At 71.8% G+C, this 57,671-nt stretch carries 37 protein-coding genes and 1 pseudogene (1 of these 38 running past the window's edge); 34 read left to right on the top strand and 4 right to left on the bottom strand.

The features are described 5' to 3' along the window. The 11 genes from ABT095_RS11680 to ABT095_RS11630 all read left to right on the top strand — a co-directional run. Positions 1-1,226, top strand: the 3' portion of a protein-coding gene (locus tag ABT095_RS11680) for an ABC transporter substrate-binding protein (RefSeq protein WP_350529167.1). Its footprint begins 544 nt before the window's first position; 1,226 of the gene's 1,770 nt are visible here — the last part of the coding sequence; its start codon lies beyond the left edge, outside the window; it ends in the stop codon at positions 1,224-1,226. 121 nt (positions 1,227-1,347) lie between these two features. Further along, a complete protein-coding gene (locus tag ABT095_RS11675) occupies positions 1,348-2,346 on the top strand; it encodes an ABC transporter permease (protein ID WP_350529166.1) in 999 nt (332 codons plus the stop codon). Continuing rightward, positions 2,343-3,428 carry an ABC transporter ATP-binding protein gene (locus ABT095_RS11670; protein ID WP_350529165.1) on the top strand — a complete coding sequence of 362 codons (1,086 nt, stop codon included), beginning with the start codon at positions 2,343-2,345 and terminating at the stop codon, positions 3,426-3,428. Before ABT095_RS11675 ends, ABT095_RS11670 begins: the two co-directional genes overlap by 4 nt. A 43-nt stretch (positions 3,429-3,471) precedes the next feature. Next, entirely contained in the window at positions 3,472-4,503 is a 1,032-nt protein-coding gene (locus ABT095_RS11665; protein WP_350529164.1) for an ABC transporter ATP-binding protein, read from the top strand. A 126-nt stretch (positions 4,504-4,629) separates the two neighbouring features. Continuing rightward, positions 4,630-7,479, top strand: coding sequence for a PKD domain-containing protein (locus ABT095_RS11660; protein WP_350529163.1), 2,850 nt, complete (start codon positions 4,630-4,632; stop codon positions 7,477-7,479). 128 nt (positions 7,480-7,607) lie between these two features. Continuing rightward, positions 7,608-10,463 carry a PKD domain-containing protein gene (locus ABT095_RS11655; RefSeq protein ID WP_350529162.1) on the top strand — a complete coding sequence of 952 codons (2,856 nt, stop codon included), beginning with the start codon at positions 7,608-7,610 and terminating at the stop codon, positions 10,461-10,463. 43 nt (positions 10,464-10,506) lie between these two features. Then, a complete protein-coding gene (locus tag ABT095_RS11650) occupies positions 10,507-13,359 on the top strand; it encodes a PKD domain-containing protein (RefSeq protein ID WP_350529161.1) in 2,853 nt (950 codons plus the stop codon). Positions 13,360-13,483: 124 nt separating this feature from the next. Continuing rightward, the gene (locus tag ABT095_RS11645) at positions 13,484-16,336 is read left to right on the top strand and encodes a right-handed parallel beta-helix repeat-containing protein (RefSeq protein ID WP_350529160.1); all 2,853 of its coding nucleotides are present in this window, start codon (positions 13,484-13,486) and stop codon (positions 16,334-16,336) included. 163 nt (positions 16,337-16,499) lie between these two features. Next, the gene (locus ABT095_RS11640; RefSeq protein WP_350529159.1) at positions 16,500-19,355 is read left to right on the top strand and encodes a PKD domain-containing protein; all 2,856 of its coding nucleotides are present in this window, start codon (positions 16,500-16,502) and stop codon (positions 19,353-19,355) included. Between the two features lie 123 nt (positions 19,356-19,478). Continuing rightward, positions 19,479-22,331 (top strand): PKD domain-containing protein, encoded by a 2,853-nt coding sequence (locus ABT095_RS11635; protein ID WP_350529158.1) that lies wholly within the window; start codon positions 19,479-19,481, stop codon positions 22,329-22,331. 106 nt (positions 22,332-22,437) lie between these two features. Next, positions 22,438-23,259 carry a class I SAM-dependent methyltransferase gene (locus tag ABT095_RS11630; protein WP_350529157.1) on the top strand — a complete coding sequence of 274 codons (822 nt, stop codon included), beginning with the start codon at positions 22,438-22,440 and terminating at the stop codon, positions 23,257-23,259. A 24-nt stretch (positions 23,260-23,283) separates the two neighbouring features. Here ABT095_RS11630 and ABT095_RS11625 read toward each other — a convergent pair whose 3' ends face one another. Together ABT095_RS11625 and ABT095_RS11620 are read right to left on the bottom strand one after the other, a co-directional pair. Then, on the bottom strand, positions 23,284-24,909 hold the full coding sequence (locus ABT095_RS11625; RefSeq protein WP_350529156.1) for an alpha/beta hydrolase: 1,626 nt from the start codon (positions 24,907-24,909) through the stop codon (positions 23,284-23,286). A 115-nt stretch (positions 24,910-25,024) separates the two neighbouring features. Further along, entirely contained in the window at positions 25,025-25,621 is a 597-nt protein-coding gene (locus ABT095_RS11620) for a hypothetical protein (protein WP_350529155.1), read from the bottom strand. Between the two features lie 132 nt (positions 25,622-25,753). Between ABT095_RS11620 and ABT095_RS11615 the strand changes: the two genes are divergently transcribed. The 3 genes from ABT095_RS11615 to ABT095_RS11605 all read left to right on the top strand — a co-directional run bounded on the left by ABT095_RS11615 (position 25,754) and on the right by ABT095_RS11605 (position 28,938). Beyond that, complete coding sequence (locus ABT095_RS11615) at positions 25,754-26,890, top strand: serine hydrolase domain-containing protein (protein WP_350529154.1); 1,137 nt, start codon at positions 25,754-25,756, stop codon at positions 26,888-26,890. 120 nt (positions 26,891-27,010) lie between these two features. Beyond that, a complete protein-coding gene (locus ABT095_RS11610) occupies positions 27,011-27,934 on the top strand; it encodes an NADP-dependent oxidoreductase (RefSeq protein WP_350529153.1) in 924 nt (307 codons plus the stop codon). Positions 27,935-27,957: 23 nt separating this feature from the next. Continuing rightward, a complete protein-coding gene (locus ABT095_RS11605) occupies positions 27,958-28,938 on the top strand; it encodes an AraC family transcriptional regulator (protein WP_350529152.1) in 981 nt (326 codons plus the stop codon). A gap of 111 nt (positions 28,939-29,049) precedes the next feature. Here ABT095_RS11605 and ABT095_RS11600 read toward each other — a convergent pair whose 3' ends face one another. Further along, the gene (locus tag ABT095_RS11600) at positions 29,050-30,327 is read right to left on the bottom strand and encodes an MFS transporter (protein ID WP_350529151.1); all 1,278 of its coding nucleotides are present in this window, start codon (positions 30,325-30,327) and stop codon (positions 29,050-29,052) included. Positions 30,328-30,461: 134 nt separating this feature from the next. Between ABT095_RS11600 and ABT095_RS11595 the strand changes: the two genes are divergently transcribed. Further along, a complete protein-coding gene (locus ABT095_RS11595; RefSeq protein ID WP_350529150.1) occupies positions 30,462-31,121 on the top strand; it encodes a trimeric intracellular cation channel family protein in 660 nt (219 codons plus the stop codon). Here the strand turns inward: ABT095_RS11595 and ABT095_RS11590 are convergent. Next, positions 31,057-31,878, bottom strand: coding sequence for an IclR family transcriptional regulator (locus tag ABT095_RS11590; protein ID WP_350529149.1), 822 nt, complete (start codon positions 31,876-31,878; stop codon positions 31,057-31,059). The genes ABT095_RS11595 and ABT095_RS11590 overlap by 65 nt on opposite strands. Before the next feature lie 119 nt (positions 31,879-31,997). On the opposite strand from ABT095_RS11590, the gene ABT095_RS11585 reads away from it, so the two are divergent. The 19 genes and pseudogenes from ABT095_RS11585 to ABT095_RS11495 all read left to right on the top strand — a co-directional run bounded on the left by ABT095_RS11585 (position 31,998) and on the right by ABT095_RS11495 (position 57,582). Continuing rightward, entirely contained in the window at positions 31,998-33,182 is a 1,185-nt protein-coding gene (locus ABT095_RS11585; RefSeq protein ID WP_350529148.1) for a cysteine desulfurase family protein, read from the top strand. A gap of 151 nt (positions 33,183-33,333) precedes the next feature. After that, complete coding sequence (gene mnmA, locus ABT095_RS11580) at positions 33,334-34,470, top strand: tRNA 2-thiouridine(34) synthase MnmA (protein ID WP_350529147.1); 1,137 nt, start codon at positions 33,334-33,336, stop codon at positions 34,468-34,470. 47 nt (positions 34,471-34,517) lie between these two features. After that, entirely contained in the window at positions 34,518-35,045 is a 528-nt protein-coding gene (locus ABT095_RS11575) for an LOG family protein (RefSeq protein WP_350529146.1), read from the top strand. A gap of 1 nt (position 35,046) precedes the next feature. Continuing rightward, positions 35,047-35,736, top strand: coding sequence for an SDR family oxidoreductase (locus tag ABT095_RS11570; protein ID WP_350529145.1), 690 nt, complete (start codon positions 35,047-35,049; stop codon positions 35,734-35,736). Positions 35,737-35,784: 48 nt separating this feature from the next. Further along, a complete protein-coding gene (locus ABT095_RS11565; RefSeq protein WP_350529144.1) occupies positions 35,785-36,813 on the top strand; it encodes a methionine synthase in 1,029 nt (342 codons plus the stop codon). 11 nt (positions 36,814-36,824) lie between these two features. After that, on the top strand, positions 36,825-39,089 hold the full coding sequence (gene ligA, locus ABT095_RS11560; protein WP_350529143.1) for an NAD-dependent DNA ligase LigA: 2,265 nt from the start codon (positions 36,825-36,827) through the stop codon (positions 39,087-39,089). A gap of 340 nt (positions 39,090-39,429) precedes the next feature. Further along, positions 39,430-41,007: pseudogene (locus ABT095_RS11555) on the top strand (putative bifunctional diguanylate cyclase/phosphodiesterase); the annotation flags it as partial. A gap of 203 nt (positions 41,008-41,210) precedes the next feature. Further along, positions 41,211-41,507 (top strand): Asp-tRNA(Asn)/Glu-tRNA(Gln) amidotransferase subunit GatC, encoded by a 297-nt coding sequence (gene gatC / locus ABT095_RS11550; RefSeq protein WP_104818397.1) that lies wholly within the window; start codon positions 41,211-41,213, stop codon positions 41,505-41,507. A 7-nt stretch (positions 41,508-41,514) separates the two neighbouring features. Further along, positions 41,515-43,008, top strand: a complete 1,494-nt coding sequence (gene gatA / locus ABT095_RS11545; RefSeq protein ID WP_350529142.1) for an Asp-tRNA(Asn)/Glu-tRNA(Gln) amidotransferase subunit GatA — start codon at positions 41,515-41,517, stop codon at positions 43,006-43,008. Then, complete coding sequence (locus ABT095_RS11540) at positions 43,005-43,244, top strand: hypothetical protein (RefSeq protein WP_350529141.1); 240 nt, start codon at positions 43,005-43,007, stop codon at positions 43,242-43,244. The genes gatA and ABT095_RS11540 overlap by 4 nt, the downstream gene beginning before the upstream one ends. Before the next feature lie 79 nt (positions 43,245-43,323). Next, positions 43,324-44,832, top strand: a complete 1,509-nt coding sequence (gene gatB / locus ABT095_RS11535) for an Asp-tRNA(Asn)/Glu-tRNA(Gln) amidotransferase subunit GatB (protein ID WP_350529140.1) — start codon at positions 43,324-43,326, stop codon at positions 44,830-44,832. Between the two features lie 193 nt (positions 44,833-45,025). Beyond that, positions 45,026-45,181: a hypothetical protein gene (locus ABT095_RS11530; RefSeq protein ID WP_350529139.1), complete on the top strand. Its 156-nt coding sequence runs from the start codon at positions 45,026-45,028 to the stop codon at positions 45,179-45,181. A 74-nt stretch (positions 45,182-45,255) separates the two neighbouring features. Beyond that, entirely contained in the window at positions 45,256-48,342 is a 3,087-nt protein-coding gene (locus ABT095_RS11525; protein WP_350529138.1) for a helix-turn-helix transcriptional regulator, read from the top strand. A 357-nt stretch (positions 48,343-48,699) separates the two neighbouring features. Beyond that, entirely contained in the window at positions 48,700-51,651 is a 2,952-nt protein-coding gene (locus ABT095_RS11520) for a putative bifunctional diguanylate cyclase/phosphodiesterase (RefSeq protein ID WP_350529283.1), read from the top strand. A gap of 210 nt (positions 51,652-51,861) precedes the next feature. Beyond that, entirely contained in the window at positions 51,862-53,715 is a 1,854-nt protein-coding gene (locus ABT095_RS11515) for an acetolactate synthase large subunit (RefSeq protein WP_350529137.1), read from the top strand. A 36-nt stretch (positions 53,716-53,751) separates the two neighbouring features. Then, entirely contained in the window at positions 53,752-54,276 is a 525-nt protein-coding gene (gene ilvN / locus ABT095_RS11510; protein ID WP_104818406.1) for an acetolactate synthase small subunit, read from the top strand. A gap of 105 nt (positions 54,277-54,381) precedes the next feature. Then, positions 54,382-55,380: a ketol-acid reductoisomerase gene (gene ilvC / locus ABT095_RS11505; protein ID WP_350529136.1), complete on the top strand. Its 999-nt coding sequence runs from the start codon at positions 54,382-54,384 to the stop codon at positions 55,378-55,380. 213 nt (positions 55,381-55,593) lie between these two features. Continuing rightward, positions 55,594-57,174, top strand: coding sequence for a phosphoglycerate dehydrogenase (gene serA / locus ABT095_RS11500; RefSeq protein ID WP_350529135.1), 1,581 nt, complete (start codon positions 55,594-55,596; stop codon positions 57,172-57,174). 252 nt (positions 57,175-57,426) lie between these two features. After that, positions 57,427-57,582: a hypothetical protein gene (locus ABT095_RS11495; RefSeq protein ID WP_350529134.1), complete on the top strand. Its 156-nt coding sequence runs from the start codon at positions 57,427-57,429 to the stop codon at positions 57,580-57,582. The last annotated feature ends 89 nt before the right edge of the window (positions 57,583-57,671 follow it).

The following is a 57,671-nucleotide window of genomic DNA, read 5'->3' as shown; positions in this document are numbered from 1 at the left end:
ACACCGCTCCGGACAAGCTGGGCCTGAAGACGGTCCAGACCCCGGACGACACCACCATCGTCTTCAACCTGAAGACCCCGGACTCGTCCTTCCCGTACCTGCTCGCGATGGGCTCCGCCGCGCCGGTCCCGATGAAGTCGGACACCGGCTCCAAGTACGGTGACCACCCGGTCTCCTCGGGCCCGTACATGTTCAAGACCGCGCAGGCCGGCAAGTACTACGAGCTGGTCCGCAACCCCAACTGGGACCCGGCCACCGACCCGTTCCGCAAGGCCCTGCCGGACGTCGTCAAGCTGACCGTCACCACCAACGCGGACGACATGGACAACCGCGAGCTGGACGGCACCGCCGACCTCGACTGGTCGCAGACCGGTCTCTCGCAGGCCGCCCAGGTCAAGGTCCTGACCGACCCGAAGCTCAAGGCCAACACGGACGACCCGTACAACGGCTTCATCCGCTTCATCGCGATCTCCTCCAAGGTCGCGCCGTTCGACAACGTCCACTGCCGTAGCGCCGTCCTGTACGCGGCCGACACCAAGGCCCTGCAGACCGCCCGTGGCGGCCAGACGGCCGGTTCGCTCTACGGCTCGATGCTGCCCCCGAACATCGCGGGCTCGGACGACTACGACCCGTTCAACCTGACCAAGGGCACCCCGGACCTCGCCAAGGCGAAGTCCGAGCTGGCCGCCTGTGGCAAGCCGGACGGCTTCAAGACCACCATCGCCGTGCGTGGCAACAAGAAGAAGGAGGTCGACTCCGCCGTCGCCCTCCAGACCGCGCTCAAGGCGATCAACGTGGACGTCACCGTCGACCAGTACGACGGCAAGCTGCTCCCGTCGGTCATCGGTGCGCCGGACGTCGTGCACCAGAAGGGCTACGGCCTGATGGTCGCCGGCTGGGGCGCCGACTACCCGAACGGCTCCGGCTACATGCAGCCGCTCATGGACAGCCGCTTCATCGTCAAGAACGGCAACAGCAACTACCCGGAGATCAGCGACCCGGCCGTCGACGCCCTGTTCGACAAGGCCGCCGTCGAGACCGACCCGACCAAGGCTGCTGACCTCTACAAGCAGATCAACCACAAGGTCACCGACGGGGCCTACTGGCTGCCGATCGTGGCCGACAAGGCGCTCAACTACCGCAACCCGCGCCTGACCAACGTCTACGTCTCCGACGCCTTCGGCGAGGTGGACTTCCAGGCCCTCGGTGTCTCCGACGGCAAGTGACGTTCCCTCACCCGCTTCCGTAGTTTCGCTCAGCTAGTCCGAAGGGCAGGTGAGGGCGTCCGCCGGGGCCGGCCGGGACTCCTACAGGAGGACCGGCCGGCGCCCGGCGGCGCCGACCGCAATGCTCGTGTATTTCATCCGACGGCTTGTGAACGTCGTCGCCATGCTTCTGGTGGTCTCCATGGTCACCTTCGGCATCTTCTTCATGGTGCCGAAGCTCACCGGGACCGACCCGGCCATGCTCTACGTTGGCAAGATCGCCAGTCCCGAGGCGATCGAGGGCATCCGGCACAAGATGGGCCTCGACAAGTCGATCCTCGAGCAGTACCTGCTCTTCCTCAAGGGTCTGTTCGTCGGGCGTGACTACAGCACCGGTGTGGACATCACCCACTGCTCCGCGCCGTGCTTCGGTTACTCCTTCAAGACCGAGCAGGAAGTCTGGCCGGTCCTCCTGGACCGCCTCAGCGTCACCGCCTCGCTCGCCTCCGGCGCGTCGATCCTGTGGCTCGTCCTCGGTGTCGGCACCGGTGTGATCTCCGCCCTCAAGCGGCGCACCGCGCTGGACCGCATCACCATGACCACCGCGCTCGCCGGTGTGTCGCTCCCGATGTACTTCACCGGTCTGATCGCCCTGGCGATCTTCGTGCACCAGCTCGGCTGGTTCCCGAACAGTTACGTGAACCTGTCCGACGACCCGGTGATGTGGTTCGAGAACCTGGTGCTCCCCTGGATCACCCTGGCCTTCCTGTTCTCCGCCACGTACGCCCGGCTCACCCGGGCCACCCTGCTCGACGTCCTCGGCGAGGACTACATCCGCACCGCCCGGGCCAAGGGCCTCGGCGAGCGGACGGTCATCGGCAAGCACGCCATGCGCTCCACCCTCACCCCGATCCTCACCGTCTTCGGTATGGACCTCGGCGGTCTGATCGGCGGCGCGGTGCTCACCGAGACCACCTTCAACTTCCGTGGCCTCGGCTACGAGGCGGTCGCGGCGATCAGCGCCAGCGACCTCCCGGTGATCATGGGTGTCACGCTCTTCGCCGGCTTCTTCATCATCCTGGCGAACCTCGTGGTTGACGTGTTGTACGCCGTTGTCGATCCTCGGGTGAGGCTGGCATGAGCAAGACCGAAAACAGCGCCACCCCGGCCACCGTCAAGGCGGACGGCCCCGGCGCCTTCCTCTCCGTGCGCGACCTGAAGGTGCACTTCCCCACCGACGACGGCCTGGTCAAGTCCGTCAACGGCCTGAGCTTCGACCTGGAGAAGGGCAAGACCCTCGGCATCGTGGGCGAGTCCGGCTCCGGCAAGTCGGTCACCTCGCTCTCGATCATGGGTCTGCACCGCCGGGGCACCAAGCGCGGCGCCCCGCAGATCTCCGGCGAGGTCTGGCTGGACGGCGAGGAGCTCATCGCCGCCGACCCCGACCACGTGCGCAAGCTGCGCGGCCAGAAGATGGCGATGATCTTCCAGGACCCGCTGACCGCCATGCACCCGTACTACACGGTCGGCCAGCAGATCATGGAGGGCTACCGCGCCCACCACCCGGGCGTGAACAAGAAGCAGGCCCGCACCCGCGCGATCGAGATGCTCGACCGGGTCGGCATCCCGCAGCCGGACAAGCGGGTGGACGCCTACCCGCACGAGTTCTCCGGCGGTATGCGCCAGCGCGCGATGATCGCGATGGCCCTGGTCAACGACCCCTCGCTGCTCATCGCCGACGAGCCGACCACCGCCCTGGACGTCACCGTCCAGGCGCAGATCCTGGACCTCATGCGGGATCTGCAGAAGGAGTTCGGCTCGGCCGTCATCATCATCACCCACGACCTGGGCGTCGTCGCCGAGCTGGCCGACGACATCCTGGTGATGTACGGCGGCAAGTCGGTCGAGCGCGGCCCCGCGGCCCAGGTCTTCGAGGCCCCCGAGCACCCCTACACCTGGGGCCTGCTCGGCTCGATGCCGCGACTGGACCGGGAGCTGCAGGAGCGGCTCGTGCCGGTCAAGGGCACCCCGCCCAGCCTGATCAACGTGCCCTCGGGCTGCGCCTTCCACCCGCGCTGCCCGTACGCGGAGCTGACCGGCGGCCGTTCCACCAGCGAGGTCCCGGCGTTCGCCGAGGTCAAGCCCGGCCACCACGCCGCGTGCCACCTCCCGGCGGCCCAGCGGCACCAGATCTTCGCCGACGAGATCGCGCCCCGACTGTGAGCGCGTTCCAGGCCGCTGCGCACCACCTTTTTGGAGAAACCTCATGACGGACAGTCAGACGGCGACCATCCCCTCGCCCGCCCCGGCCGCCGATCGCGAGCCGCTGCTCCGGGTGGAGGGCCTCACCAGGCACTTCCCGATCACCAAGGGCCTGCTGCGCCGTCAGACCGGCGCGGTCCGGGCCGTCGACGGCATCGACTTCACCGTCAACGCCGGGGAGACCCTCGGCGTGGTCGGCGAGTCGGGCTGTGGCAAGTCCACCATGGGCCGCCTGATCACCCGGCTGGACGAGCCGACCGGCGGGAAGATCCAGTTCCAGGGCACCGACATCACGCACCTGGGTGTCTCGGCGATGCGTCCGCTGCGCCGCGACATCCAGATGATCTTCCAGGACCCGTACTCCTCGCTGAACCCGCGGCACACCGTCGGCACCATCGTCGGCGCGCCGTTCAAGCTCCAGGGCGTCGAGCCCGAGGGCGGGGTCAAGAAGGCGGTGCAGGACCTGCTCGAGCTCTGCGGTCTTAGCCCCGAGCACTACAACCGCTACCCGCACGAGTTCTCCGGCGGCCAGCGCCAGCGCATCGGCATCGCCCGCGCGCTGGCCCTCAAGCCGAAGATGATCGTCGCGGACGAGCCGGTCTCGGCCCTGGACGTCTCGATCCAGGCCCAGGTGGTCAACCTGCTGGACGACCTCCAGCAGGAGCTCGGCCTCACCTACGTGATCATCGCGCACGACCTCTCGGTCGTCCGGCACGTGTCTGACCGGGTCGCCGTGATGTACCTCGGCAAGGTGGTCGAGATCGCCGACCGCGACTCGCTCTACAAGTCGCCGATGCACCCGTACACCAACGCGCTGATGTCCGCCGTCCCGACGCCGGACCCCAAGCGCAAGGAGGCGCGCGAGCGCATCCTGCTCAAGGGCGACGTCCCGTCCCCGCTGAACCCGCCGAGCGGCTGCCGCTTCCGCACCCGCTGCTGGAAGGTCCAGGACATCTGCTCCGTCCAGGAGCCGCCGCTCCAGATCGCCAAGGCCGGCCACCAGGTGGCCTGCCACTTCCCGGAGAACGCCGCCTGACGGCTCCCCGGGAGAAGGGGCATCCGATCCGCACGGATCGGGTGCCCCTTTTTTCGTACAACCATCCGGGTGGAGCGGATGTCTGACGTGGTGCCCTGCCCTGAACCGATCACCCTGGGGATCCCCGTGTCACACTCGCGCCGCCGGCACCGACTCGCCGCCGCTCTCGTCGTCGCCGCCACCGGCGTGGTCAGCACGGGGGTGACCCTCCCGGCCGTGGCTGCCGAAACCGACGTGCTGTACGTCATCCAGGGGCCGACGTGCTCCGACGCCGGGCCCGGCACCGTGGAGCACCCGTTCTGCACGGTCCAGGAGGGGGCGGACGCCGCACAGCCCGGGCAGACGGTGCGGGTCTACGGCACCACGCTCGAGGAGCAGGTCACCCCGCACCACTCCGGTGCACCGGGCAAGCCGATCGTCATCCAGGGCGAGCCCGGCGTGATGCCGCGCCCCCAGATCGGTGTCCCCGCCGGGAAGGCCGGCCCGGACACCTCGCACGCCTTCCTGCTGGACCACGTGCACGACGTGACGGTGCGGGGCTTCTACCTGAGCAACACCGCGGCCGAGGCGGTCCTGGTCAAGGACTCCGCCGGGATCACCCTCGACTCGAACGAGATCATGTACGCCGGCCAGGGCAGCGACTCCTGGGTCCACACACCGACGGTGCCGCGCGGCGCCGCCTCGGTCCGGGTGACCGGCGCGAGCGACGGCGTCGTGGTGAGCCGCAACCTCGTCGAGGGCGGCGCGGGGGACGGACTGGTGGTGGACCCCGGGGTGGCCGGCGCCGTCCTCACCACCAACGCGGTCACCAACGGGCTGGGCGCGGGAGTCCGGGTGACGGACGCCCCGGGCACCGTGGTCACCGGCAACACCGTGCTGCGCGAGGCGCTGCCCGGCGTGGTGGTCGCCGGGGCCTCCGACCACGCGACGGTGGAGAACAACATCATCGCGGACACCGCGTCCACGGCCCCCGCCGGGGCCGACCCCGTCTCGCTCTCGGTGTCCGCCGGTTCGGTCGCCGGGACGAAGGCCGACTACAACACCCTGCTCCCGTACGCCGGGGGAACCGCCTACTCCTGGGGCGGGAACGCCTACCAGCAGCCCGACTTCTTCTCCGCGGCGACCGGCCAGGGAGGGCACGACCTGCGCGAGCTCCCGCCGTTCGCGCTCTCCCGGTCACTCAACGCCTCGGTGGTCCCCGACCGGGCGACCGGCTCCACCGACTCGGCCGACGCCTCGGCGCCCGGCGAGCTGTCCACCGACCTCTACGGCCGCCCGCGGGTGGACGACCCGCATGCAGCCAACGGCGCCAACGGCTTCCACGACCGCGGTGCGGCGGAGCTCGAGGCGTACAGCAGGTTGGACGTCGCCTCCGACATCTACCAGGGCCCGACCCCGCTCACGGTGACGGTCACGGCGACGGCCAAGCAGAACTGGCCGGACACCACCACCTACACCTACGACTTCGGCGACGGCAGCACTCCGCTGGTCACCAAGGACACGAAGGCGCAGCACACCTATCAGGCGGTCGGGACGTACACCCCCACGGTCACCGCCACCGGTACGGGCGACGGCGCCACCATCACCACCAAGTCCCCCTACCCGGTGACCGTCAAGGCGCCGGGGGACCTGGTACCGGACCTCCGGATCACCCCCGCGGAGCGCCGTGACGGCCAGGGCCCCCTCAGCTACGCCTTCGACCTGAGCCGCAGCACCAGTCCGTGGCCCGTCTCGGGCTACCAGGTGGACTTCGGCGACGGTGCGGAGCTGCCGGGCGGCTGGGACCTTCCCACCAGCCCCGTCCTGCACAACTACCGCGTGCCCGGGGACTACACGGTCACCCTGACCATGTGGGACCGGGGCGGCCGGAGGGCAACGGTCAAGCAGGTGGTGCACGCGGCCTACGGCAAGCTGGGCTTCACACCGATCACGCCGACCCGGGCGCTCGACACCCGGATCACGGGCATCGGCGGGTACCCGCGCCTCGGCCCCGGCGCCGCGGTCACCGTCTCGCTGCCCCGACTGCCCGGCAACCTCAACGGCGACGCCGTGGTGCTGAACGTGACGGCGGTGAACCCGTCCCAGGCCGGGTACCTGAAGGTGTATCCGACGGACGGCGACCGTCCGGCGACCTCGAACGTGAACTTCAAGGCCGGGCAGACGGTGCCGAACCTGGTGACCGTCCCCACCGGTCCGGGCAACACGGTCACCATCGAGAACTTCGCGGGGACCACGGACGTGGTCGTGGACGTGATGGGCTACTACCAGCTGGGGTCCGGTTCGCGGTTCGACGCGGTGGCGCCTGCACGACTGCTGGACACCCGTAAGTCGGCGGCGGTGGGGCCGGACGCTTCGACCTCGATCCAGGTGCGGGGTGCGGCCGGTGTGCCGGCGGACGCCACTGCGGTGGTGCTGAACCTGACCAGCACGGGCTCCGACGCGGGCGGCTTCCTGACGGCGTACCCGAGCGGGACCACCCGGCCGGGGACGTCGAACCTGAACTTCGCGGCCGGTCAGACGGTGGCGAACCAGGTCGTCGTGCCGATCGGCGAGGACGGCAAGGTGTCGGTCTACAACCGCTTCGGCCACACCCACGTGGTGGCGGACGTCTTCGGTTACTACGGGGCCTCTGGGACCTCGCTGTTCACTCCCGTGGTGCCGACGCGTCTGGTGGACACCCGGAAGCAGACCGCCCTGGGCCAGGGCGGCACCCTGAAGGTGAACACCGGAGTCCCGGCGGGTGCGACGGGCGCCGTGCTGAATGTGACGAGTACCGCTTCGACGGCCGGTGGCTACCTGACGGTGTGGGCGGACGGTGCCACGAAGCCGGGGACGTCGAACGTGAACTTCCCGGCGGGCGGCACGGTCCCGAACCACGTGACCACCCCGCTGGGGACGAACGGCGCCTTCGACGTCTACAACTTCGCGGGCAGCACCCAGGTGGTCGCCGACCTGTTCGGTTACTTCTCGAAGTAGAGGTGTGGTGAGGCGCACACGGTCCTGACGGACCGTGTGCGCCTCCCGTGCTGTACAACCATCCGGGCGGATCAGGTGTCAGACACCACGCCCGTCACCACCTGGACCACCTGCACCTGGGAATCACCGTGTCGCACAGCCGCCGTAGACGCCAGCTCGCCGCCGCCCTCGTCGTCGCCTCCACCGGCCTGGTCAGTGCGGGGGTGACCCTGCCGGCCGTGGCGGCCGATGCCGTCACGCTGTACGTGGACGACTCCGCGGCGAACTGCGCCGACGGTGGGACGGGCAGCCAGGAGCAGCCGTTCTGCACCATCCAGGCGGGCGTGGACGCGGCGAAGCCGGGGCAGACCGTGCAGGTCGAGTACGGCAAGGGCCACTACGCGGAGCAGGTCACCGTGCACCACTCCGGTGAGCCCGGAAAGCCGATCGTGGTGACGGGGCGGCAGGTCGGCCGTCACCAGCCCACTGTCGGGGTGTTCGGGTCGGAGGCCTCGCCGGAGAATGCGCGGGGCTTCCTGCTCGACCACGTGCACGACGTGACGGTGCACGGCTTCATGGTCCAGGGAGTGGCCGCGGAGGGGATCCTGGTGAAGGACTCCTCGGCGGTCACCGTCGACGGGACCTGGACCAACGACGTCGGCCTGGGCGCCTGGGCCCCGGGCACCTCGACCCGGTCCGTCGAGCCCGGGGCACCGGCCCTGCGGGTGACCGGGGCGAGCTCGGGGGTGACGTTCAGCCGGAACCGGGTGAGCAACGCCCAGGGGGACGGCATCGCCGTCGAGGCCGGTGTCACCGGCGCGGTCGTCACCACCAACGGGCTGCTGGCCGAGCAGCCGCGCGGGATCCGGGTGACGGACGCCCCCGGCACGGTGGTCACCAGCAACACCGTGGCCGGCTTCGGCGCCGAGATCACCCTGGCCGGGAAGTCCGACCACGCGACGGTGGAGAACAACGTCCTGACGCGCCGGAACCCGACCGTCCAGACGAAGCCGGAGCTCGCGGAGCTGTCCGTCTCGGCGGACTCGGCGGCGGGGACCAAGGCCGACTACAACTCGGTGGACCCCGGGGCCGGCAACGCGGCCTACTCCTGGGCCGGTACCGACTACCAGCAGCTCACGGACTACGCCAAGGCGACCGGACAGGGCGCCCACGATCTCCAGGAAGCCCCGGTTCTCGGCGTGGTCCCGCCCAACGGCGCCCTGACGCCGACCGCCGCCACCGGCCAGACGGACTCGGCGGACGCCACCGCGCCCGGCGAGCTGGCCACGGACCTCTACGGCCAGCCCCGGGTGGACGATCCGCAGGCCGTCAACTCCGGTACGGGCGCGGGCTACTACGACCGGGGCGCGGTGGAGTTCCAGGCCTTCGCCTCCCTCTGGGTTTCCACCGACGCCACCAAGGGGCCGTACCCGCTGCCGGTGACCGTCACGGCGACGGCCAAGCAGAACTGGCCGGACACCACCAGCTACACCTACGACTTCGGTGACGGCAGCGACCCGCTGACCACCGCCGACGCGAAGGTCCAGCACGTCTACCAGGCCAAGGGCAGCTACACCGTCAAGGTGACGGCCACCGGCACCGGCGAGAACATGAGCGCCACCGCGACCAGCCAGCCGTTCACCGTCACCGAACCGGGCGACCTCACCCCGGCGCTCGCGGTCACCCCGGAGGCGAACCACGGGCCGCTGGGCTTCGGCTTCGACTTGAGCCACAGCACCAGCCCCTGGATCATCACCGGCTACCAGCTGGACTACGGCGACGGCTCCCCGAAGGAGACCGGCGACTCCTACCACCCCACCTTCGAGCACACCTACCTGCGCCCCGGCGACTACACCGTCACCGCGACGCTGACCGACGGCGGCGGCAGGACGGCCAAGCTGCAGCAGGTGGTCCACGCGACCTACGGCAAGCTGGGCTTCACCCCGATCACGCCGACCCGGGTGCTCGACACCCGCCTGGCGACGGGGCCCTACCCCCCGCACCGGCTGGGCCCGGGCGAGTCGACGACCATCTCCCTCCCGGCGCAGCCGGGCCAGCCGCCGGTCTCCCCGGCGGCCCTGGTGCTGAACGTGACGGCGGTGAACCCCTCGCAGGCCGGCTACCTGAGCGTCTACCCGTCCGGCACCGACCGCCCGGCGACCTCGAACGTGAACTTCAAGGCGGGGCAGACGGTGCCGAACCTGGTGACCGTGCCGACCGGCGAGGGCGGGCAGGTCACGCTCTACAACTTCTCGGGCACGACGGACGTCGTGGTCGACGTGATGGGCTTCTACCAGTCCGGCGGCGGGTCGCGCTTCGACGCGGTGGCGCCTTCGCGGCTGCTGGACACCCGTAAGTCGGCGGCGGTGGGCCCGGATGCCTCCACTTCGATCCAGGTGCGGGGTGCGGCGGGGGTGCCGGCGGACGCGACGGCGGTGGTGCTGAACCTGACGAGTACGGCCTCCGACGTGGGGGGTTACCTGACGGCGTACGCGAGCGGTACGGCGCGGCCGGGGACCTCGAACCTGAACTTCGCGGCCGGTCAGACGGTGGCGAACCAGGTCGTCGTGCCGATCGGTGCGGACGGGAAGGTGTCGGTCTACAACAAGTTCGGCCACACCCACGTGGTGGCGGACGTGTTCGGTTACTACGGGCCGTCAGGTGCGCTGTTCACCCCGGTCGTGCCGACCCGCCTGGTGGACACGCGGAAGCAGACCGCGCTGGGGGCGGGGAAGTCCCTGAAGGTCGCGACGGGTGTTCCGGCGGGTGCGACGGCTGCGGTGCTGAACGTGACCAGCACCGCCTCCACGGCCGGTGGTTACCTGACGGTCTGGGCGGACGGTGCCACGAAGCCGGGGACGTCGAACGTGAACTTCCCGGCGGGCGCCACGGTCCCGAACCACGTGACCACCCCGCTGGGGACGAACGGCGCCTTCGACGTCTACAACTTCGCGGGCAGCACCCAGGTCGTCGCCGACCTGTTCGGCTACTTCTCCGAGCAGTAAGCGGTCAACTGTCATGAAACACCTGCTCATTGGGGGATCCACCATGTCATCCCTGCGCCGCAGCCGTCGGCTCGCCGCCGCCATCGTCGTCGCCTCCACCGGCCTGGTCAGTGCGGGGGTGACCCTGCCGGCCGTGGCGGCCGACGCCGACACGCTGTACGTGGACAACTCCGCGGCGAACTGCGCCGACGGTGGGGCAGGCAGCCAGGAGCAGCCGTTCTGCACCATCCAGGCGGGCGTGGACGCGGCGAAGCCGGGCCAGACCGTACAGGTCGCCTTCGGGAAGGATGGCTGCTATGCGGAGCAGGTCGACGTGCACCGCTCCGGCGAGCCGGGCCGGCCGATCGTGGTGGCGGGGCGGCCCGGCCAGCCGAAGCCCCTGATCTGTGTCTTCCCGTCCGGCCTCCGGCCGGACCTCGCGCGTGGCTTCGTACTCGACCACGTCCATGACGTGACGGTGCGAGGTGTCGAGGTGGACGACACGCCCGCGGAGGCGTTCCTGGTCAAGGACTCTTCGGCGGTCACCGTCGAAGGCAACGAGATCGGCTCGGCCGGCAGCGGCAGCGGCTGGACCGCCGGCGGAAAGCCGCCGGTGATCCCGGCCGGGGCTCCGGCCGTGCGGGTGACCGGGGCGAGCTCCGGAGTGACCGTCAGCCGCAACATCCTGAAGCTCAGCGCGGAGGACGGCATCGCCGTCGAGGCGGGTGTCACCGGTGCGGTGATCACGACCAACGCGCTGATGTACAACCAACCGCGCGGGATCCGGGTGACGGACGCGCCGGGCACGGTGGTCACCAGCAACAGTGTGGTCACCACAGGTGGGTCCGGCATCACCCTGGAGGGGAAGTCCGACCACGCGGTGGTGGAGAACAACGTCCTCGCGCACGAGCGCTGGATCAACCAGAATCTGCCGCAGATCGCGGAGCTGTCCGTCTCGGCGGACTCGGTGGCGGGTACCAAGGCGGACTACAACTCCCTCTACTCCTACACCAACTCCCTCTACTCCTGGGCCGGTACCGACTACCAGCGACTCGCGGACTTCGCCAAGGCGTCCGGTCAGGGTGCTCACGACGTCCAGGAGGCCCCGGCCTTCGGTCTGGACGGTTACAACAGCGGTACGGTGAGGCCGACCGCCGCCTCCGGTTCGACGGACTCGGCGGACACCGCGGCCCCCGGCGAGCTGACCACGGACCTGTACGGCAAGCCCCGGGTGGACGATCCGCAGGCCGTCAACTCCGGTACGGGCGCGGGCTACTACGACCGTGGCGCGGTGGAGCTCCAGGCCTTCGCCTCCTTCTGGGTGCAGACCAGCCTCAAGCAGGGGCCGTTTCCGCTGCCGGTGACCGTCACGGCGACGGCCAAGCAGAACTGGCCGGACACCACGACCTACACCTACGACTTCGGCGACGGCAGCGACCAGCTGACCACCGCCGACGCGAAGGTGCAGCACGTCTACCAGGCCAAGGGCAGCTACACCGTCAAGGTGACGGCCAAGGGCACGGGCGAGAACATGAGCACCACGGCTATCGCTCTGCAGCCGGTCACCGTCAACGAACCGGGCGACCTGACCCCGGACCTCGCGGTCTCGGCCTCGGGCGACGGCCCGCTCGGCTTCAGCTTCGACCTGACGCACAGCACGAGCCCGTGGCTCGTCACCGGCTACCAGCTGGACTACGGCGACGGCTCGCCCAAGGAGAGCCACGACCAGTACCACCCCACCTCCACGCACGTCTACCAGCGGCCCGGGGACTACTCCGTCACCGCGACGCTGACCGACGAGGGCGGCAGGACGGCCACGGTGAAGCAGGTGGTGCACGCGGTGTACGGCAAGCTGGGCTTCATCCCGATCACGCCGACCCGGGTGTTCGACAGCCGGAAGCCGGACATGGGCGGCCGCCCGCAGCGGCTCGCCCCGGGGCAGTCGGTGACGTTGTACGTCCCGACCCAGGCGGGCCACCCGCACGCGGACGCGGCGGTGCTGAACGTGACGGCGGTGAACCCGGACAGCGCCGGGTACCTGAGCGTCTACCCGTACGGCACCGACCGTCCGGCGACCTCGAACGTGAACTTCAAGGCGGGGCAGACGGTGCCGAACCTGGTGACCGTTCCGACCGGCCAGAACAACTGGATCACGCTGTACAACTTCTCCGGCGGCACGGATGTGGTGGTCGACGTGATGGGCTACTACGAGAAGGACGGCGGCAGCCGTTTCGGCGCGGTGGCGCCTTCGCGGCTCCTGGACACCCGGAAGTCGGCGGCGGTGGGCCCGGACTCGAGCACCTCGATCCAGGTGCGGGGTACGGCCGGCGTCCCGAACGACGCGACGGCGGTGGTGCTGAACCTGACGGCCACGGCGTCGGACGCGGGGAGCTACCTGACGGCGTACGCGAGCGGTACGGGGCGGCCGGGGACGTCGAACCTGAACTTCACCGCCGGTCAGACGGTGGCGAACCAGGTGGTCGTGCCGATCGGCGACGACGGGAAGGTGTCGGTCTACAACCGCTTCGGGCACACACACGTGGTGGCGGACGTGTTCGGTTACTACGGGCCGTCGGGTGCGCTCTTCACCCCGGTCGTGCCGACCCGCCTGGTGGACACGCGGAAGCAGACCGCCGTGGGCACGGGGAAGTTCCTGAAGGTGGACACGGGCGTCCCGGCGGGTGCGACGGGTGCGGTGCTGAACGTGACCAGCACGGCTTCGACGGCCGGCGGCTACCTGACGGTGTGGGCGGACGGTGCGCCGAAGCCGGGGACGTCGAACGTGAACTTCCCGGCGGGGGCGACCGTGCCGAACCACGTGACGACCCCGCTGGGGACGAACGGCGCCTTCGACGTCTACAACTTCGCGGGCAGCACCCAGGTGGTCGCCGACCTGTTCGGCTACTTCTCGAAGTAGGGCTGTGGTGAGTGGCACACGGCCTGAATTAGGTCGTGTGCCACCTTTGTGTAGTACAAACGATCGGTCGGATCGAATGTCCGGCACCACTTCGCATTCGATCCGATCGCTCCGGGGGACACCCATGTCGCGCGCACGCCGCAGACGCCCATTCGCCACCTTCGTCGTGGCCGCCGCCACCGGCCTCCTCGGAGCGGGGGTGACCGTCCCGGCCGTGGCGGCCGATGCCGACACGCTGTACGTGATCAAGGGGGCTGCGAAGTGCTCCGACGCGGGCCCGGGCACGATGGCGCAGCCGTTCTGCACCGTCCAGGCGGGCGTGGACGCGGCCGGGCCCGGGCAGCGGGTGCTGGTGAGCGGCAGCGAGTACCTGGAGCAGGTCACGGTTCGTCGATCGGGTGAGCCGGGCAAGCCGATCGTCATCGAGGGGATGTCCGGCGTTCTCCCGAAGCCCGACATCGGTGTCTACCAGAGCCAGGCCACCTCGGCCGACTCGCACGGATTCGTCCTGGACCGCGTGCACGACGTGACGGTCCGCGGCTTCACCGCGAGCTACACGGCGGAGGAGGCCTTCCTGGTCCGGGACTCCTCCAACATCACGCTGGACTCCAACACGATCGCCGGCGCCGGGCGGGGGGTGGGCGCGCAGCCGAACACCTCGGCGGCCACCCCGGCCGTCCGCCTGACCGGTGCGAGCCACGGGGTGGTGGTCAGCCGCAACCTGGTGGGCGGCGGCAACGCCGGCGGCATCGTGGTCGACGCCGGGGTCTCGGGCGCGGTGGTCACCACCAACGCGCTCACCGCCAACTGGTCCACCGGCATCCGGGTGACGGACGCGCCGGGCACCGTGGTCGTCAGCAACACGGTGGTCGGCGGCACCGCGGACGGGATCGCCCTGACGGGTGCCTCCGACCACGCGGTGGTGGAGAACAACGTCGTCGCGCTCAACCACCGGTCGGACAGCGAGCCGTACCTGGCGGAGATCGCGGTGTCCGCCGCGTCCGCCCCCGGCACCAAGGCCGACTACAACACGGTCGACCCCGAACTCGGCGGCACGGCCTACTCCTGGGCCGGCCAGGCGTACCAGCAGCCCGCCGAGCTCACCGCCACGACCGCGCAGGGGGCGCACGACCTGCGGGAGATGCTCGGATTCGGTGTGATCTCCGGCTGCATGAACTGCTCGGTGGCGCCGCAGGAGGCCACCGGTTCGACCGACTCGGCGGACACCGCCGCCCCGGGCGAGCTGGCCACCGACCTGTACGGCCGCCAGCGGATCGACGCCCCGGTCTCCGCCAACTCCGGTCCGGACGGCGGCTACTACGACCGCGGCGCGGTGGAGCTCCAGGAGTACGGGCCGGTCCGCCTCGCCGTCTCGCAGGGCAAGGGGCCGAACCCGCTGCCCGTCACCGCCAGCGCCTCCGTCGAGTGGCAGAGCTGGTCGGACCCGGCCACCACCTTCACCTTCGACTTCGGTGACGGCACCGAGCCGCTGGTCACCAAGGACACGAAGGTGCAGCACGTCTACCGGACGAACGGCGTCTACCGGCCCACGGTCACGGTGCACGGAGGGACCGAGCACGCCGAGATGACCGACACGTCCCACAGCCGGGTCGAGGTCGTCGATCCCGCCGACCTGGCGGTGGACCTGCGGATCGCTCCCCAGTCCCGCGGCGACCTGGGCGGGCCGCTGGGCTTCAGCTTCGACCTGAGCCACAGCACCAGCTCGTGGTACTTCAGGTCCACCCAGCTGGACTTCGGCGACGGGACGCCCGTGCAGACCGCGTACACCGCCCCGAACGTCAGCAAGCACTCCTACGCCCGCCCCGGCGACTACACCGTGACCGCCACGCTCACCGACCAGGGCGGCAGGACGGCCACCGTGAAGCAGGTGGTGCACGCGGCGTACAACAAGCTGGGCTTCACGCCGATCACGCCGACCCGGGTGCTCGACACCCGGCAGCCCGGTGAGCTGGGCGTCCAGCGCGTCGGGCCGGGCCAGACGCGGACCGTGTCCGTGCCGGCCCAGCCGGGCCACCCGCACGCGGACGCCGCTGTGCTGAACGTGACGGCGGTGAACCCCTCGCAGGCCGGCTACCTGACCGTCTACCCGCTGGGCCCCGGCCGTCCGGCCACCTCGAACGTGAACTTCACGGCCGGTCAGACCGTGCCGAACCTGGTGACCGTGCCCGTCGGGGACCAGGACAAGATCGTCATCGACAACTTCGCGGGGACCACGGACGTCGTGGTCGACGTGATGGGCTACTACCAGGCCGACGCCGGCTCCCGGTTCGACGCGGTGGCGCCTTCGCGGCTGCTGGACACCCGGAAGTCGGCGGCGGTGGGGCCGGACGCCTCGACCTCGATCCAGGTGCGGGGTGCGGCCGGTGTGCCGGCGGACGCCACGGCGGTGGTGCTGAACCTGACCAGCACGGGTTCGGACGCGGGGGGTTACCTGACGGCGTACGCGAGCGGTACGGCGCGTCCGGGGACGTCGAACCTGAACTTCACCGCCGGTCAGACGGTGGCGAACCAGGTCGTCGTGCCGATCGGCGCGGACGGCAAGGTGTCGGTCTACAACCGCTTCGGCCACACGCAGGTGGTGGCGGACGTGTTCGGCTACTACAGCCCCACGGCCTCCTCGCTGTTCACGCCGGTCGTGCCGACCCGCCTGGTGGACACCCGGAAGCAGTCCGCCCTGGGTGCGGGGCAGTTCCTGAAGGTGGACACCGGTGCCCCGGCGGGTGCGACGGGTGCGGTGTTGAACGTGACCAGCACGGCTTCGACGGCCGGTGGTTACCTGACGGTGTGGGCGGACGGTGCCACGAAGCCGGGGACGTCGAACGTGAACTTCCCGGCGGGCGGCACGGTCCCGAACCACGTGACGACCCCGCTGGGGACGAACGGCGCCTTCGACGTCTACAACTTCGCGGGCAGCACCCAGGTGGTCGCCGACCTGTTCGGCTACTTCTCGAAGTAACCCGCACACGTACGGTGGCCTGCGGCAACGAGATCATCTGACTCTTCGTCAGATGTTCGCAAGATCGAGACGACCCCGTTGACCGGGCCCGGCGGAGCGGGTGCTACACCTGTTCTCTCTCTGTCGTGAAAATCCGCTCAACGGGGGACCTACCGTGTCATCCATGCGCCGCAGACGCCGACTCGCCGCCGCCATCGTCGTCGCCTCCACCGGCCTGGTCTCGGCCATGGCGACGCTGCCCGCGGCCGCCGTGGCCGACGCCGCCACCCTCTACGTGGACGACTCCGTCGCCGGCTGCTCGGACTCCGGTCCGGGCAGCCAGGCGCAGCCGTTCTGCACCGTGCAGGCGGGCGCCGACGCCGCCCACGCGGGCCAGACCGTGGCGGTCGCGATGGGCAAGGGCCAGTACGCCGAGCAGGTCACCCTGCACAACTCGGGTGCGCCGGGCAAGCCGATCGTCATCAAGGGCGTGCCGACCCGGGGCGACTCCCCGTACGTCGGCGTCTTCGCCTACTACGGCAAGCCGGAGACGGCGCGGGCCTTCGTGCTCGACCACGTGCACGACGTCACCGTGCAGGGCTTCGCCCTGGGGGACACGGCGGCCGAGGCCGTGCTGGTCAAGGACTCCTCGGGCATCACGCTCGACTCCAACGAGGTCGACGGCGCCGGCTGGGGCAACTTCGCGCCGCAGGGCCAGCAGCCGACCGTCCCCGGGGGCAACCCGGTGATCCGGCTGACCGGGGCGAGCAGTGACATCACCGTCAGCCGCAACCGGATCGGCGGCGGCAACGGCGGCGGCATCGCGGTCGACGCGGGCGTCACCGGCGCCGTCCTCACCACCAACGCCGTGACCGCCAACGGACGGGCGATGACCGGCAAGGGTGCGGGCATCAGCGTCACGGGCGCGCCGCACACCGTGATCACCAGCAACACCGTGGCGAGCAGCGGCGCCGCGGGCATCGTGCTGACCGGCGGCTCCCACGACGCCACGGTGGAGAACAACGTCGTCGCGGACTCCTACAGCCGCCTCGACAAGGAGCCGACGGCCACCGAGTTCTCGGTCTCGGCCGACTCCACCCCGGGCACCACGGCGGACTACAACACCTTGTACCCGACCGGCATGGGCAGCGCCTACACCTGGGGCCCGGACAGCTACCAGCAGCCCGCCGACTTCGCCACGGCGACCGGCCAGGGGGCCCACGACCTGCGCGAGGCCCCGAAGTTCCTGCTCGACGGCGCGATGAACAGCTCCGTCGTCCCGACCGCCGCCTCCGGCTCGACGGACTCGGCGAACGCCTCGGCGCCCGGCGAGCTGACCACGGACCTGTTCGGCAAGCCCCGGGTGGACGACCCGCAGGCGGCCAACGGCGCCAACGGCTTCCACGACCGCGGCGCGGCGGAGCTCCAGGCGTACAGCAGGCTCGACCTCGGGGTCGACTTCGGCAAGGGCCCGCGCCCGCTGACGGTGACCGTCACCGCCACGGCGGCGCAGAACTGGCCGGACACCACCACCTACACCTACGACTTCGGCGACAACAGCACTCCGCTGGTCACCACGGACGCGAAGGTGCAGCACCAGTACCTGACCAACGGCGAGTTCCACGTCACGGTCACCGCGAACGGCACCGGCGCGAACACCGGCATCAGCGCCTCGGCCGGTCCGATCAGCGTCGTCGACCCCGCCGACCTGGTGGCGGACCTGCGGATCGCCCCGGCGCCCCGGCAGGAGGGCTACGGCCCGCTCGGCTACGCCTTCGACCTGAGCCACAGCACCAGCTCGTACTACCTCACGGACTACCGGATCGACTTCGGCGACGGCACGAGCAGCCCCTACTCGTACCAGACGCGGCACACCTACCAGCAGCCCGGCGACTACACCGTCACCGCCACGGTCAAGGACCAGGGCGGCCGCACGGCCACCGCCAAGCAGGTGGTGCACGTCGCGTACACCCAGCTCGGCTTCACGCCCACCACCCCGACCCGGCTGCTCGACACCCGCAGCGCGAGCCGGATCGGCGGCTTCCAGCGGCTCGGCCCCGGCCAGTCGGCGACGGTGTACATCCCGACCCAGGCGGGCCACCCGCACGCGGACGCGGCCGTGCTGAACGTGACGGCGGTGAACCCCAACAGCGGCGGCTACCTGAGCGTCTACCCGGCCGGCAACGACCGTCCGGCGACCTCGAACGTGAACTTCAAGGCCGGTCAGACGGTGCCGAACCTGGTGACCGTCCCCACCGGCGGCTCGGACGCCGTCACCGTCTACAACTTCTCGGGCGACACCGACCTGGTGGTCGACCTGCTGGGCGTCTACGAGGCCGGCGACGGCTCGAAGTTCACGGCCCTGGCGCCCTCGCGGCTCCTGGACACCCGTAAGTCGGCGGCGGTGGGGCCGGACGCCTCGACCTCGATCCAGGTGCGGGGTGCGGCCGGTGTGCCGGCGGACGCCACTGCGGTGGTGCTGAACCTGACCAGCACGGCCTCGGACGCGGGCGGCTTCCTGACCGCCTACCCGAGCGGGACCACCCGGCCCGGGACGTCGAACCTGAACTTCACCGCCGGTCAGACGGTGGCGAACCAGGTCATCGTGCCGATCGGCGCCGACGGCAAGGTCTCCGTCTACAACCGCTTCGGCCACACCCACGTGGTGGCGGACGTCTTCGGCTACTACAGCCCCACCGGTTCGCTCCTCACCCCGGTCGTCCCGACCCGCCTGGTCGACACCCGCAAGCAGACCGCCCTGGGCCAGGGCGGCACCCTGAAGGTGAACACCGGAGTCCCGGCGGGTGCGACGGGCGCCGTGCTGAATGTGACGAGTACCGCTTCGACGGCCGGTGGTTACCTGACGGTGTGGGCGGACGGTGCCACGAAGCCGGGGACGTCGAACGTGAACTTCCCGGCGGGCGGCACGGTCCCGAACCACGTGACCACCCCGCTGGGGACGAACGGCGCCTTCGACGTCTACAACTTCGCGGGCAGCACCCAGGTCGTCGCCGACCTGTTCGGCTACTTCTCGAAGTAGGCCGTAGCCGGACAAACCTCAAGGAAGGGTGGCGGTCCAGGACTTGGACGGCCACCCTTCTCGCACATCCGGCGGACACGAACGGTATGTTCGCTCCCTCACTGATCTCTGGGGGGATCCACCGTGTCATCCGTACGCAGACGCCGTCAGTTGGCCGCCGCCTTCGTCGTGGCCTCCACCGGCCTGGCCGGCGGGGGCCTGACGCTGCCCGCCGTCGCCGCCGACGTCACCACGCTCTACGTGGACAACTCCGCCACCGCGCACTGCTCGGACTCCGGCCCCGGCAGCCAGGCGCAGCCGTTCTGCACAGTGCAGGAGGGCGCCGACGCGGTGCAGCCGGGCCAGACGGTTTCGGTGGCAACCGGCACCTACCAGGAGCAGGTGACGGTCCGGCAGTCCGGCGAGCCCGGGAAGCCCATCGTCATCAAGGCGGCCAGACCGACCATGGTGGTCACCAAGCCGATCGACGCGCGGCCCGGCCGGGCGAGCACGTTCGTCCTGGACCACGTGCACGACGTCACGGTGCAGGGTTTCGGGACGGAGGACGTCGCCGCGGAGGCCTTCCTGGTGAAGGACTCCGAGCGGGTGACGCTCGACGCGAACAAGATCGCCCGGGCCAGTGTGGGCAGTTACAGCTCACCGGTGCAGCCGCCGGCAGTCCCCTCCGGCAGCCCGGCGGTCCGGGTGACCGGGGCCAGCAGTGGTGTGGTCGTCAGCCGGAACACGATCGGTGGCGGCGTGGGCGGAGGTGTCGTCGTCGACCCAGGGGTGTCGGGCACGACGATCACCACCAATGCGGTGACGGTGTCCTGGAAGCAGGGCGGCATCAGCGTCACGGACGCGCCGGGGACGGTGATCACGAGCAACACCGTGCTCGCCGGCCACCCCTCGGGTGTCACCTTGGCCGGTCACTCCGACCACGCCGTGGTGGAGAACAACGTGATCGCCTACTCCGGCCAGTTCGATCCTGCCCCGCCGGCCCCGGTCGAGCTCTCGGTCTCGGCCGATTCCGTGGCGGGCACGAAGGCCGACTACAACTCGGTCTACCCGGCCGACACCGGCACGGCATACTCATGGGCCGGTACCACCTACCAGCAGCCGGGGGAATTCTCGACCGCCACGGGCCAGGGCGCGCACGACCTGCGGGAAAAGCCGGCCGCCCCGCTGGGGATCGCGTCCAACTGCGTCAACTGCTCGGTGGCGCCGACGGAGGCCTCCGGTTCGACGGACTCGGCCGATGCCTCGGCCCCCGGCGAGCTGACCACGGATCTGTACGGCCGCCCCCGGGTGGACGCTCTAGGAGCGGCCAACACCGGCACTGGTACGGGCTACTTCGACCGGGGCGCGGCGGAGCTCGAGGAGTACGGCAGCTACCTGGCGGTCGGTGTCACCTCGAACTACGGCCCGTACCCCCTGACGGCGACCGTCACGGCCTCGGTCGAGCAGCACTGGCCGGACACCACGACCTACACGTACGACTTCGGCGACGGCAGCGACCCGCTGGTCACCACGGACGCCAAGGTCCAGCACGTGTACCGGACCAAGGGCAGCTACCGGGTCGCGGCCACCGCCCGCGGTACAAGCCCGGACTCCACCGTCTCCGGCCAGGCCTACACCCCGGTGCAGGTCAACGAGCCGGGTGATCTGGTGCCGGACCTCCAGGTGGTATCGGCCCCGCACACCTCGGCCGGGCCGCTGACCTACGCCGTCGACGTGAGCCACACCGTCAGCCCGTGGCGGGTCAGCATCGCGGGAGTGGACTTCGGCGACGGTACTCCCGTGAACCGGAACAGCATCTCCTACCATACGTACCTCCGGCCCGGTGACTACACCGTCACGGCGACGCTGAAGGACGAGGGCGGCCGGACGGCTACGGTCAGCAAGCAGGTGCACGTCGGGTACGGCCGGCTGCGCTTCACCCCGATCACACCGACACGCGTGCTGGACACCAGGGTGCCCGACTACTACAACCTCCGCACCCTCGGCCCGGGCCAGTCGACCACCCTGCGCCTGCCGTACCTGAAAGATCACCCACAGGCGTCCCCCGCGGCGCTGGTGCTGAACGTGACGGCGGTGAACCCCTCGCAGGCCGGCTACCTGAGCGTCTACCCGTCCGGCACCGACCGCCCGGCGACCTCGAACGTGAACTTCAAGGCCGGGCAGACGGTGCCGAACCTGGTGACCGTGCCGACCGGCAATGACGTCCAGGTCACGGTGTACAACTTCTCGGGCACCACGGACGTCGTGGTCGACGCGATGGGCTACTACCAGGACGACACCGGTTCGAGCTTCGACGCGGTGGCGCCTTCGCGGCTGCTGGACACCCGGAAGTCGGCGGCGGTGGGCCCGGATGCCTCGACCTCGATCCAGGTGCTGGGTGCGGCGGGGGTGCCGGCGGACGCGACGGCGGTGGTGCTGAACCTGACGAGTACGGGCTCCGACGCGGGGGGCTACCTGACGGCGTACGCGAGCGGCACCGCGCGGCCGGGGACCTCGAACCTGAACTTCGCGGCCGGTCAGACGGTGGCGAACCAGGTCGTCGTGCCGATCGGTGCGGACGGGAAGGTGTCGGTCTACAACAAGTTCGGGCACACGCACGTGGTGGCGGACGTGTTCGGTTACTACGGGCCGTCGGGCGCGCTGTTCACCCCGGTCGTGCCGACGCGGTTGGCGGACACGCGGAAGCAGACCGCGCTGGGGGCGGGGAAGTCCCTGAAGGTCGCGACGGGTGTTCCGGCGGGTGCGACGGCTGCGGTGCTGAACGTGACCAGCACCGCCTCCACGGCCGGTGGTTACCTGACGGTCTGGGCGGACGGTGCGCCGAAGCCGGGGACGTCGAACGTGAACTTCCCGGCGGGCGGCACGGTCCCGAACCACGTGACCACCCCGCTGGGGACGAACGGCGCCTTCGACGTCTACAACTTCGCGGGCAGCACCCAGGTGGTCGCCGACCTGTTCGGCTACTTCAGCAAGTAAGTCCGTGTGAGCACCCGGGCCGCCTCCCGTACGGGGGCGGCCCGGTGGCACACTGGCACCCGGCGCGGCCGGACGACGATCAGTCGACACGGCACAGGAGCAGGGCATGGCTGGGACAGACTTCGCGGAGTTCGAGCGCAGCGGGTGGGCGCGGCGGAGCGAGACGTACGACGACGGGTTCGGCGCGATGACGGCCGGGCTGCACGAGCGGCTGCTGGACGCGGCGGGGGTGCGGGGAGGAGCGGCGGTACTCGAGGTGGGCTGCGGGAGCGGCCGGCTGGCCGCCGCCGCGCTGGCGCGGGGGGCCGTGGTGACGGCGACCGACGCGGTGGCCGAGATGGTCGGTGTCGCCGCGCGGGAGGTGCCCGGGGCGCGGGTGCTGCGGGGCTCCCTGCCGGGGCTGCCGGGTGAGCTGCTGGCGGGGGAGTACGACGCGGCGGTCGGCGCCTTCGTGATCAACCACGTGCCCGATCCGGCCGGTGCCGTAGGGGAGTTGGCGCAGGCCGTCCGGCCCGGCGGCCGGGTGGTGCTCTCCTGCTGGGACAGCCTGGAGCACAACCGCGCCCAGGGCATCTTCTTCGACGCCGTCCGCGCCGTCGGCGCCCTGCCGCCCGCCGACCTGCCCGGCACCTCCCCGTTCGCCGCCTACGCGAGCCCCGACGCCTTCGCCACCCTCCTGCGCGAGGCCGGCCTGGCGCAGGTCCGGGTCGAGCGGGTCGGCTGGCCGCACCGGGTGGCGCCCGACCGCTGGTGGGACGCCGTCCTGAGCGGCACCGTCCTCACCTCCTCACTGATCGAGGGTCAGGACGGGGAGACCGCCGCCAAGATCCGCCGCGAGTACGACCGCCTCGCCGAGCTCCACCGGGAGGGCCCGGAGGTGGTCCTGCCGGTGGCCGCGCTGCTGGCCACCGGCACCCGCCCGGCCTGAGCCGGGCGGGCACGCCGGGCGGGGTCAGCGCAGGACGCCCCGGACGGCCTCGGGGTCGGTGGGGGCGAGCGGGGTGGCGGCGGTGGCGGTTCGGGCCGTCAGGGAAGGCGGCGGGGTGATGTAGGCGGGAGTGGGCTCGGCCTCGGGGGCGCAGGTCTTGGCGATCCGGCCGGTGCCCTTGGGGAGGCTGCCGTCGCGGAGGTAGGCGGTGAAGGTGTCGTCCAGGCAGGCGTTGCCGTGGAACAGGATCTCGTGGAAGCTGCCGCCGGTCTGGACGACGAGCTTGGAGCCGGGAAGGGCGTCGTGCATGGCCAGCCCGCCTTCGTACGGGGTGGCCGGGTCCTCGGTGGCCTGGAAGAGCAGGACCGGCGGCAGGCCCTTGCCGGTGATGGGCAGGCGGCCGGCCGGGTTGCCCTGGTAGGGCCAGAACATGCAGGCGGCGTTGTACCACATGTTGTTGTAGGTGTAGAAGGGCGCGACCGCGTTGACCTTGGCCTGGTCCTTCTTCCAGAACTCCCAGTCCCGCGGCCAGGCGTTCTCGGTGCACTGCGCCGCGTTGTACGCGGGGAACGCGCCGTCGTCCGAGCCGGGCGCGGCATAGCGGTTGTAGGCGATGTTCAGCGGACGGGTGTCGTGCTGGGTGAGGTAGGCCGAGAGCACGGTGGCCATCCGCGGCCAGCGCAGGAAGTTGTAGCCGCCGGCGTAGAAGGTGTCCTCGAACTCGGCCGGGCCGATCTTGCCGGGGGCGGGTGAGGCGTCCACCGGGCTGGTCCGCAGGGCGGCCTCCACCTGGTAGTAGGCCTTCTCGATGCCGGCCGGGTCGGTGCCCAGGTGGTAGACCGCGTCGGCCTTGGCCGTCCAGGCCGCGAAGGCGTCGAATCGGCGCTGGTGCTCCTTGTCCTGCAGGACGTTGTGGTCGTACCAGCTGATGGTCGGGCCGACGATGCTGTCGAGCACCATCCGCCGCACGTGCGAGGGGAAGAGCTGCCCGTAGGTGGAGCCCAGCGAGGTGCCCCAGGAGCCGCCGTAGAAGTTGATCTTCGGGGCGCCGAGCGCCCGCCGGATCGAGTCCATGTCGCGTGCGTTGTCGACGGTGGTCATGTGCGGCAGCAGCCAGGACCAGTCGGCCGCGCAGTCGGCGGCGTAGCCGGCCGCCTTCGCCAGCCAGGCCCTCGAAGTGCCCTGGCTCACCTGGTAGTCGGGGCGCTCGGCGTCGAAGTAGTGGGCGTCGCAGACGACATGGGGCTCGCTGCCGTTGGTGCCGCGCGGGTCGAAGCCGATCCAGTCGTAGGTGGAGGCGACGTCCTTGGGGAGTTGGCCCGAGATGTAGGCCGGCATCCAGAGTCCGGAGTCCCCGGGGCCACCGGGGTTGAGCAGGATCGGGCCCTGCTGCCTGCTCTTCGGCGAGGTGGCCGGGAGCCGGTTCAGCTTGATCTTGATCTTCCGGCCGTGCGGGTGGGCGTAGTCCACCGGCACCTCGAGCATCGCGCACTGCAGCGCGGGGGTGGCGGTGTCGTTGCAGGAGCTCCAGACGAGCCTGCCCTGGCCGCTGTCCTCGGGGGCGGCGGTGTCGGAGGCGGCGTTGGCGGACGCGCCGGTCAGGGCGGCGACGGCCATGGCGGCCGAGAGCAGGGCGATGACTTTTCTCATGGGCAGCATGATGTGATATGTGCAATGGTACAGCTACCCGGTTGACCTGACGTTATCAAGCTGTGACAGCAAGGGAGTTGGGGGCAGCCGGTGAAGGGCCGCCCCTGGCTCACTGTCAGTCCTGGCTGTAGCAGGTGGCCTTGGCGTGCCCGTCCTCCATCTCCCGGGTGTCCGTCGGGTAGATCAGGCCCAGGGGATTGATGCCGGCGGGGGTCGCCTGCCGGCAGGCCTCCGCGGCGCCGGTCTCGGGGCTCAGGCTGTCCTTGGGGAGCAGCGGGGTCGCGTACACCCGGCCCTCGTGGTGGTCGGCGCACGGCACCAGCAGCACCCGGCTGATGGCACCGGTCGGCGTCCGGTCCAGCACCTTGAAGCAGTCCCCGGTCTTCAGGTCGTGGACGCTGTCCACCTGGGCGTGCGAGACCCCGCCGGCGCTGTCCCGCGACACCCCCGGGTCGGCGACATCGGTGAGGCCGATCAGGACCAGCGTCCAGAACACCGCGCCCACCAGGCCGACGATCGCCGCCCCCTTGCCGCGCTGCCCGCTGCGCCGCACCTGCACCAGGGCGACCACCGCGAAGACCGCCGCCAACGGCGCGAGCGCCAGCAGCCCGCAGACCCGGGCCCAGCTCGCGAACCGGTTCGTCCCCATCGGCGGCCCGGCCGCGTACCGCGTGGCCGTCTCCGGTCTGTCCGCCGTGTCCTGCTGGGTCATCTGCTCTCCCGTCGGTCCGTGTTGGTGTGCGGCGCAGAGGCTAGCGGATGCATGCGAGGTAAACCGCTGGCGGGTGGGTGGTTGGCGTGCATACGGTGGCGCGGTTCGATGATCAGACAGGGGAGTGGGGCAGTGGAGTACGGCGGCTGGGCGGACGAGCGCTTCGGGGCGGTCGCGGACGTGTTCGGGGCGAACTTCGCGGAGTTCGGGGAGCTCGGGGCGGCGGTCGGTGTGTACGTCGACGGGCGGCAGGTGGTGGACCTGTGGGGCGGCGTCGCCGACGGGCGGAGCGGGCGGCCGTGGCAGCGGGAGACGGTGGTGCCGGTGTTCTCCTGCGCCAAGGGGATCGTCTCGCTCTGCGTCCATCTGCTCGCCCAGACCGGCGAGCTCGACCTGGACGCACCGGTGGCCCGGTACTGGCCGGAGTTCGGGCAGGGCGGCAAGGAGGAGATCACCGCCCGGATGGTGCTCGGCCATCGGGCCGGGCTGCCCGCGCTGGACGCGAAGCTCGGCTTCGCGGAGATCACGGCCTGGGAGCCGGTGATCCGCGCGATCGAGGGGCAGCGGCCGCTCTGGCGGCCGGGTACGGACTTCGAGTACCACGGGCACGTCTTCGGCTTCCTGCTCGGTGAGTTGGTGCGGCGGATCACCGGCCGCCGGCCCGGCGCGTACTTCCGCGAGACGGTCGCCGAGCGCTTCGGCCTACGGGCCTGGCTGGGCCTGCCGGAGAGCGAACTGCCCACGCTGGCCCGGCTGACGGCCGCCGAGGGCCGCCCGGCGCTCGACCCCGAGCTGCTGATCGTCCGCACCGTCACCATGAACGGCGCCCTGGTCTTCCCCGGCCTCGACGAGCCGCACGGCTGGAACGACCCGGCCCTGCTCACCGCCGAACTCCCCGGCGCCGGGGCCGTCGCCTCCGCGAGCGCCCTGGCCGGCCTGTACGCCGCCGCCGCGACCGGCATCGACGGCTCGCCCCGCCTGCTCGCCCCGCAGACCGTGACCGACGCCCTGGGCGAGCTCTCCGCCGGCCCCTCCTGGTCCGGCTTCCCGGATCTCGGCGCCCGCTGGGGCTCCGGCTACCTGCTGGCCTCCGACCGCTTCCGCCCGATGCTCGGCGCCCGCAGCTTCGGCAACGACGGCGCGGGCGGCCAGTTCGCCTTCGGCGACGACGAGTTCGGCGTCGGCTTCGGCTACGTCGCGAACCGGATGATCGGCCACGGCGACGCCCGCGCCGACCGCCTGGTGGCGGCGGTCCGCGACTGCCTGTAGACGCGGCCCGGCTGCTTGAGACGCTGGGACAAGAAGTCGAGACCATAGGCCATTCATCGTCTCGGCCGGTCTTCCTAACGTAGTGGTCGTCAAGGAGAGCGACCGAGAAGAGGAAGTCCCATGCGAGTTGTGACGCAGAAGCGGTTCGGCGGCCCCGAGGTGCTTGAGGTCGCCGAGGCGGCGAAGCCCGTCCCGGGGGTGGGCGAGGTGCTGGTGCGGGTGAAGGCGAGCGGGCTCAACCCGGTGGATGCGGCGGTGCGTTCGGGCTTCCTCCCGCTGTTGGGGGAGGCGCCGTTCACGCTCGGGTGGGACGTCTCCGGGGTGGTCGAGGCGGTCGGTCCGGGGGCCGGCTTCGCGGTGGGGGAGGAGGTGTTCGGGATGCCGAACTTCCCCCGGGCCGCCGGCGGGTACGCCGAGTACGTGGCCGCCCCGGCGGGTGAGTTGGTGCGCAAGCCGGCCGGGCTCGACCACCCGGAGGCGGCGGCGCTGCCGCTGGCCGGCCTGACCGCCTGGCAGAGCCTGGTCGGCGCGGCGAGGGTGGCGGAGGGCCAGCGGGTGCTGATCCACCGCGCGGCCGGCGGCGTCGGCCACCTCGCGGTGCAGATCGCCAAGGCGCGCGGCGCGTACGTGATCGCTCTGGCGAGCGCGGCCAAGCACGCGTACCTGCGCGGCCTCGGCGCGGACGAGGTGATCGACTACCGGGAGACCGACTTCACCGAGGTGCTGAGCGGTCTGGACGTGGTGCTCGACTCCGCCTCGCAGGGCGACCGCTCGCTCCAGGTGCTGCGCGAGGGCGGAGTGCTGGTCAGCATCATGCAGCACCACGACCAGGAGTTGGCCGCCCGGGTCCGCGCCGCGGGGCGGCGGTTCGAGGGCGTCTCGGTGGTGCCGGACGCCGCCGGGCTGGCCGAGCTCGCCGCCCTGGTCGAGGCCGGGCGGCTGCGGCCGACGGTGGCCGAGGCACTGCCGCTGGCCGAGGTGGCCAAGGCGCACGGGCTGTTGGACGGCGGCCGCACCCAGGGCAAGATCGTCCTGACGGTCTGAGCCGGGAACGCAAGGGGGCGGCAGTGGACATCCTCACCGAGGTGCTGGCGTCGATGCGGACCTCCCGCCCGGCCGCCGTGCGGACCGACGGCCGGGCGCCCTGGGGCCTGCGGCTGCCCGCGGTGGCTGGGGTCGGGTTCCACGTCGTCCTGCACGGGAGCTGCTGGCTGCTCGAGCCCGAGGCCGCGTGGGAGCCGCTGCTCCTGCGCGAGGGCGACGTGGTCTTCCTCCGGGACGGCCACGGCCACGTCCTGGCGGACGACCCGGCCACACCGCCCACCGAGCCGGGCGAGGCGGCGGTCGCGATGAGCGAACGGCGGAGCGCCGGCGGCGGGGCGGGGGTCACCGAGTTCCGCGAGGGCTCGCCGATCGGCACCCTGACCGTCGGCGGGGACGGTGCGCCGACCCGGCTGCTCTGCGGCGCGTACCACCTCGACCAGGGGCGGCCGCACCCGCTGGTCCGCCAGCTCCCCGAGGTCGTCCACCTGGAGACCGGCACCGGCCGCCACCCCGAGCTGACGGCGGCCGTCCAACTGCTGCGCACCGAGCTGGACGGGCCCCGGCTCGGCTCGGACGGGATCGTGCCCGCGCTGGTCGACTCGCTCCTCCTCTACGTCCTGCGCGCCTGGCTCGACGGTGAACCGAGCCACACCCTGGCCGGCTGGGCGGCGGCCCTGCGGGACCCGCTGATCGCCCCGGCCCTCGCCGCGATCCACCAGGCCCCGGCCAGCCCCTGGACGGTCGAGGCCCTCGCCACCCGGGCCGGCACCTCCCGGGCCACCTTCGCCCGCCGCTTCACCGCCCTGGTGGGCGAGCCCCCACTCGCCTACCTCACCCGCTGGCGGATGACCACCGCCGCAGACCTGCTCCGCGACCCCGCCCTGCCCCTCGCCACCGTCGCGGCCCGGACCGGCTACGGCTCGGAGTACGCGTTCAACAAGGCCTTCAAGCGCGAGTTCGGCCTCCCACCCGGTGGCTACCGCCGACAGCTGGCCGCAGCCTAGCCCGGGGTGCACCACCGGGCAGTGCAACTGAGCCACCGCGCGCCGGTACGGCGAGGTGCGTGGCGGGCCGCGCAGTTCCTCGCGCCCCCGAGCGGCTGGGGCGACCGGCCGTCAGCCGGATCGGCGCGGGAGCGCGACTGCGGCGTAGCAGCCGGCCAGGACGACCAGGAGGCCGGAGACCGCGAAGACGGTGTCGACCGGGCCGAAGTGCAGGCCGGCCAGTTCGCCGTGGAATCCCGCCAGGCCGGTGGCGGCCAGCCAGCCGGCCGCCGCCACCGACACCATCCCGGCCAGCTGGCTGGCGGGGTTGAAGACGGCGATCACCCGGCCCAGGTACTCCGACGGGGTCGAGCCGAGGATCAAGGGGCTGACGGCGGTGTTCAGGACGGCCGCCGGGACGGCCGCGAGGGTCAGCAGCAGGACACCGGTCAGCAGGCTGCTCTGCCGGGAGTAGCCGAACACCAGCACGCCGGTGAGGACGAGCCCGAGCCAGACCGCGCTGCGGGCCCCGACCAGGCCGACGGCCCGTCCGGCCAGCAGTGCCCCGAGGATCGACCCGGCGCCGAAGGCCATCGAGATGAAGCCGTACTCGCCGCTCGTGGCGTGGAGCTGCCCGGTGACGAAGAAGACGTTGAGGGTGTTGACGGCGCCCATCCCGATCTGGGTGATCACGGAGACGGCCAGCAGGACGACCAGCAGCCGGTGCCCGGCGTAGAACCGCAGGCCTGAGCCGAGCTCCCGCCACACCCGGGGCGCGGCCCCGGCGGACGCCTCGGAGGCCGGCACCCGTACCGACCGGATCGCGAGGTAGGAGAAGAGGTACGACAGCGCGTTGAGCGCCATCGCCCACTGCACGCCCACCGTGAACAGCAGCGGCGCCGCCAGCGGCGGCCCGATGATCGAGGCGGCGCCGGTGGTGGCCTGCCCGATGCCGGCGGCCCGGGCGCGGTCCGCCTCGCCCGCCACGACGGCGCCCACGGTGGCGAACCGGGCCGGGGCGAAGAACTGCCCGGCCGCGTTGAGCGCGAACACCGCCAGGTAGATCCCGGCCAGCCGGAGCCCGACCGGGAGGCCGTGGGCGAGCGAGAAGAGCAGCAGCGCCGCGACCAGCCCGCCCCGCACCAGCTCGGACCTGAGCATGGTCCGCTTCCGGTTCCAGCGGTCGACGAACACCCCGGCGAGCGGGCCGACCAGCAGCACGGCGGCCCCGACCGAGAGCAGCACCCCGCTCACCGCGACCGGCGCCCAGGGCTTGCCCCGGGCCACCTCGGTCGCGACCCAGAGGGTGAGCGTGGTGTCGAAGACGTAGTCGCCGACGGTGGACACGGCCTGGCCGGTCCACAACCGGGTGAAGTCACGGTTGATCAGGTGAAAGCGTGATGACGGCAAGATCCCCCCCTGGAAAGCCGCGGGGAAGCATAACCGGGTTGTCTGCGAACGGGAACGGTCTCGTTGGGTGAAACCCGCCGTCTCCGGTGGCGAACGGTTGAGCGGTTCGGCGAGGTGGCAGGGACACTGGCCGGGTGACCTCGCAACTCTTCGCCCCCGATGTCCAGCAGACGCTGGACCTGGTCGGCATCTTCGTCTTCGCCCTGTCCGGCGGCCTGATGGCCGTGCGCAAGAACATGGACATCTTCGGCATCTGCGTGCTCGCCGAGGCGACGGCGCTCGGCGGCGGGGTGATGCGGGACCTGGTCATCGGGGCGACGCCGGTGGTGGCGTTCACGAACATGGGGTACTTCACGACCCCGCTGGTGGCGGGGCTGGTGGTCTTCTTCCTGCACCCCGAGGTGGAGCGGATCAACCGCGCGGTGCAGACGCTGGACGCGATGGGTCTCGGGCTGTTCTGCGTGACCGGCACGGCCAAGGCGCACGACTACGGTCTGGGCTCCACCGCCTCGGTGGCCTGCGGCATGCTCACCGCCGCGGGCGGCGGCGTGATCCGCGACGTGCTGGCCCACGAGAGCCCCTCGCTGCTGCGCTGGGACCGGGAGATCTACGCCGTGCCCGCGCTGGTCGGCGCCGCCGTGGTCGCGGTGCTGATCGGCTACGGGCACCTGGACGCCTGGACGGGCTCGGCCGCCGCGGCCTGCGCCTTCGTGCTGCGGATGTGCGCGCTCAGGTTCGGCTGGCGCGCACCGCGTGCTTGGCACCGCAACGGTTCTCGCACCAGCGAGGAGTAGGCGAGCCGCCGTACGCCAGCGAGATCGCCTCGACCGTGCAGAGCAGCTCCGGCACCAGCCGGCTCAGCTCGGCGATCGGGGCCAGCTGCACGGGGGCGGAGATCGAGCAGGCGGCGATCGCGGTGCCGTCGGTGCCGACGATCGGGGCGGCCAGACAGTTGACGGAGTCCTGGTACTCGGCCTGGTCGGCGGCCCAGCCGTGCCGCTTCACGCCCGCCAGCTCGGCCCGGAACTGCTCGGCCGAGCGGATCGAGTTGCGGGTCCGCGCGGGGAAGTCCTGCCCGGCCAGAAAGGCCGTCAGCTGATCCTCCGGCAGGTCGGCGAGCAGCACCTTGCCCACCGCCGTGGCCACGGCCGGGACGCGGCGCCCGATCCTGCCCACCGGATCCGGCCAGGAGCCCGGCCGGTCGGGGTAGCGCCCGTCCACCTTGTCCAGGTAGAGCACCTCGCCGTCCTCGAGCACGGCCAGCTGCACCGCGTAGCCGTACCGCTCGTTCAGCGAGGCCAGGTACGGCGCGGCCACCTGGCGGACGTCGATGCCCTCCAGCCCCTGCTGGGCCAGCGAGAGCAGCCGCCCGCCCAGCTGGTACCGGTGGTCCGGGCGGCGCTGGACGAATCCGTGCTCCTGCATCGTGCGCAGCAGCCGCAGCGCGGTGGACTTGTGCACCCCGACACTGGCGGCGGCCTGCTCCAGCGAGGCCGGTCCGTCGCCCAGCGAGGCGAGGATCGTCAGTGCCCGGTCGACCGACTGCGACATCCCACCCACTCCGCTCGTGCCAGGGGGCAGGAGGTTAACGGCGCCTGACGGCAAGGGCAATGGCCGAATTGTGACCGGGCCCGACCTGACCGGTCGTGGGGCCTACACTTAGAGCCGCCATGCCATATCTGGATCACGCCGCCACCACCCCGATGCTGCCCGAGGCCATCGCCGCCATGAGCGCGCACCTCGGGGTCGTGGGCAATGCCTCCTCGCTGCACGCCGCCGGCCGCCGGGCGCGCAGGGTGGTGGAGGAAGCCCGGGAGTCCCTGGCCGCCTCGCTCGGCGCCCGCCCCAGCGAGATCGTGCTCACCGCCGGGGGCACCGAATCCGACAACCTCGCCGTCAAGGGCCTGTACTGGGCCCGCCGGGACGCCGATCCGGCCCGCCGCCGGGTGCTGTGCAGCCCGGTCGAGCACCACGCGGTGCTCGACGCGGTGCACTGGCTGGCCGAGCACGAGGGCGCCGAGGTCGAGTACCTGCCGGTCGACTCCTACGGCCGGGTGCACCCCGAGGCGCTGCGGGCCGCCGTCGAGCGCGACCCTTCGAATGTCGCGCTGATCACCGTGATGTGGGCCAACAACGAGATCGGCACCCTGCAGCCGATCACCGAACTCTCGGCCATCGCCAAGGAGTTCGGCATCCCGATGCACGCGGACGCGGTGCAGGCGCTGGGCCAGGTGGAGGTCTCCTTCGCCGAGTCCGGCCTCGACGCGCTGACCGTCACCGGGCACAAGATCGGCGGCCCGTACGGGGTCGGCGCGCTGCTGCTCGCGCGCAGCGCGGCGCCGGTGCCGCTGCTGCACGGCGGCGGCCAGGAGCGGGACGTCCGCTCCGGCACGCTGGACGTGCCGGCCGCCGTGGGGTTCGCGGCGGCGGCCGAGCTGGCGGTGGCGCGGCGGGCCGCGCACGCGGCCGAGCTCTCCGTACTGCGGGACGAGCTGGTGGGCGAGGTGCTCGCGGCCGTGCCGGACGCCGTGCTGAACGGTGACCCGGCGGGGGCCGGGCGGCTGCCCGCCAACGCGCACTTCTCGTTCCCGGGCTGCGAGGGGGACGCGCTGCTGATGCTGCTCGACGCCCAGGGCATCGAGTGCAGCACCGGCTCCGCCTGCTCGGCCGGGGTGCCGCAGCCCAGCCACGTCCTGCTCGCGACGGGCGCCGACCCCCTGCTGGCCCGCGCCTCGCTGCGCTTCTCCCTCGGCCACACCTCCACCCGCGACGACGTCACGGCCCTGGCCGCCGCCATCGGCCCCGCCGTCCAGCGCGCCCGCAACGCGGGCCTGGCGGCTGCCGCCCGACGCTGAGGCTGCACTCCCAGGGGCGCGGGGAACTGCGCTGCCAACCATGCACGGCCTGAGGCCTACCGCTTCGCGCAGTTCCTCGCGCCCCTGAAGACAGGTAGTGCAACTGGCTCCGGCTGGGAGGGCTGGGCGCTGTCGTAGGCTTGTCGGCATCATGAGTGACTTCCCCGGTGCCCCCACCGCCCCCAGCAACGGCCGGCTGCGAGTGCTGGCGGCGATGTCCGGTGGGGTGGACTCCGCTGTTGCCGCCGCGCGGGCCGCAGCGGCCGGGCACGAGGTGACCGGTGTGCACCTCGCCCTGTCGTCCAACCCGCAGTCCTTCCGGACCGGCGCCCGCGGCTGCTGCACGATCGAGGACTCCCGCGACGCCCGCCGCGCCGCCGACGTGATCGGCATCCCGTTCTACGTCTGGGACCTCGCCGAGCGCTTCCGCGAGGACGTGATCGACGACTTCGTCGCCGAGTACGCGGCCGGCCGCACCCCCAACCCCTGCCTGCGCTGCAACGAGAAGATCAAGTTCGCGGCGCTGCTGGACAAGGCGATCGCGCTCGGCTTCGACGCCGTCTGCACCGGCCACTACGCCCGCATCGTCGACCGCCCCACCGGCGAGCGCGAGCTGCACCGCGCCGTCGACAGCGCCAAGGACCAGTCCTACGTGCTCGGCGTGCTCGACGCCGACCAGCTCGCGCACTCGCTCTTCCCCCTCGGTGACACCACCAAGGAGGAGATCCGTGCGGAGGCCGAGCGCCGCGGCCTCGCGGTGGCGAAGAAGCCGGACAGCCACGACATCTGCTTCATCGCGGACGGCGACACCCAGGGTTTCCTGGCCAAGCACCTCGGCACCGCCACCGGCGACATCGTCGACGTGGACGGCACCAAGCTCGGCGAGCACGAGGGTGCGTACGGCTTCACCATCGGCCAGCGCAAGGGCCTGCGGATCGGCCGCCCGGCGGCGGACGGCAAGCCCCGGTACGTGCTGGACATCTCGCCGGTGAACAACACCGTCACCGTCGGCCCGGTGGAGGGCCTGGACGTCACGGCGCTCACCGCGATCCGCCCGCGCTGGTGCGGCACGGCCCCGGCGGCCGAGGGCCGGTACACCGCGCAGCTGCGGGCGCACGGCGAGGAGGTGCCGGTCACGGCGGCCTGCCACGACGGCGAGCTGCAGGTCCGGCTGGACACCCCGGCCCGGGGGATCGCGCCCGGCCAGGCCGTGGTCCTCTACGACGGCACCAGGGTGGTCGGCTCGGCCACCATCGCGAGCACGGAGCGGCGCGCCCTCACCGGCTGAAATCGGCGTCCGGCCGGGCCGGGGCGCGTGATACACCTGGGGGCACCATGAATATCACCGTCTTCTGTTCCGCGTACTCACTGGACGACCGCTACACGGCCCCGGCGGCGGAGTTCGCCCGCCTGCTCGGGGAGCGTGGCCACACCCTGGTCTGGGGCGGCTCGCACGCCGGGCTGATGGGGCTGCTGGCCGACGGCGTGAAGGAGGCCGGCGGGCGGCTGGTCGGCATCTCGGTCGAGCTGCTCGCGCACAAGACGTACGAGGGCGCCGACGAGCTGGTGATGACCCGTGACCTGGCCGAGCGCAAGGCGCAGCTGCTGATGCGGGCCGACGCCGTCGTGGTGCTGGTCGGCGGCCTCGGCACGCTGGACGAGGTGACGGAGGTGCTCGAGCTCAAGAAGCACGCCCTGCACGACAAGCCGGTGGTCGTCCTCGACACCGAGGGCTTCTACGCCGGGCTGCGCACCCAGCTGGAGCGGATGGACGCCGAGGGCTTCCTGCCCCGCCCGCTCGCCGAGCTGATCACCTTCGCGGCCACCCCCGCCGAGGCCCTCGACCAGCTGCGGGAGAACTGAGATGGGTACCCACCTGATCACCGGCGCCGGCTCCGGCATCGGCGAGGCCGTCGCCGAGAAGCTGCACGAGCGCGGCGAGGACGTCTGGCTGGTCGCCCGCAACGCCGGGCGGGCCGCCGCGCTGCGCCACCGCTTCCCCCGCGCCCGGACGCTGATCGGCGACCTCGCGGACCCGGCCAAGCTCTCCTGGGCGTTCGGCCAGCAGCAGATGCCGGTCGAGGTCGACTCGCTGCTGCACATCGCCGGGGTGGTCCAGCTCGGCGAGATCGGCGACCTCGGCGTGAAGACCTGGCAGGAGCAGCTGAACGTCAACCTGCTGGCCCCCGCCGAGCTGACCAGGCTGATGCTCCCGTCCATCCGCCTGGTCAAGGGCCACGTGCTCTTCGTGAACTCCGGCGCCGGCCTGCGGGCCAATGCCCAGTGGGGCCCGTACGCGGCGAGCAAGTTCGGCCTGCGCGCGCTCGCCGACTCGCTGCGCGAGGAGGAGCACACCAACGGCGTCCGCGTCACCACCGTCTACCCGGGCCGCACGGCCACCCCGATGCAGGTCAAGGTGCACCAGCAGGAGGGCAAGGAGTACGAGCCGGAGCGCTGGATCGACCCGGCCTCGGTGGCCACCTCGATCCTCACCGCCCTCGACCTCCCGAGGGACGCCGAGATCACCGAGATCACCGTCCGCCCCGGCCGCTGACCGGCCGCGCACCACGGCGGCCCGCCCGGGCCCACTAGGCTCGGGCGGGTGAGCACTGACTTCCCCTTCCCCGAGTTGGCCGGAGCCGCGACCGGCGTCGGCTCGCTGCCCGGTACCGACGCGCGGGAGGCCGCGAGGACCGCGGTCGGCGCGCTGGAATTCCTGCCGCACCTGCCGGAGCTGCCCGCCCGCGGGCCCGGGGCGGACATGATCGGCCGGGGCCTCGGGCTGCTGGTCGAGCTGTTCGGGCACGTGGAGCCCAGCGGCTGGCGGTTCTCCGACCGCCCGGGCCGGGACACCCGGCGTGCCCACTCCTGGCTCGGCGAGGACCTGGACGCGCTGGAGGAGTTCACCCAGGAGTACCAGGGCCCGCTCAAGGTGCAGGCCGTCGGCCCGTGGACGCTGGCCGCCTCGGTCGAGCTCAGGAACGGCGAACGGGCCGTCAAGGACCTGGGCGCCTGCCGCTCGATCGCCGAGTCCCTGACGGAGGGTCTGCGCCGGCACCTGGCCGACGTGCAGCGCCGCGTCCCCGGCGCGCGGCTGGTGCTGCAGCTGGACGAGCCCTCGCTGCCGGCCGTGCTGGCCGGCTCGCTGAAGAGCGCCAGCGGCTTCTCCCGGCTGCGCGCGGTCGACCGCCAGCTGGTCGAGGAGACCCTGCGCGGGGTGATCAACGGCGCGGCGACGCCGACGGTGGTGCACTGCTGCGCCCCCGGCACCCCGATCCCGCTGCTGCGCCGCGCGGGCGTGGCCGGCGTCTCGGTGGACTTCTCCCTCCTCACCGAGCGTGACGACGACGACCTGGGCGAGGCGGTCGAGGCGGGCACCCGGATCCTGGCCGGTGTGGTGCCCTCCACGGACTCAGCCGCTTCTCAATCGAATGCGGTGTCCGACCCTGCCGGTAGTGTCCAGGGTGTCAGGACGTTGTGGCGCAGGTTGGGGCTCTCCCCGGAGCTGCTGGGCCGCCGCGTGCTGGTGACGCCGACGTGCGGTCTGGCGGGGGCGAGCCCCGCGTACGCGCGCCGGGCCCTGTCACTCAGCGCGCAGGCGGCCCGGAGTCTGGTGGACAACCCGGAGTAGTGGAGGACGCGGTGGCGGTCGAGGGCTGGGAAGACGTTCCGGCTGAGGTGCGCAAGCGGCACGCCGAGCTGGCGGCCGAGCTGGAGGAGCACCGCGTCCGGTACTACGAGCAGGACGCGCCGACGGTCAGCGACGCCGCGTTCGACGCGCTGATGCGCGAGCTGGAGGCGATCGAGGCCGAGCACCCCGTGCTGGTCACCCCCGACTCGCCGACCCAGAAGGTCGGCGGCGGCGCCGCCGAGGGCTTCACCAAGGTCGAGCACCGCGAGCGGTTGCTCAGCCTGGACAACGCGATGGACGACGAGGAGCTCGCCGCCTGGGCCGAGCGCGTCGCCAAGGAGCTCGACGGCCTGGCGTACCACTACCTCTGCGAGCTCAAGGTGGACGGCCTGGCCGTCAACCTCACCTACGAGCGCGGCCAGCTGGTGCTGGCCGCGACCCGTGGCACCGGCCGGGTCGGCGAGGACATCACGGCCAACGTCCGCACCATCAAGGAGATCCCGCACCAGCTCAAGGGCGAGCACATCCCCGAGCTGGTCGAGATCCGCGGCGAGGTCTTCCTCCCCACCGAGGCCTTCGCCGAGCTGAACGCCTCCTTCGCGGCGGAGAACGACCGCCGCCGCGCTTCGAGCGAGGAGCGCGCCAAGGAGGGCAAGCGCCCGCACGCCCTGGTCAAGCTGTTCGCCAACCCGCGCAACGCGGCCGCCGGATCGCTCCGCCAGAAGGACCCGCTGGTCACCGCCTCCCGCCCGCTGCACATGGTGGTGCACGGCATCGGCGCCCGGGTCGGCTTCGACATCGACAACCAGTCGCACGCCTACCAGCTGCTGCACGACTGGGGCCTGCCCACCGCCAAGCACAACCGCGTGGTCGGCACGCTGGACGAAGTCCGTGCCTTCATCAAGCAGTACGGCGAGCAGCGCCACTCGGTCGAGCACGAGATCGACGGCGTGGTGGTGAAGGTGGACGAGATCGCGCTGCAGGGCCGCCTGGGCGCCACCTCCAAGTCCCCGCGCTGGGCGATCGCCTGGAAGTACCCGCCGGAGGAGGTCAACGGCAAGCTGGCCCGGATCCAGGTCGGCATCGGCCGCACCGGCCGGGCCACCCCGTTCGCCGTGCTGGCCGAGCCGGTCAAGGTGGCCGGCTCGATGGTCCAGTACGCGACCCTGCACAACCAGGAGATCGTCAAGGCCAAGGGCGTCCTGCTCGGGGACACCGTGGTGCTCCGCAAGGCGGGCGACGTCATCCCCGAGATCCTCGGCCCGGTCGAGGACTTGCGGGACGGCACCGAGACGGCCTTCGTGATGCCCACCCACTGCCACGAGTGCGGGTCCGAGCTGCGCCCGATGTCCGAGGGCGACATCGACGTCCGCTGCCCCAACGCGCAGTACTGCCCGGCCCAGGTGCGTGAGCGCCTGGCGTACCTGGGCGGCCGCGAGTCGCTGGACATCGAGGGCCTCGGGTACGTCGCGGCCACCGCGCTCACCCAGCCGCTGGAGCCGGCCGAGGCCCCGGTGGCCAACGAAGGGGACATCTTCGCCCTGACGCTGGAGCAGCTGCTCCCGATCAAGGTCAAGGTCCGGGACCAGAAGACCGGCATGCCCAAGCTGGACGACGAAACCGGCGAGGAAAAGGTTGCTACGTTCTTCGCCAATCTCAGGGGCGAGGCGAAGAAGACCACCACCCTCCTGCTGGAGAATCTGGACAAGGCCAAGGACCGCCCGCTGTGGCGTTACGTCAACGGCCTCTCCATCCGGCACGTCGGCCCGGTGGCCGCCCAGGCGCTGGCCCGGGAGTTCCGTGACCTGGACCGGATCTTCGCGGCCACCGAGGAGGAGCTGGCGGCGGCCGAGGGTGTGGGCCCGACCATCGCCCGCTCGATCAAGGAGTGGTACGAGGAGGAGTGGCACCGGGAGATCGTCGAGAAGTGGCGCGCGGCCGGTGTGGTCTTCGTCGAGGAGGCCGCCGAGGAGGCGGGCGAGCGCCCGCTGGAGGGGCTCACCGTGGTGGTCACCGGCACGCTCGCCGGGCACACCCGGGACGGCGCCAAGGAGGCGCTGACCTCGCGCGGAGCGAAGGTGACCGGCTCGGTTTCGAAGAAGACCGACTTCGTGGTGGCCGGTGACAATCCCGGGTCCAAGTACGACAAAGCCGTCCAGCTCGGCCTGGCCGTCCTGGACGACGCCGGCTTCGCCGTCCTGCTCGAGCGGGGGCCGGTGGCGGCCAGGGCGCTGCTGGGGATCGAGGAGCCCGAAGCGGAGCCCACGAACGGCTGACCACTCGTTACCTTCCTGACACCGCGTCATCGGATCCGATCCGGAAGAAGCGGGCATTCTGTCACTGTGCGGACGCCACTTGGGGAAGTTCCGACGGTGCCGCGCTCAATGGTTGTCCGAAAGTCCGCCCTTCCGGCGGACACCGGCTTACCCTTGAGCGCAACAGTGTGTCAGCAAGGGTGATCGGTACCGGTCTTGTCGGCCGGCTCCGTCGGGGACACCCGTCACTGGCGCCCGTCGGCACCATCGAGGTGTCGCACCGAAAGGCGGCCTGACGGGGCGGGCCCGACGGAGGACAGGGCATATGGATCGTTCGACCGGCGGCGCGCCCACACGCCCGCCGCAGGGGGTGGCGGGCGCGGTCCTGCTGCTCGGCGTGCTGCTGGCCGGCGCCGCGCCGCTCATCCCGCTGGCCGTCCTGGTCTACCGGCACGAGCCGGAACTACTACCACTCTTCGCGGTGCCGCTGGCCGTGCTGGTGGCGGCCTGGCGGATCGCCCGGGACCGGGCTCGGGACCAGCTCACCGACCCGCTCACCGACCTGCCGAATCGTCACGCCTTGCTGCTGGCGGCCCAGGAGGCGATCGCCGACCACGAGGAGGACGAGGAGTTCAGTGTCGGTCTGATCCTGCTGGATCTCGATCGTTTCCGGTCACTCAACGACGCCCTCGGCCATACGGCGGGGGACAGGCTGCTCGTCCACATCTCCCGCCGCCTGCACCGCGCCCTGCGCTCGGGCACCCACAACCCGGCCCGTAGCGATCCGGACGACGTCTTCGCCGGGCTGCCCGAGGCCCAGGGCCGCCCGGTGGTGGCCCGGATGGGCGGCGACGAGTTCGCCGTCCTGCTCCCCGGGGTCGGCTGCCCCGACACCCTGGAGCGGGTCGCCAACGCGCTGATCGCCGAGCTGGCCGCGCCGATCCGCCTGGACGGACTGCTGCTCGTCCTCGAGGCCAGTGCGGGCGTCTGCGTCTACCCCCGGCACGCCCAGGACGCCGAGGCGCTGCTGCGCCGCGCCGACGTGGCGATGGGCCACGCCCAGCGGCGCCGCAGCGGGGTCGAGCAGTACGACGAAGCGCGGGACATCGACACCCCGTACCGGATCGGCCTGCTCGGTGACCTGCGGCGCGCCCTGGAGACCGGCGAGGTGCAGCTGCACTACCAGCCGAAGGTCGCCTTCGACGGGCGGGTGGTCGGCCTGGAGGCGCTGCTGCGCTGGGAGCGGCCCGGCCGCGGCAAGGTCTCGCCGGACGAGTTCATCGGCCTCGCCGAGTCCAGCGGTCTGATGCCCCGGCTCACCGACTACGTCCTGGAGGCCGCCGTCGGCCAGCTCGCCGACTGGCGCCGCCAGGGCCTCGAGGTGCAGGTCGCCGTCAACGTCTCCCCGCGCGACGTGCTCAACCCCGGCTTCGCCGGCCGCGTCGCCGGTCACCTGGCCCGGCACGGGGTGCCCGCGCACGCCCTGCAGCTGGAGATCACCGAGCGCCTGCTGCTCGACGACTCCCGCCTCGCCGCCGACACCCTGGCCGAGCTGCGCCGCAGCGGGGTCGGCATGTCCCTTGACGACTTCGGGACGGGGCACTCCTCATTGGTGCGCCTGCGCTCCCTCCCGGTCGGCGAGCTGAAGATCGACCGCTCCTTCGTCTCCCGGATGGTCGCCGACCACCACGACGCCGCCGTGGTCCGCTGCTCCGTCGAACTCGCCCACTCCCTCGGCCTCACCGTCGTCGCCGAGGGCGTCGAGGACGACGAGACCTGGGAGCGCCTGCACGGCCTGGGCGTCGACGCCGTCCAGGGCTGGCTCGTCTCCGCCGCGCTCCCCGCCGAACAGGCCACGGCCTGGCTGATGGTCCACCGCACCACCGCCCCCCGAGTCGAATGGCTGACGCCACGCCCGGCCTTACCGCCCACGCCTTGAGTTGCACTGCCTGTCTTTAGGGGCGCGGGGAACTGCGCGCGCAACCCTCTTCGGAGGTGCACGGTTGCGCGCGCCGTTCCCCGCGCCCCTGCAGTGGTTTCTTTTTCGGGTTGAGCTGCCCCATAGGATGGCCCCATAGCCCAAGAGCGCCGAGCCCCACGGGTACGGCCTCGTACCAGAACTCAACCCCTGAGGATCGCTGCATGCCTGGCATCACGCGCGAGGAGGTCGCCCACCTCGCCCGGCTGTCGCGTCTGGAGCTCGCCGCCGAAGAGCTGGACCACTTCGCCGAGCAGCTCGACGTGATCATCGGCGCGGTCGCCCGCGTCTCCGAGGTCGCCGGACAGGATGTCCCGCCCACCTCCCACCCGCTGCCGCTGACCAACGTCATGCGCGCGGACGAGGTGCGCCCCTCCCTCACCCCGGAGCAGGCCCTGGCCGGCGCTCCGGCCGCCGAGGAGCAGCGTTTCCGCGTCCCGCAGATCCTCGGGGAGGACTGACCCACCCATGTCTGAGCTCATCCGCTACACCGCGGCGCAGACCGCGAACGCCATCGCCACCGGCGAGGTCTCCGCCGTCGAGGTCGCCCAGGCCCACCTGGACCGGATCGACGCCGTCGACAAGAAGGTCAACGCCTTCCTGCACGTCGACACCGAGGGCGCGCTGAACGCCGCCCGCGCCGTGGACGCCAAGCGTGCCGCCGGCGAGGAGCTGGGCCCGCTGGCCGGTGTCCCGCTCGCGCTGAAGGACGTCTTCACCACCAAGGGCGTGCCCACCACCTGCGGCTCCAAGATGCTGGAAGGCTGGGTGCCGCCGTACGACGCCACTCTGACGTCCCGTCTGAAGGACGCGGGCGTGGTCATCCTCGGCAAGACCAACATGGACGAGTTCGCGATGGGCTCCTCCACCGAGAACTCCGCCTTCGGCCCGACCGGCAACCCGTGGGACCTCACCCGCATCCCCGGCGGCTCCGGCGGTGGCTCGGCCGCCGCGCTGGCCGCCTTCGAGGCCCCGCTGGCGATCGGCACCGACACGGGCGGCTCGATCCGCCAGCCCGGCGCCGTCACCGGCACCGTCGGCGTGAAGCCGACCTACGGCGCGGTCTCCCGCTACGGCCTGGTCGCGTTCTCGTCCTCGCTCGACCAGGGCGGTCCCTGCGCCCGTACCGTCCTCGACGCGGCCCTGCTGCACGAGGCGATCGCCGGGCACGACCCGCTGGACTCCACCTCGATCAACGCCCCGGTCCCGCCGGTGGTCGAGGCGGCGAAGATGCGCGACATCCGCGGCATGCGGATCGGCGTGGTCAAGGAGTTCGCCGGCGAGGGATACCAGGCCGGTGTGATGCAGCGCTTCAACGAGTCCGTGGAGCTGCTGCGCGAGCTGGGCGCCGAGGTCGTCGAGGTCTCCTGCCCGTCCTTCACCCTCGCGCTGCCCGCGTACTACCTGATCGCCCCGAGCGAGGCCTCCTCCAACCTGGCCCGCTTCGACGCGATGCGCTACGGCCTGCGGGTCGGCGACGACGGCTACCACTCGGCCGAGCAGGTCACCGCGCTCACCCGCGAGGCCGGCTTCGGCGACGAGGTCAAGCGCCGGATCATCCTCGGCACCTACGCGCTCTCCTCGGGCTACTACGACGCCTACTACGGCTCGGCCCAGAAGGTCCGCACCCTGATCTCCCGCGACTTCGACACCGCCTTCGCCGGGGTCGACGTCCTGGTCTCGCCGACCACCCCGACCACCGCCTTCGCGATCGGCGAGCGCGCCGACGACCCGATGGCGATGTACCTGGCCGACCTGTGCACGATTCCGTCGAACCTGGCGGGCAACGCGGCCATGTCGCTCCCCGTCGGCCTGGCCCCGGAGGACAATCTCCCGGTCGGCCTTCAGATCATCGCACCCGCGATGGCGGACGACCGCCTCTACCGAGTGGGCGGCGCCGTCGAGGCCGCGCTCAACGACAAGTGGGGGCACACCCTGCTGGAGGAGGCACCGGCACTGTGAGCAAGATCGCCAAGGCAAAGGGCTTCAAGCACTCGAAGCCCGGCCTGCTGCTGTCCATCGGGACCAGCGCCTTCGGCGCCATCTCGATCTTCAAGGACATCAAGAAGGCCCGCGGCGAGCAGGACACCCTGCTCCTCGCCAACGCCGTCGTCGGCGCCCTCGCGCTGGTCACCGGCACCGCCCTGCTGCTGCGCGAACTGAAGCAGCTCGGCGACGACGACATTCTGCTGGGCTGACAGTCCGCCAGGCCCGGCCCTCCACGGACAGCGGGGGCCGGGCCCGTTCCTCCCAAGACTTTTGAGTGAAGGGGACGCTGTGAGCGTCAACAACCTGGTGTCCTACGAGGACGCTCTCGCGTCGTACGACCCGGTGATGGGCCTTGAGGTCCACGTCGAGCTGGGTACCAAGACCAAGATGTTCTGCGGCTGCTCGACCGAGCTGGGCGCCGAGCCGAACACGCAGGTCTGCCCGACCTGCCTCGGCCTGCCGGGGTCGCTGCCGGTGGTCAACGCGATCGGCGTCGAGTCGGCGGTCAAGATCGGCCTTGCGCTGAACTGCGAGATCGCCGAGTGGTGCCGGTTCGCCCGGAAGAACTACTTCTACCCGGACATGCCGAAGAACTTCCAGACCTCGCAGTACGACGAGCCGATCGCCTTCAACGGCTACCTCGACGTGCAGCTCGAGGACGGCTCGACCTTCCGGGTGGAGATCGAGCGCGCCCACATGGAGGAGGACACCGGCAAGTCCAGCCACGTCGGTGGCGCGACCGGCCGCATCCACGGTGCGACCCACTCGCTGCTCGACTACAACCGGGCCGGCATCCCGCTGATCGAGATCGTCACCAAGCCGATCGAGGGCGCCGGCGAGCGCGCCCCCGAGGTGGCCAAGGCGTACGTGCGCGAGCTGCGCGAGCTGATCCTCTCGCTCGGCGTCTCCGAGGCCCGGATGGACAAGGGCCAGATGCGCTGCGACGTGAACCTCTCGCTGCGCCCGAACGGCACCGAGAAGTTCGGCACCCGCTCCGAGACCAAGAACGTCAACTCGCTGCGCAGCGTCGAGCGCGCCGCCCGCTTCGAGATCATGCGGCACGCCACCGTGCTGACCGACGGCGGCACCATCGTCCAGGAGACCCGGCACTTCCACGAGGAGGACGGCAGTACCACCGCCGGCCGGATCAAGGACAACGCCGAGGACTACCGCTACTTCCCCGAGCCGGACCTGGTGCCGATCGCCCCGGCCCGCGACTGGGTCGAGGAGCTGCGCGCCGGCCTGCCCGAGCTGCCGCGGGTGCGCCGCGCCCGCCTGCAGGGCGAGTGGGGCCTCTCGGACAAGGACATGCAGTCGGTGCTGAACGCCGGTGCCGTCGAGCCGATCCTGGAGACCATCGCCGCCGGCGCCCCGGCCGACCAGGCCCGCAAGTGGTGGATGGGCGAGCTGGCCCGCCGTGCCAACGAGACCGGCACGGACCTCACCGAGCAGCCCATCACCCCGGCCCAGGTGGCCCGGGTGTGCGCGCTGGTCGCCGAGGGCAAGCTGAACGACAAGCTGGCCCGTCAGGTCATCGAGGCCGTCCTCGCGGGCGAGGGCGAGCCGGACGCGGTGGTCGAGGCGCGCGGCCTGGCCGTCGTCTCCGACGACTCCGCGCTCGGCGCGGCCGTGGACCAGGCGATCGCCGAGAACGGCGCGATCGCCGACAAGATCCGCGACGGCAAGGTCGCCGCGGTCGGCGCCCTGGTCGGCGCGGTCATGAAGACCACCCGCGGCCAGGCCGACGCGGCGCGCGTCAAGGACCTCATCCTGGAGAAGCTCGGCGTCCAGGCCTAAGACCTAAGGCCCGATAAGGCGTTGCAGCCCAGGTACCTTAGGTGCCTCAGCCGGTGCCCACCCCGTTCCCGGGGTGGGCACCGTCGTGTCTAAGGACCCCCGAGCCGCAAAAGTCGGGAAAGCTTCCGATGCCCCGCCCCCTCCTTGGGGAGAAGACTCTTCCTTGTCAGAAAGACCAGGGAGGGAACCCCAAGTGATCGAGTACGAGCTCATCCAGCAGCGCAACGCCGAACTCCGCCGCATCGCCCAGTACGAGAGCCTGGTCCGCGAGGCCCGGCGCGCCAAGTCCGGCCGCACCGGCCTGTTCGCCCGCTTCGGGCGCCGCACCGCCCCGCTCGGCGAGGCTTAAGTGCGCACCACCTGAAGCCCCGGCCGGAGATAACCAGTGTCTCCCCGGCCGGGGCTTATGGCATGCTCGCGCGCGTGGATCAGATATCGGTCAGCCCTGTCTTCGTCGGTCGTGGCACCGAGACCACCGCGCTGGCCCAGGCGCTCGCCCGGGCCGCACAGGGCGAGCCCACGGCGGTGCTGATCGGCGGTGAGGCCGGCGTCGGCAAGACCCGCCTGATCGAGGAGTTCCTCGACCGCGCCGCGCAGGACACCACCGTGGTGACCACGCTGGGCGCCTGCCTGGAGGTCGGGGCCGAGGGCCTGCCGTTCGCCCCGATGGCCACCGCGCTGCGCCGCCTGCACCGCCAGCTCGGCGCCGAACTCGACCGGGCCGCCGAGGGGATGGAGGGTCACCTCACCCGCCTGCTGCCGGACTTCGGCGGTACGGACGCCGAGCCCAACGACGAGTTCAGCCGGGTCCGGCTGTTCGAGCACACCGCCCGCCTCTTCGAGCGCCTCAGCGCCGACCGCACCCTGGTGCTCGCCGTCGAGGACCTGCACTGGTCCGACCGCTCCACCCGCGAGCTGCTCGCCTACCTGATCCGCACCCTGCACCGCTCCCGGGTCCTGATCGTCGCCACCTACCGCGCCGACGACCTGCACCGCCGCCACCCGCTGCGCCCCTTCCTGGCCGAACTCGACCGGCTGCGGACCGTCCAGCGCCTGGAGCTGGCCCGGTTCGAGCGCCGCGAGGTGGCCGCCCAGCTGGCCGGCATCCTCGGCACCCGGCGGCCCGACCGCGAGCTGGTCGACCGCATCCACCGCCGCTCCGAGGGCAACCCGTTCTTCGTCGAGGAGCTGGCCACCGCGTACCAGGACGGCTGCCCGGCCGGGATGACCGACTCGCTGCGCGACATCCTGCTGGTCCGGGTCGAGGCGCTGCCCGACGAGACCCAGCGGGTGCTGCGGATCGCCGCCGAGGGCGGCAGCTACGTGGAGCACGCGCTGCTCTCCGCGGTGCTGCACGACGAGGAGGGCAAGCCGGCCGAGGAGTGCCTCCTGGAGGCCCTGCGCACCGCCGTCGGCGCCAACGTGCTGCGCCCGGACACCGACGGCGAGGGGTACCGGTTCCGGCACGCGCTGGTCCGCGAGGCCGTCTCGGACGACCTGCTGCCCGGCGAGCGGTACCGGATCAACCGCCGCTTCGCCACGGTGGTCGAGGCCGACGAGGCACTGGTCTGCGCCGCCGACCGCCCGGCCCGGCTCGCCAACTACTGGTACCACGCGCACGATCCGGCCCGCGCCCTCTCCAGTGCGCTGGACGCGGCCCGGGCCGCCCGGCGCCGCAACGCCTTCGCCGAGCAGCTGCGGATGCTGGAGCGGGCGCTCGGCCTGTGGGACGAAGTCTCCGAGGAGGTGCTCGCCACCACCCTGCGCCCGTACGACTGGGCCGAGACCTACCCGCCCTGCACCTGCGACCCGGGCACCCACGACGAGAGCTGCGACCGGCTGCGGCTGGTGGACGTGCTGGCCGAGGCCCTGGTGGCGGCCCGCCGCAGCGGGGATCCGGAGCGCGGCCTGAGCCTGTCCAAGCGGGCCCTCAAACTGGTGGACGAGACCGAACACCCCGAGCGCGCCGCGTGGTTCCGGATGCACCGGGCCCGGCTGCTCGGCCACCTGCTGCGCGGCGGGCAGGACGACGAGATCGAGCACGCCCAGCGCCTGGTGGCCCACCGGCGCCCGTCCGCCGTGCAGGCCGACGTGTTCGCGCTGGCGGCCGCGCACGCGATGATGATGCACCCCACCGAGGCGGACATCGCCACGGCCGAACGGGCGGTGCAGATCGCCCGGGAGGTCGGCGCGGGCGGTGTGGAGCAGCACGCCCGGATGACCCTGGGCACCCTGCTGGCCCTGCAGGGCGACCCGGAGGCGGGGATCGGGCTGATCACCGACGCGGTGGACCGGGCCCGGGGCCTCTGCGCCCCCGATGTGACCTGCCGGGGCCTGAACAACCTGGCCAGCCTGCTGCTCGGCCTCGGCCGGGCGGCCGAGGCCGAGGCGCTGGCCCGGGAGGGCCTGGCCCTGGCCGGGCGGACGGGCCTGCTGGGCAACACCGGCGCCCTGCTGACCAGCAACCTGGCCGAGGCGCTGTTCGCGCTCGGCCGCCCGGCGGAGGCGGCCGAGGTGGTGGCCGAGTGGGAGGCCGAGCAGTCCGGCGGCTCGTACTACGAGTACCTGGACCGGCTGTCGGGCGAACTGGCGCTCGAGCGCGGGGAACCGGCCGTGGCGGCGGCCTGCCTGCACCGGGCCCGGTCGGCCGGCCGGGTGGTCCGGCTGCAGCACCAGGTGCCCGCCGTCCGGCTGGCGATGCGCCTGGCCGCCCGGGCCGGGCGGCCGCTGGACGCCCGTGCCGAGCTGCTCGCCATGCTCGACCTGCGGGCCGAACACGCCGACCGGCACCCGGGCCTGCTGCCCGACAGCGGCTGCGGCTGGCTGCTGCCCGCGCTCGCCGAGGCGGCGGCGATCGAGGCCGACGGCCGCGGCCTGCCGGCCGCCGCCCCGGGCCGGGCCGAGGCGCTGCGCCGGATCACCGAGGCGGCCGCCTCGCTGACCCCGCGCGCTCCCCTGCACATCGGCTGGCGGCTGCTGCTCGACGGGGAGTTGGCCCGTGCCCAGGGGGCCGACACCCCGGCGCACTGGGCCGCCGCCGTCGAGACGCTGCGCGGGATCGAGCCCGGCCAGCCGCTGCTGCTCGCGCTCTACCGGCAGGCCGAGGCGGAGGCCGCCGCCGGGCGGCGGGAGGCGGCCACCGCGCTGCTGCGGGAGGCCGGCGAGCTCGCCACCGCCCGGGACGACCGCCATCTCGGCCGCGAGATCACCCACTTGGCCGAGCGGGCCGGACTCTCCCCGGAGGGCCGCCGGCCCGAGCCGGCCCCCACCCCCGAACCGGCCGAGGCGCTCGGCCTGACCCCGCGCGAGCGGGACGTGCTGCGGCTGCTCACCCAGGGCCGGACCAACCGCCAGATCGCCGAGGAGCTGTACATCTCGCCCAAGACGGCCAGCGTCCACGTCTCCAACATCCTGGCCAAGTTGGGCGTGGGCACCCGGGGCGAGGCCGCCGCGACCGCCCACCACCTGAGGCTCTTCCCCGAGGCGGAACTGGTCGCGGCACCCGCGTAGTCACCCGGCACTGACCCGTTCCGGTGAAGCTCGCCCGGAAGCCATGCCCAGCAGGTCCACCATTACTCTAAGTTGAGTGTATGTGTCATTGAGTGACCAGAGTGGTGTAGTGTCCCGAGTGGGAACACCGGTACGGCGCGGGCGCCACGGTGACGTGGCGTCAGGTCACTTCGCGTGGTGGCACGGCCGAGGCCCGGGTGCAGCGAGGCCCCGGGCCGGAGGGGGAGATGTCGAGTGAACTCCACCGAATCCGTGCTGTCAGCCCCGCCGCCGCCCACCCTCCGCGCCGCCCTCGCGGCCCGGTCGGCCGCGCTGCGCACCTGGTGGGGCTCGCCCTGGTACCTGACCCCCTGGGTCGTGGTCAGCCGCCTGGCGGCCCCCTTCGCGAGCTGGCCGAGCGCCGCACTGGCCGTGCTCTGCCTGGCCTACGCGCTGGGCGCCGCGCTCGGCTGGGGCACCCACTCGGTGGCCGTCTTCATGGGGGACTTCGGGCTCTCCGGCGCCGCGCTGGCCGCCGCGCTGTCCTGCCTGCTGCGCGGCTGCACCGTCGGCGGCCCCTCCCGGGCGGCCTGGCTGCTGTTCGGCCTGTCCTCCTCGGTGGTGGCCTTCGGCAACGGCGTCTGGGGCTGGTACGAGGTGGTCCGGCGGACCACCCCGCCCGCCAACTCGGCCGCTCAGTACGCCTTCCTGCTCTTCGCCCCGCTGGCCATCGTCGGCCTCCTGGTGCTGGCCCAGCGCCCGCGCACGGCGGCCGGCTGGCTCTGCCTGCTGCTCGACGGCTGGCTGGTGGCCGGCTCGCTCTTCACCCTCAGCTGGAGCCTGGCGCTCGGCCGGGTCGCGGCGGGCGAGGGCGGCGACCCGGCGCGCCTCGCGCTCGGGCTGGCCTACCCGGTGCTCGACATCCTGCTGGTCAGCCTGGTGGTCGGGCTGCGCTTCCGGGGCCGGGACGGCAATCGCGCGGCGGTGCACACCGCGATGGTCGGCCTGGCCGTCACGGTGGTCTGCGACGCCCTGTTCACCTCGCCCGACGTCCACAACACCTACCACTCGGGCGAGTTGCTCGACGCGGGCTGGTTCGCCGGCAGTGTGCTGCTGGCCTGGGCGCCGTGGTCCGCCCCGCGCCGCAGCGGCCGCGAGCTGCACCCCTCGGCGGGCGGCGCCCCCCGTCGCCGGGTCGCCAGCGTGTTCAGCGCGCTGACCCCGTACGTGGCGGCGGCCGTCTGCATCTCCGGCATCCTGTACACCGCGCTCGGCGGCCGCCCGCTCGGCCGGGTGGTGCTCACCGCCGCCAGCACCGTCGGCCTGGCCCTGATCATCCGGCAGGGCATCATGCTGCTCGACAACCTCAAGCTGGGGCGGGCGCTGGCCACCAAGGAGGCGCACTTCCGCTCCCTGGTGCAGGGTTCCAGCGACGTGATCATGATCGCCGGGGCGGACGGCGTGCTCAGCTACGTCAGCCCCGCCGCCCTCGGCGTCTACGGGCGGGATCCCGAGGAGCTGGTCGGCGGCAACCTGCTGAACCTGGTCCACCCCGAGGACGTGGACCGGATGCTCGCTGAGGTGCGGCGGCTGCTCACCAGCCCGCCCGAGGCCGCCGGGGAGCCCTCCGCCCGGGTCGAGTGCCGGATCCGCTCCGGCGCGGGGGAGTGGCTGCACGTGGAGTCCACCGTGAACCGGCACCGGGACGGCCTGATCCTCAACAGCCGGGACGTCACCGAGCGGGTCCGCCTGCAGGCCCAGCTCCAGCACAACGCCTTCCACGACCCGCTCACCGACCTGCCCAACCGGGCGCTGTTCACCCAGCGGGTCCGGGCCGCGCTGGCCGATCCGGTGCTGCCGCTGCAGAAGTGCCCCGGTGCCCTCGAGGGCAGCGTCTACACCGACAGCCCGCCGGACTGCGTGGTCGCGGTGCTCTTCCTCGACCTGGACGGCTTCAAGGCCGTCAACGACAGCGCCGGCCACCAGGTCGGCGACGAGCTCCTGGTGCAGGCCGCCCGCCGGCTGCAGGGTGCCGTGCGCTCGGGCGACACCGTGGCCCGCTTCGGCGGGGACGAGTTCGCCGCCCTGGTGAAGGGCCGGCTCGGCCGCGCCCAGGTGCAGGAGCTGGCCGAGCGGGTCCGGGCCGCCCTCTCCGAGCCGTACTGGATCGGCGGGGCCGAGCTCGGGGTGGCCGCCAGCATCGGCATCGCCTTCGGCGCGCGCGGCCCGCAGGAGGAGGCCAAGGCCGCCACCGACGAGCTGATGCGCAACGCCGACCTCGCGATGTACCAGGCCAAGTCCCAGGGCAAGGGCAGGGTGGTGCTCTACACCGCCGACATGCGCGCCGAGCTGGACCGCCGGGCCGAGCTGGAGGACAGGCTGCGCCTGGCCGTCCGCGAGGGCGGCTTCACCCTGCTGCACCAGCCCGTGGTCGACCTGCGCAACGGCGCGGTGGCCGCCGTCGAGGCGCAGGCCCGCTGGCGCTCCGTCCAGGGCCTGCTGCTCACCCCCGCCGAGTTCCTGCGCGCCGCCGAGCAGGGCGACGCCGCCACCCGCTTCGCCCGCTGGCTGCTCCAGGAGGCCGTCACCGCCGCCGCCACCCGGCAGGCCGTCGCGCTGCCCAGAGCCGTCCCCGTGCCGGTCTCGGTCCGGCTGACGGCCGAGCGGCTGTGCGCGCCCGGCATGTTCGAGACGGTGGTCGCCGTGCTGCGCGAGACCGGCCTGCCCGCCGAGCTGCTGGTCATCGAGCTGGCCCGGACGGGGCCGGACACGGGGGCGGACGAGCTGGGCAGACGGCTCGCGGCGCTGCGCCGGATCGGCGTCTCCACCGCCGTGGCCGGCTTCGGCGCGGGCAGCGGCTCGCTCGGCGCGCTCTCCCGGCTGCCCTTCGACGCGCTCAAGCTGGACCGCAGCCTGGTCGAGACGATCGGCGACTCCTCGGTGACCAGAGCCCTGGCCGGGCACGCCGTCCGCCTCGCCCGGGACTTGGGGCTGGTCACCCAGGCCGAGGGGGTGGACCACGCCCGGCAGGTGACCGTGCTCCAGGAGCTCGGCTGCCGGCACGGCCAGGGCCTGGCCTTCGCCCAGCCGCTGGACGAGTACCGGCTGCGCCGCGCGCTGGCCCGCCGGGTGTACCCGCTGCCCAGGCCCGTCGGAGCGCTCTCGACCAGGCGCGCGTACCTGGCGGCCGACAGCCGTTCGGGTGGTCGGACCGACCCCGCGCAGGGCCGCGCCGCACACCACCACGCGGCCCCCGACCTGCCCGAACGGCGTGCGGCGGCGGGTCCACTGGTAGGTCCGCATGGTGAGACCTCCGTCCCACCCGCTTGACACCCCCCGTCGCGGAGGAGGAAGGTCGGTGCCATGCGCACCCGAATTCTCGTACTTGGCGGGCGCGTCGGCTGAGTGGGCTGCTGTAGCCCCACTTGAGACAGACCGACGCGCCACCCCTCGCATGCCCTTGGGCACGAGGGGTTTTTTGTTGCACTGACACTGCCCGCCCCCCAAGGGCCGGGCGGAAATCCGAGAAGAGACAGGCAGATGACTGAGCACGCCGCAACCCCCCGCCGCGGGGACCACCCGGCCGCCCACGCGCCGGGCTCCACCACCATCGTCGAGACGATGACCGGCGCGCAGTCGCTCATCCGCTCGCTCGAGGCCGTAGGCGCGGACACCGTCTTCGGCATCCCGGGCGGCGCCATCCTTCCGGCGTACGACCCGCTGATGGACTCGGTCAAGGTCCGGCACATCCTGGTCCGCCACGAGCAGGGCGCCGGCCACGCCGCGACCGGCTACGCGCAGGCCACCGGCCGGGTCGGGGTCTGCATGGCCACCTCCGGGCCGGGCGCCACCAACCTGGTGACCCCGATCGCCGACGCGTACATGGACTCCGTCCCGATCGTGGCGATCACCGGCCAGGTCGCCTCGAAGGCGATCGGCACGGACGCCTTCCAGGAGGCGGACATCTGCGGCATCACGATGCCGATCACCAAGCACAACTTCCTGGTGACCGACGCGGCCGAGATCCCCCGGGTGATCGCCGAGGCCTTCCACATCGCGGGCACCGGCCGCCCGGGCCCCGTCCTGGTCGACATCGCCAAGGACGCGCTGCAGGCCACCACCACCTTCCGCTGGCCGGTCGAGACCAACCTGCCCGGCTACCGGCCCGTCACCAAGCCGCACGCCAAGCAGATCCGCGAGGCCGCGAGGATGCTGGTCGCCGCGAAGAAGCCGGTGCTCTACGTCGGCGGCGGCGTGCTCAAGGCGCAGGCCAGCGCCGAGCTGCGGATCCTGGCGGAGCTGACCGGCGCGCCGGTGGTCACCACCCTGATGGCGCTCGGCGTCTTCCCCGACAGCCACCCGCAGCACCTGGGCATGCCCGGCATGCACGGCTCCGTCCCGGCCGTCACCGCCCTGCAGAAGTCCGACCTGCTGTTCACCCTCGGCGCCCGCTTCGACGACCGCGTCACCGGCAAGCTCGACTCCTTCGCGCCCTTCGCCAAGGTCGTGCACGCCGACATCGACCCGGCCGAGATCGGCAAGAACCGTCCGGCGGACGTGCCGATCGTCGGCGACGCCCGCGAGGTGCTGGCCGACCTGATCGTCGCCGTCCAGGCCGAGTACGACGCCGGGCACAAGAGCGACTACAGCGACTGGTGGGTCAAGCTCAACGAGTGGAAGAAGACCTTCCCGCTCGGCTACGAGCCCGCCCCCGCAGGCGAACTGTCGCCGCAGCAGGTGATCGAGCGGATCGGGCAGAAGGTCGGCTCGGACGCCATCTACGCGGCGGGCGTCGGCCAGCACCAGATGTGGGCCTCGCAGTTCATCAACTACGAGAAGCCGGCCACCTGGCTCAACTCGGGCGGCGCGGGCACCATGGGCTACGCCGTCCCGGCCGCGATGGGCGCCAAGGCCGGCAAGCCGGAGTCGGTGGTCTGGGCGATCGATGGTGACGGCTGCTTCCAGATGACCAACCAGGAGCTGGTCACCTGCGCGCTCAACAACATCCCGATCAAGGTCGCCGTCATCAACAACGGCTCGCTCGGGATGGTCCGCCAGTGGCAGACCCTCTTCTACAACCAGCGGTACTCCAACACCGTCCTGCACTCCGGCCCCGAGCACGACGGCGTCGAGCCGCCGGCCCAGGGCACCCGCATCCCCGACTTCGTGATGCTGAGCGAGGCGATGGGCTGCGTGGGCCTGCGCTGCGAGCGCCCGGAGGACCTGGACGCGGTGATCGAGCAGGCGATGGCGATCAACGACCGCCCGGTCGTCATCGACTTCATCGTCCACCAGGACGCCATGGTCTGGCCGATGGTGGCCGCCGGTACCAGCAACGACGAGATCCTCGCCGCCCGGGACGTCCGCCCGGACTTCGGCGACGACCTCGACTGACCGCCCCGACACGGAATCTGAGAGCTCATGACCGCCATGTCCAAGCACACCCTCTCCGTCCTGGTCGAGAACAAGCCGGGTGTCCTCGCCCGGATCGCCGCACTGTTCTCCCGTCGGGGCTTCAACATCGACTCCCTCGCCGTCGGCCCGACCGAGCACCCGGACATCTCCCGGATGACGATCGTGGTCAACGTCGAGGACCTTCCGCTGGAGCAGGTCACGAAGCAGCTGAACAAGCTGGTCAACGTGATAAAGATCGTCGAACTCGACCAGTCCGCCGCCATCCAGCGCGAACTGGTCCTGGTCAAGGTCCGCGCCGACGCCGAGACCCGGTCGCAGGTGGTGGAGATCGTCCAACTGTTCCGTGCCAAGACCGTCGACGTCTCCCCGGACGCGGTGACCATCGAGGCCACCGGCAGTTCCGACAAGCTGGAGGCGATGCTCAAGATGCTGGAGCCGTACGGCATCAAGGAGCTCGTGCAGTCCGGCCTGGTGGCCATCGGCCGAGGGGCCCGTTCGATCACGGACCGCTCGCTGCGCGCCCTGGACCGCAGCGCCTGACGCGCTGCCGTCTCACCCCCTGAAGCACTGCCCCACACCCCCGCCGGGTGGACGTACGGTAGGAACCGCACCACCCGGCATCACTACGCAAGGAGATGTGCCCCCGTGGCCGAGCTGTTCTACGAAGACGACGCCGACCTGTCCATCATCCAGGGCCGCAAGGTCGCGGTGATCGGCTACGGCAGCCAGGGTCACGCCCACGCGCTGTCCCTGCGTGACTCCGGCGTCGACGTCCGCGTCGGTCTGCTCGAGGGCTCCAAGTCCCGTGCCAAGGCCGAGGAGGCGGGCCTGCGGGTGACCGACCCGTCGACCGCCGCCGCCGAGGCCGACGTCATCATGATCCTGGTGCCGGACCCGATCCAGGCCGACGTCTACAAGGAGTCGATCGAGCCGAACCTGAAGGCGGGCGACGCGCTCTTCTTCGGCCACGGCCTGAACATCCGCTTCGGCTTCATCCAGCCGCCGGCCGACGTCGACGTGTGCATGGTCGCCCCGAAGGGCCCGGGCCACCTGGTGCGCCGTCAGTACGTCGAGGGCCGCGGCGTCCCGTGCATCGTCGCCGTCGAGCAGGACGCCACCGGCAAGGGCTTCGAGCTGGCGCTCTCGTACGCCAAGGGCATCGGCGGCACCAAGGCCGGCGTCATCAAGACCACCTTCACCGAGGAGACCGAGACCGACCTGTTCGGTGAGCAGGCCGTCCTCTGCGGTGGCACCGCCGCCCTGGTCAAGGCCGGTTTCGAGACCCTGGTCGAGGCCGGCTACCAGCCGGAGATCGCCTACTTCGAGTGCCTGCACGAGCTGAAGCTCATCGTCGACCTCATGTACGAGGGCGGCCTGGAGAAGATGCGCTGGTCCGTCTCCGAGACGGCCGAGTGGGGCGACTACGTCACCGGCCCGCGCATCATCACCGCCGACACCAAGGCCGAGATGAAGAAGGTCCTCGCCGAGATCCAGGACGGCACCTTCGCCAACACCTGGATCGCCGAGTACAAGGCCGGCCTGCCGAAGTACAACGAGTACAAGAACGCCGACTCCGAGCACCTGCTGGAGACCACCGGCAAGAAGCTCCGCAAGCTCATGAGCTGGGTCGACGAGGAGGCGTAAGCCCACCCGTCGCCCGCCGCCACCCTGCTTGGGACGCGCTGCGCGCGACACCTCTGTCGTTGTACAACAAGGCTGCTCCCGTCCGGGTGATTTCGCCGGACGGGAGCAGGCTCGTACCACCCCCGCCGATAGACTCCCGAGTACGCGTCAGGCCCACAGCGTCGTGCGTCTAGCTACGCGACATGCCACCTTCATCCTGTAAAGGACACAGTCGTGAGCAAATCCGTAGTTCTCATCGCCGAAGAGCTGTCCCCCGCGACCGTCGACGCTCTGGGCCCCGACTTCGAGATCCGCCACTGCAACGGTGCCGACCGCACCGAGCTGCTGACCGCGATCGCCGACGTCGACGCGATCCTGATCCGCTCGGCCACCAAGGTGGACGCCGAGGCGCTGGCCGCCGCCAAGAAGCTCAAGGTCGTCGCCCGCGCCGGCGTCGGCCTGGACAACGTGGACGTCTCGGCCGCCACCAAGGCCGGCGTGATGGTCGTCAACGCCCCGACCTCCAACATCGTCACCGCCGCCGAGCTCGCCTGCGGCCTGCTGATCTCCGTCGCCCGCAACATCGCGCCGGCCAACGCCGCGCTCAAGCAGGGCGAGTGGAAGCGCAACAAGTACACCGGCGTCGAGCTGAGCGAGAAGACCCTCGGCGTGGTCGGCCTCGGCCGGATCGGCGTGCTGGTCGCCCAGCGGATGTCCGCCTTCGGCATGAAGATCGTCGCCTATGACCCCTACATCCAGGCCGCCCGCGCGGCCCAGATGGGCGTCAAGCTGGTCACCCTCGAGGAGCTGCTCGAGGTCTCGGACTTCATCACCGTGCACCTCCCCAAGACCCCGGAGACGATCGGCCTGATCGGCGACGAGGCGCTGCACAAGGTCAAGCCCTCGGTGCGGATCGTCAACGCCGCCCGCGGCGGCATCGTGGACGAGGCCGCGCTGGCCTCCGCGCTGCGTGACGGCCGGGTGGCCGGCGCCGGCCTGGACGTCTACGCCAAGGAGCCCTGCACCGACTCGCCGCTCTTCGGCTTCGACAACGTGGTGGCCACCCCGCACCTGGGCGCCTCCACCGACGAGGCCCAGGAGAAGGCCGGCATCGCGGTGGCCAAGTCGGTCCGCCTCGCGCTCGCGGGCGAGCTGGTGCCGGACGCCGTCAACGTCCAGGGCGGCGTGATCGCCGAGGACGTCAAGCCGGGCCTGCCGCTGGCCGAGAAGCTCGGCCGGATCTTCACCGCGCTGGCGGGCGAGGTCGCGGTGCGCCTGGACGTCGAGGTGCAGGGCGAGATCACCCAGCACGACGTCAAGGTGCTCGAACTCTCCGCGCTCAAGGGCGTGTTCGAGGACGTGGTGGCCGAGACCGTCTCCTACGTGAACGCCCCGCTGTTCGCCCAGGAGCGCGGCGTGGAGGTACGCCTGACCACCTCCAGCGAGAGCCCCGAGCACAAGAACGTCATCACCGTGCGCGGCACCCTGGCCGACGGCGGCGAGGTGGCCATCGCGGGCACCCTCTCCGGCCCGAAGCAGACCCAGAAGATCGTCGGCGTGGACGCCTTCGAGGTGGACATCGCGCTCACCGACCACATGGCCTTCTTCAAGTACGAGGACCGCCCCGGCGTGGTCGGCACCCTCGGCCGGATCCTCGGTGACGCGGGCATCAACATCGCCGGCATGCAGGTCTCCCGGGACGGCGGCCTGGCGCTCGCCTCGATCACGGTGGACAGCGAGGTCTCCCAGGAGGTGCTGGCCGAGATCGCCTCCGCGATCGGCGCCCGCTTCTCCCGCTCGGTCAACCTGGGCTGACGACGGGTCAGAGTCGGGCCCGGACCGCTTCGGCGGTCCGGGCCCGACTGCGTTCGGGTGGCTCCCGTCTCAGATACTAGGAAATCCAACTATCTGTGCAGACAGCGTTGGCGGCTTGTCGTACCGTGGAAGAGCCATACGGTGAGCCCGTCCTCTACGCGAGGGCAGCGGCCCGTGTGCGCCGTACGCACCTGGCAGGTGACCCTTGCCGCGTACCTACCCTCCCCACACGCACGACTTCAGGAGACTGGTATGCCCACCGTCGCTGACCGCCACGCTTCCGCCCCCGCCACCCAGCACCGCGCCCCCCGGGTCCGCCGCGGCCGCACCGAGTGCGACGCCCACGCCGCGCAGGCCCTGCAGCGGGCGCTGGACCGCCGCGACAACGGCGGCGTCACCGGCCACTGAGCGCCGCCGTCCGGGCGGGCCGTCGGACGCGGGAGTGCTCCGTGCCGACATCCCGCTGGACGTGCTGATCGAGATCGTGATGGGCCCGA

The organism is Kitasatospora sp. NPDC002227 (assembly GCF_040296285.1).
Lineage (GTDB): Bacteria > Actinomycetota > Actinomycetes > Streptomycetales > Streptomycetaceae > Kitasatospora.
The sequence above is the reverse complement of the archived record's forward strand: the minus strand, read 5'-3'. Positions and strand labels throughout refer to the sequence as shown.

Bases quoted from the DNA above. Each gene is read 5' to 3' on its own strand.
- ABT095_RS11675 (WP_350529166.1), top strand. From the start codon at position 1,348: ATGCTCGTGTATTTCATCCGACGGCTTGTGAACGTCGTCGCCATGCTT.
- ABT095_RS11670 (WP_350529165.1), top strand. From the start codon at position 2,343: ATGAGCAAGACCGAAAACAGCGCCACCCCGGCCACCGTCAAGGCGGAC.
- ABT095_RS11665 (WP_350529164.1), top strand. From the start codon at position 3,472: ATGACGGACAGTCAGACGGCGACCATCCCCTCGCCCGCCCCGGCCGCC.
- ABT095_RS11650 (WP_350529161.1), top strand. From the start codon at position 10,507: ATGTCATCCCTGCGCCGCAGCCGTCGGCTCGCCGCCGCCATCGTCGTC.
- ABT095_RS11645 (WP_350529160.1), top strand. From the start codon at position 13,484: ATGTCGCGCGCACGCCGCAGACGCCCATTCGCCACCTTCGTCGTGGCC.
- ABT095_RS11640 (WP_350529159.1), top strand. From the start codon at position 16,500: ATGCGCCGCAGACGCCGACTCGCCGCCGCCATCGTCGTCGCCTCCACC.
- ABT095_RS11630 (WP_350529157.1), top strand. From the start codon at position 22,438: ATGGCTGGGACAGACTTCGCGGAGTTCGAGCGCAGCGGGTGGGCGCGG.
- ABT095_RS11625 (WP_350529156.1), bottom strand. From the start codon at position 24,909: ATGAGAAAAGTCATCGCCCTGCTCTCGGCCGCCATGGCCGTCGCCGCC.
- ABT095_RS11620 (WP_350529155.1), bottom strand. From the start codon at position 25,621: ATGACCCAGCAGGACACGGCGGACAGACCGGAGACGGCCACGCGGTAC.
- ABT095_RS11610 (WP_350529153.1), top strand. From the start codon at position 27,011: ATGCGAGTTGTGACGCAGAAGCGGTTCGGCGGCCCCGAGGTGCTTGAG.
- ABT095_RS11590 (WP_350529149.1), bottom strand. From the start codon at position 31,878: ATGTCGCAGTCGGTCGACCGGGCACTGACGATCCTCGCCTCGCTGGGC.
- ABT095_RS11585 (WP_350529148.1), top strand. From the start codon at position 31,998: ATGCCATATCTGGATCACGCCGCCACCACCCCGATGCTGCCCGAGGCC.
- mnmA (WP_350529147.1), top strand. From the start codon at position 33,334: ATGAGTGACTTCCCCGGTGCCCCCACCGCCCCCAGCAACGGCCGGCTG.
- ABT095_RS11575 (WP_350529146.1), top strand. From the start codon at position 34,518: ATGAATATCACCGTCTTCTGTTCCGCGTACTCACTGGACGACCGCTAC.
- ABT095_RS11570 (WP_350529145.1), top strand. From the start codon at position 35,047: ATGGGTACCCACCTGATCACCGGCGCCGGCTCCGGCATCGGCGAGGCC.
- gatC (WP_104818397.1), top strand. From the start codon at position 41,211: ATGCCTGGCATCACGCGCGAGGAGGTCGCCCACCTCGCCCGGCTGTCG.
- gatA (WP_350529142.1), top strand. From the start codon at position 41,515: ATGTCTGAGCTCATCCGCTACACCGCGGCGCAGACCGCGAACGCCATC.
- ABT095_RS11515 (WP_350529137.1), top strand. From the start codon at position 51,862: ATGACTGAGCACGCCGCAACCCCCCGCCGCGGGGACCACCCGGCCGCC.
- ilvN (WP_104818406.1), top strand. From the start codon at position 53,752: ATGTCCAAGCACACCCTCTCCGTCCTGGTCGAGAACAAGCCGGGTGTC.
- ABT095_RS11495 (WP_350529134.1), top strand. From the start codon at position 57,427: ATGCCCACCGTCGCTGACCGCCACGCTTCCGCCCCCGCCACCCAGCAC.